This window comes from Nostoc sphaeroides, assembly GCF_003443655.1.
Classification (GTDB): Bacteria; Cyanobacteriota; Cyanobacteriia; order Cyanobacteriales; family Nostocaceae; genus Nostoc; species Nostoc sphaeroides.
Genome location: NZ_CP031941.1, coordinates 5295001 through 5352671, shown reverse-complemented (window position 1 = coordinate 5352671; position 57671 = coordinate 5295001). Strand labels below are relative to the sequence as shown.

Here is a 57671-nt window from a genome sequence, read left to right as displayed (position 1 = left end):
ATAGGCAGTTCTTACTCTTTGCAGTTCTTGCAGTCCGAGAAAGATTCTGAAATATTAAGGTGCTAAAAGGGTCTTAGAGCAAGTAAATTTATTTATGCTAAAGGTAAAAATATTTATTTAGAGATGTATTGCACGAGAAATAATGCCTCCACAGGCTAAGTCTCCTACTTTTAACTATGGGGTTTCCTCTCTGCTAAGAGCAAGAACTGCCCCCATGCCTCTTGTTGAGAGTAAGCGATTTACACGATAATGTATTACCCTGTGGATGAATCCGGGTGGCTCAAAATAAAAACGAGAGCGATCGCCTTTTCAGAAGAGGTGCGAGTAAAAAGCGATCGCTCAATTTCACTCATTAACTATAATGTAATAAAAATTTACAGCCAAAAACACAAAATTAATATTGACTAAATATTAAAAACACTGTCTGCAATAACCCGATGACAAAACCCAAAACACCACCTAAAGTTACAATCGCTTGCAATTCATTTTTTACAATTCCCTCAATTGCAGCTTCTAAATCAGCCGGGGAAGTTGATTTTACCCGGTCAACTATCACTTGATCTATCGACAAAATCGGAATTGCTTGCGCCACAATTACTTCTAAATCTTTTTCCAAATATTTATCTAATATTAAAGCCAATTCTTGACTCATAACTTCTAAAGAAGTATTGACAACAGGTGAAGTACTCAGACGATTTAGCAGCACTACAGCAATATTTTCCCAATCAACAGAATCAGTTAATCCTTGTAAAAAATCGCTGCCACTGTTTTGTAAATAATGGCGGACACTTTCGCGGGTAGTCTTTCTGAGTTGGCGCACCGTCCCAATTGGCAAGTTTTGTAATGATAAATTTTGCAGTAATTTCCGAATGCGATCGCGGATTTGCAAATCTTTAGTCAATTCCTGCAACCGAGCATTAGCAGCCTCTTTTTCATCCAAGCAAAAAGTCCGTAGTCGAGTGAGAGTATTACGTAAGCCAAACAAATTTGCTACTACCCAATAAGTCCCACTGGTTTTTTCGCGGAAGCCTTCATCGATAATTTGAATTGTGCGATCGGTCAAAAAATCAACTATCGTCTGCCGCAACACATCTGGCGGTAAAACTACTTGCAACAACCAATCAGCTAGCCGCGTGGCTTGTTCTTCACTCAATTGAAATTCCAGCAATATCTGGTCAAAAATTTGATTGATCTGCGCTTCCAAAAAGTCTTCACGCCGCGCTAAAACCTTGAGTAACCGTGGCAAGGATTCCCCTATTAAATCCCGCAAAATCCCTGCCACAATTTTGGCACTTTTCTCGTTTTTATCTGTTTTGATTTGTTCAATAGCCAGCCGCAACAACCAGAGAATTGCTCCTTGTACGCGTTCTGTTTGCAACAAACGCCGCGCCAGATTTTGCAATTCTTGTGGTGTCAAAAGTGACCCCATGATTGTCTTAGAAATGTTCAGAGCCAGACGTTCCTGGTTGCGGGGAATCAATCCAGGGGTAAAGGGTACTCTTCGTCCAGCAATGTAAATTGCTCGGTAAGGACGGAACAACATTTTGATGGCTATGTCATTTGTGAAATAGCCGATAATTCCACCCAGTACCGGGGGAGACACATAAAGCCAAAGATGAGACCAGTCCAAGGGAAGAATTAAAAAAATTAGGAGTTAGGAGAGACGCGATTAATCGCGTCTGTACAAGAGCTTAGAGTTAGGAGAGATGCGATTAATCGCGTCTGTACAAGAGTTAGGAGTTAGGAATGATAAATTATGTTGAGAATTTATCACTACTCGTAATTCATAACTTTTAACTAATAACTCATAATTTACTAAGCACCAGCACTCCCATCATACCGTTCACGATGGGGTAGTGTGTGGCAACAGCAAAACCAACTTGCCGCGCTAACTCTATTTGCTCTCTGCCGATGGGAAAGCGGTCTAAGCTAGGGCTGATGTAAGCATATTCTTCTTTTAACCCTAAATAACTGGCAACTGGCACCACAAAACTGTCCAGATACAACTGCTGAAGGGCACGTAGCTGAGGATTACTCGGTCGATGAAAGTCTAATATTGCGGCTTTAGCACCCGGCTTCAAAACCCGGTATAACTCTTGGAGACTGCGGGGAATATCTTTAACATTTCTTAAACCATAGCCCATTGTTGCGGCATCAAATTGGTTATCCTCAAAGGGTAAATTTAGCACGTCGGCTTCTACCCAGGCGATCGCAGGTTGGGGGTACTGCCAATGTGAGCGTTCTTTAGCTTTTGAAAGCAGGTTGGGTGAAAAATCCACTCCGTAAACCTTCCCTGTTGCCCCTACACGCCGTGACAGACGTAAGGCTAAATCACCACTACCGCAACACAAATCTAATGCCGTATCACCCGATTTAGCTCCACTCCATTTCACTGCCATTTCCTTCCATATTCGATGCTGTCCCAAACTCAACCAGTCGTTCAACTGGTCATAAACTGGAGCAATACGGTTAAAAATGGACTGAATTTCGTTAGTCATTGGGCGTTGGGTATTGGGCACTTGTACTGAGCGACTTGTACCGAGCGAAGTCGAGGTAAGCCGAAGTATGGGGCATTAGGCATTGGGCATTGGTTTTTGACAAATGACAAATGACTAATGACTAATGACTAATGACTAATGACAACTAATAAGAGCGATCGCTATCAGTTGGGCTGATAAATTAATTAGCATTAATTCATCTTCCCGTAAAGTGCAGGGTTGTTTCCACTGTAGTGATAATACGCCCAAAAGTTGATTGCGGTAGCTAATTGGGATAACTAAATGTGCTTGCACACCCGTATTTTTGTACTGAACAGCATCAACTAATTTAGTGTCTTTAAGTATATTTAAGGAAACTTGCATTTGCCCGGTGGCGATCGCTTCCTTTGTTAATGGGTCAACAGATAGCCAATTCTCTATTGTACCTGTATCGCTGTAACTTCCTTGAGTCGCAATTAGAGTATTTCCATCTGTAAGTTGTAAAATACACCCGTCTGTTCCAAAAGTATCACTCACAGCCCTAGCAATGGGAGCGAGAGTTTCTTCTAAGCTAGAAGCTGCTTGAGTTATCTGTACCAAAACACTCAGTAGCGCTATTTGAGCATGAGAACGGCGTAATTCTTCTGTACGTTGCTTGAGCAAGTCGTAGGTTTCTGCTGCTCTTTGCACCACTGCCTTCAGTTCGCCTGGATCCCAAGGCTTGGTAATATATTTGTAGACTTGCCCTGCATTAATCGCCTCTACCAAGTCTTCAATATCAGTAAATCCGGTGAGAATTATCCTAACCGTATCGGGAAACTGAGGTACAGTCTTGCTGAGAAACTCAGTTCCTTTCATTTCTGGCATCCGTTGATCGGAGATAATCACCGCTACCTCTCCTTCTGCTGCTAAAATTTCTAGGGCGTTCACCCCACTATCAGCTTTCAGAACATTAAAGTCGCGTCGAAAGGTACGATAAAGCAGATCGAGATTATCTGGCTCATCGTCAACTACCAGGATTTTCAGCTTTTTTGGTTGTTGGAGAGTCATCACTGGATATTGGAGTTTATCTATTTCGACACTGGGCTTATCCATAAAATATTTCCTTTAAATATTCACTATCTTGTTATATTCCATACCAAGCTTAGTTGAGAATAGCTCAATATTATCAAGGGTTTTTACGGAGTTAACTTGAATATTTAAATACGGTAACGATGAGTGTCACAGAGGATATTTGCTTGTACCAAATATCTGAAGCAAGAAAAATTCTACAAGAAGAATTAACTAGATCAGTTTCCACAGATCAACTCAAAGCAGTAGGTATGGGTTTCATAGATTAGAATAAGACTTGCTCATGAGGTATTAATCAACCTCTCAAGTTGAAGCTCGCACTCCAATTATGACTGATCTACCACCCAACGCTCAGAATCCCGAAGAAAATGCTACTAACGATGTAGCACAAGAATTACTACGAAGGCTGAGGCAAAAACAAGGCAACTGGGTGGAATGGGGAGCCGCGATCGCCTCGTTGCTAAAAACCGGTTACAACCCCCAAGAAATTTTTGAGGCGACTGGATTTGAGCCGATTCAACAAAATCAGGTGGTTGTTGGTTCTCAAGTTTACAATTCTTTGGAAAAGTTTGGAGTATCGGAAGCAACGCGATCGCACTATGGCACACGCGGCAGTGATGTTTTATACGAACTGCGTTTGCTCACCCAAGAAGAACGCGCCGCCGCCGCCGAACTAATCTTCGTCCACAATGTTGATGCTGATGAGGCACGAGAAATAGCAAAAGCACTTAAAGAGTTCTCTTATTACCGCACTTTACCAGAAGGGTTTTCTGCCCATCCGGGAGATGCTGTTGCTCATCAAGTTTGGAAACTGGCACGCCAAAATGCAGATTTACAACAGCGATTCGCGCCTAATTGCCAAAGGTTTACGCTTTGCTCACACGCCAGCAGCAAGGCAAAAAATCGAACAGCTACTAACAGACTTTACCACCGTTCCCCAGCGTCCAGCGCCAATTTTACCCTTTTACCGCCTGGAAGTTGAAGAACAATTACCCCGAATCTTGCCTGTAGTAGGCGAGTTGCCATTATCACGGCAAGACTTGCAAGCTGTGCCCATACTCACAGAAATTGAACCATTTCGGTTAGTCAAGTTTTCTGGAGAGCAAGCTTGGATACCGTTACCAGGTTGGCAAGTGTTGTTGGCAGCAGTTGATCCAGTAGTAATTTTAGCGAATAGCGATCGCTTCCCCATCCAAACCCAAAGCCAAATCGGGCCAGTGGTAGTAGTAGTAGATCGTGCCCAACGAGAATGGGATGCTTCCAGCTACTTTGTTGTCGAAAAGGGTGGTGAATTAGATTTTCAGTGGTTTGAAACTGAGCCAGAAATTCCTCTACTAGGACAAATTATTATCATCGTGCGTCCTAAGAAAATTCTGGATGAAGAATTAACTAAGGATTCCTGGCAGATTGACGAATAAATTCAATTTTAGACAGGGTTAAGGGACTTCCAAATAAAAAATACTTAACTACTTCTTGTGGGGTGGATGTCTCGCCATTGGTGTCAACTTAAGCTAAAACTCCTTTAAAGTCTCGTTTCCAGCCTCTGGCTGGAAATGCAAATTAAGAGAACAGTATTTTTTCAGCTTAAAGTTTATAAAACTATTAGAAAATTTATTTAAATTTTCAAACCATTTTTAATAGAACTCACTGGCGCAAGAATATCAACAAATGTATCATTCTGAGCAAGATGCTTAAGAAATTAAGTATTTTCTTGGTTATTTTATCTTTTACGGTATCTTCTTTTGTTACCACAATTATTGAGTAAAAAACAAATCCCTATTTTTTTGATTTAGTTTCTTGAAGAATTCAGAAGCGATGCCCTGAGCAGTTCGACAAGCTCACTGTAACACTTGCCGAAGGGTCAGAATTCATTAGTGAGGGATTCAGAACTGTCACTAATTGCAAATTTAATGGGAAGAAAACAAACCCAATGGATTTCTGTTGATATAAATGACTCAAGGATTGTCCAACATCGCTATCACTCGTTTGTAGCTGAACAAGGAGTTTTCCAAAAATGTCTCTAACTAAACGTTGCTTGGCCGAATTTATTGGTACATTGTGGCTTGTCTTAGGTGGCTGTGGTAGTGCTGTATAGCCGCAGCCTACACCGCAGATGCTGCAAAAATTAGCGAAAGTACTTCTTTTCCACTGGGTATTGGATTAGTCGGTGTATCTTTGGCATTCGGGCTTACTGTCCTCACAGGGGCTTATGCTTTTGGTCATATTTCTGGTGGCCATTTCAATCCAGCTGTTTCCTTTGGACTGTGGGCAGGTAAGCGTTTTCCGGGATCTGACTTACTACCTTACATCGCCTCTCAAGTAATCGGTGCAGTTGTTGGTGCGGGAATAATCTACCTGATTGCTAGCGGCAAAACTGGATTTTCTTTGAGTGGCTCTAACCCATTGGCCACTAATGGCTACGGGACTCACTCACCAGGTGGTTACACACTGTTTGCTTGTTTCCTTAGTGAAGTTGTGATGACTTTCATGTTTCTGCTGATTATTTTGGGTGTAACTGATAGGCGTGCTCCTAAAGGATTTGCACCACTGGCAATTGGTTTTGGACTCACCTTGATTCACCTGATTAGCATTCCTGTAACCAATACCTCGGTTAATCCTGCCCGTAGTACTGGAGTTGCTCTATTTGCAGGTGTAGAACTCTTTTCGCAAGTTTGGCTGTTCTGGATAGCTCCGATTTTGGGGGCTATTTTAGCAGGATGGTTGTATGTAGCCGTCTTTACTGAATCAACTGTGGAGGAACGGCAAAACGTCGAAGAGCTAGTCTAAAGGGAACTCCAAAAAATAAATTATTCCACATTAAAGTCGTTGACTGTTGACTGTTGACTGAAAACTCGTGAACCGTCAACGGTCAACAGTGAACAATAGCAATGGAATATTTTTTTACTTGGATAGACTAGAGATTTTTCGGATTATTTAGTCATCAATAGAAGACTTTAGCTATTAGCCAAGGAACTAAAGTTCCTTGGCTAATAGCTTTTACCTTAAGTTGACATGTATCAGCAATGCTGTGCCCCTACTGTGTTGCATCCACACGAGAACCGTTAGAACTCTTGCATAAATATTTTGTGGTATCATTAGGGGTTATTCTAATAGGTTCAAATCCAGCCCGGTAAAGAGCAAGCGCAGTTGCAGTGCCACCGATGCCACCGCCAACCAAAATAATTTTCTTTGTTGTTAGTATCTTCATATAGCTATTAGCTAATTGGTTTGGAATTAAATATTTGTCATCACAGATAAACAGCAATGATTTTTCATATCTGCGGTTTTGGAATTAAATCCCAAATTTAAAATATAAAATTTTATAATGTCAGACACTAATTTTACTGCTGCTTTGCCTTCGGAATCACTCCACTCAGAATTGTCTGAACGATCGCCTGTTTCTTCTCTGCGGGAGAAAATTCTCGCAATTCGCAACAGTCTCCGCCCAGGACAGCAACAAATGGCTGACTGGCAATCTGGCCCCCTAGCTATTTCTGCTGTTCCCGGTGCAGGCAAATCTACTGGGATGGCGGCGGCGGCAGCGATCGCGATCGCCCGTCAATATGAACGTTCATCCTCGCGTCGTCAATTAGTAGTTGTTACCTTTACTCGTTCAGCTGCTGCCAATATTAAAGCGAAGATCCGCAAAGACTTAAAGAAATTATCAATACCTCAGACGGGCTTTTTTGTCTATACGCTACATGGTCTAGCGTTGAACATTGCCAGCCGCCATTCTGATTTATCGGGTTTGCAGTTACAAAATGTCACCTTAATTACACCAACCCAAAGTCACCGTTTTATCCGAACAGCTGTAGAGCAATGGATTGCAAATAATCCAGCAATATATTTACGGTTATTAGAAGGTCATCAATTTGACGGAGAAGAGACAGAAAGGTTGCGTCGCCAATCGGTGCTACGAACAGAAGTATTGCCGGAATTAGCTAATACGGTAATTCATGAAGCAAAAAGTTCTGGGATATCGCCAGAAAAATTGCGGGAGTGGAGTAAACAAACCACAGACGAATATACAATTTTGAGCATAGCGGCGGGATTGTATGAGCAATATCAAAACTTAATGCGATCGCGTGATTTCATCGACTACGATGATATGATTTTAGCCGCACTGCGCGTTTTAGAAAACGACAGCGCCCGTCGCATTGAGCAAAACCAAGTTTTCGCCGTCTTTGAAGACGAAGCCCAAGATTCTAGCCCTCTTCAGACGCAATTGTTAGAAATTTTGGCAAGTGATGGGGGAGATAATTCTTTACTCCTAACAGACGCGATAAATCGCGTCTCTACTGCTGACCCTTGTACAGACGCGATTCATCGCGTCTCTCCTAACTCCCCACTCAACTTAGTCCGAGTTGGTGATCCCAACCAAGCGATTAACTCTACTTTTACCCCAGCCGATCCGATTTATTTTCGGCAATTTTGCGAAGAGTGCGATCGCATCAAACGATTGGCAACGATGGATCAAGCCGGTCGCAGTACTAGAATTATTATTGAAGCTGCTAACTTTGCTCTCAAATGGATCAATAATCAGTCGTTAGCAAAAACGAATAACGGACAACAGACTCCTGACAACCGACAAGTACCATTTCGCTTGCAGACAATTCGCCCTGTTGAAGTTGGTGATCCGCAAGATAACGCCAACCCAGAACCAATAGGACGGGGATTAGAACTTTATACCCCGCGTGACATCCATCATACGGTTGAATTGTTATCTCAAAGAGTAATTGACTTATTTGGTGAAGACCCAACAGAACAAAGTGCAGCGATTTTAGTGCGAGAAAATCGCCAAGGACGATGGTTAGCAGAAGCTCTAACACCTGTGTGCAAAGAGTATAATATTACACTTTATGATGTGGGAGAACGCGATCGCCGTTCCCATGTTCCCCAAGAGATTTTAGCATTACTGCAATTTTGCGATCGCCCCCACTCCCCCGATTACCTCAAAGCCGCGCTAGAAGCATTAGTACAGCGCCAGTTAATTCCTACTCAAGACCTTAACGCCCTTGCTAGTCTCCCAGAAGAATTTTTGTATCCTGGCCCCCTAGCAGCACCTCAGCCAGAAACAGTCCAAAAAGCTGCTCGTTTGTGTCGCAATTTACTTCGCGCCCGCTTGGAATTGCCCCTGTACCAGCTAATTTCCTTTCTCGCCTTGACCTTAAATTACGACCAGGCAGAATTAGCAACTGCTGACAAACTTGCAGAACGGGTAAACCAGCAGATAGCAGGCAATAGTTCAATGGGGGGAATGCTGTCAACTTTAAGTGAAATCGTCAGTTCCGAACGGTTTGAACCAGTGGAAACCGAAGATTCGGAAGAACGTTACACTCGTCGCGGTCAACTGACTATTATTACAATGCACAAAGCCAAAGGGCTAGATTGGGACTATGTGTTTCTTCCCTTTCTGCACGAAAACTTGATTCCTGGGAGATTTTGGGTTCCTCCCCAAAGCCAGTTCTTAGGGGATTTTACCTTATCAGAAGTAGCCCGCGCCCAAATTCGGGCTGCTCTCCACGGAGAATCTACTATACCAGATGTTACACAAGCATGGGAACAAGCAAAGCACTTGAAAATATCTGAGGAATATCGTTTACTCTACGTTGCCATGACACGAGCAAAGCGTCTGGTGTGGATGTCAGCCGCCCAGAAAGCCCCCTTTACTTGGAGTAAGCCGGACAATTTACAAGAACAAGCGCCTTGTCCGGTTTTTCCAGCATTAAAGCGGCAATTTCCTGAATGTGTGATGAATTTAGCAGTAATGGCTAAACAAGCGTGAGCAAAACTTTTAAGAAATTGAATGCAATCAGATTGTGAATATTTGTATGAAATAAGCTAACTATAGTGGAAGTTGCCGTTTAAGAATTGGTGTTATAAATTGGTGCTGAGATTTTAATCAGAAATTGATTTACCAATGAAAACCCAACAATTGACAACGACACAAGAAAATAGACCCAGCAAGACAAAAAAACAGTCTTTTCCTGGCATTAGTATTGGTACTCCTAAAGTACCATTCCGCCAATGCAAGGAAACTGTACAACAGCATGAGTTACTCAGTGACTGGGAACACGCGAGTTAATTTTGTAACATCGTCTCATACCAACTTACCAGTCGTGATGCATAAATTAGGAGTGCAATGGATTCTTTTGGTCTATTGCCATGAGCCAACAATCTGAGTATTTCCCTTCATGTAGCTCATGGGCAGGCAATAGCTTTACTTTGACAAAACCAGATTTTTCATAGCAACGGATAGCGCGAGGATTGTCAACATGAGGATCTATGACAATTTTATGAGCTTGTCGCTGTTCAAAAAGATAACTGATAATTGCTAACAAGATTTTTGTACCAATTCCCTTGTTCCAATAGTCGGTTTCGCCTATGAACAAGTCAATTCCGTAGACGCGATCAGTTTGATCGAGATGATACAATTGTCTATCGGTTTGGGATAAATCATTGAGCGCACAATACTGCAAATAACCAATGGGGATATTTTGATAATAGAACAGACACGGAACAACCGGGTCATCTCCCTTGATCATAGGTTTGTACGTTTCTATAATTCTTTCTAAATCAAAAGGATTATCTCTTCCCTCATAAAATTTCAAAACTTGTGCATCAGTTAACCATTTTGCCATCAACTGATAATCATATATTTCATCTTGCATTAGACGAATAGCAATTTCATCTTGTTCAATTAGCATTTCCTGTGTATATTTTTCTAGCTATACTTTTTAAATCAGCGATGCAATGATATTAATAGTCATAGCTAAAATAGTGGTATTGAAAAAGAAGGACAATATGCTATGTAACAGAGTCAAGCGCCTCATCTCTCGCGATCTCGTCTCCACATCTGAAACTTGACTAGTCATGCCAATTACAAATGAATAATATAAAAACTCCCAATAGTCTGGATAGTCGTTATTAGGAAAATCTAAACCTCCAATGATTTCTTCACTATTATTACGATTAATATATTTGTAATAACTGTGTGCATATTGCACTGCAAACATCGTATGCACTAGTAACCAGGAACCAACAATGGTCATAATTGAAAGTATGACATGTAGGTTAAGCAGAATTGTTGACAACCCTTTTTTATTAGTTAGCAAAAACCCGATCGCTAAAACACTAGCACAAGCCGCAGCTATCACCAGCATAAATATAGCTAAATGTCCTTCATATTCATTCTCAGCATAACGGCGAATTTTGTCTGGGGTAGCTTTGATCATCTTCCACCAGGTTACAGCTAAGAAAAAGTCAGCACCGGAGTTCCAAGCGCAGAGAATGCGAGTAGGTAAGTGCAGCCAAGACGGAAGAATTATTGAAACTAATCCAGCTAGCCCGATAGCAATTATCAGTCTGGGGCGGGGGTCAAAATTTTTAAATAAATTAAGTTTCACAAATATCTTGCACCAAGCCGTATAGATTAGAAATCGTACTCTAGTTGCTATCCTTTGGAGAACCCGCTTTGCTCCTTTACGTCCGCCTGGTAGCGGACGTTATGTCAGTGGTTGGTATCGAGATGGTGCCATCGCCCTGTACGTATCGCGTGGACTAGGAGTTTCGGTTTTACCAGTAACAATAGGTGTAGTCCCAGAAATTAGCTATTTTGAGTGGTTTCTGAACTCAGCTTGATTTTTTAGCGATATCGCCCAATCTGCACGGCGTCCCCATCATGTCAAGAAAAAGATTTTCTTCTCAATAACCTCGAACGTAGTCGCATTATAGTGGTTCCCATTCAGATGCGGTACAAGATTATATCACGAGGTGTAAGGGCACGGCAGTGCCGTGCCCCTACGGGTGTACCTCACGTAAACGAGAACCGCTATAGTTGTAATTCTCAACTGGGAGAGGGAACGGAATTTGCAACAGCGCTCCCAATTTAACCCTTTAACAAAATAATACTTATTTTAACTTCGCTCTAATCGTTTCTATTCGTTGACGATTAACACCCAAATCGCTTTGACCTAAGCGTGAAGCCGAACGTACTTGGATAACATTAGCATTCCGATCTAGATAGAATTCTACATCATCCACAAATCCCAGTAAAGCGCTTTTAAATTCTGCATATAAATAATCTTGGCTTTCGGTAATTATTTTAGTTCTTGGTAAGGATTCAATAATCTGTTTAAGATTACTAATCGCTTCTTCTGTGGTAGATGTAAAAGTAAGTGGTGCAATTTTGTGAACTGCATCTGTACTCTGACTAGAAACACAGTTAGGAGAATTAGGGCAGGGTGCTAATTTACCGTTGCTAATACCTAAATTATTTGGTCGTTTGCCAGCAAAAACCATAATTATGTATCCGGGTAAGTGAATAAGTATACTCTCGCACATTTTGCCGTAATGGCATCTTCTAGCAAATGACAGATTCGCTAAAACATGGGTGATGCGATCGCTCTATGATCCGGTAAGTATCATCTAGGCGAAAACAGTTTATGACGCAAACAATTTCAATCAACGACTCTGGGCGCTTGCAACTCACACCGTTAGAAATTCCATCCCGTCTGCTGTTGGGGCCTGGGCCTTCCAATGCCCATCCCGCAGTTCTCCAGGCGATGAATACCTCACCAGTTGGGCATCTTGATCCGGCTTTTCTCGCACTGATGGATGAAATTCAGTCGTTGCTACGCTACGTATGGCAAACAGAAAACCCACTCACCATTGCAGTCAGTGGTACGGGAACAGCCGCAATGGAAGCAACCATCGCCAATGCTGTAGAACCCGGTGATGTGGTTTTAATTGGTGTAGCTGGTTATTTCGGTAATCGCCTTGTGGATATGGCTGGACGTTATGGGGCGGATGTGCGAACCATTACCAAACCTTGGGGACAAGTTTTCAATCTAGATGAACTCCAAACTGCCTTAAAAACTCATCGTCCTACTATTTTAGCTCTAGTTCATGCCGAAACTTCCACCGGCGCACGTCAACCATTGGAAGGTGTCGCTGATTTGTGTGATGAATTTGGCACTTTGTTGTTAGTTGATTCAGTCACAAGTTTGGGTGGTGTCCCCTTGTTTTTGGATGCTTGGGGAGTTGACTTAGCCTATAGTTGTAGCCAAAAAGGGTTGGGTTGCCCGCCTGGTGCTTCGCCTTTTACAATGAGTCCGCGTGCCGTTGAGAAATTGCAACAGCGTCAAACAAAGGTTGCAAACTGGTATTTGGATATGTTGTTACTGGGTAAGTATTGGGGCGCTGAACGCACCTATCACCACACAGCACCGATTAATTTATATTATGCATTGCGGGAAGCATTACGTTTGCTTGCAGAAGAGGGATTAGCAAACTCCTGGCAGCGTCATCAGAAAAACGTAGAATATCTCTGGGAAGGGTTGGAAAGCTTAGGGCTGAGTATGCACGTTGAGCAAGAATATAGACTACCAACGCTGACTACTGTCTGCATTCCAACAGGGGTAGATGGGAAAGCGATCGCTCGGCAGTTACTCAATGAATATAATATTGAAATTGGCGGTGGTCTTGGCGAACTAGCAGGTCTTGTTTGGCGCGTCGGGTTGATGGGCTTTAATAGTCGTAAGGAAAGTGTTGACCAACTTTTAGCAGCACTACGGCAAATTTTGCCTAAGTAGTTTTCGGGTTAGGGTGGTGCGTTAACAGTAGCTTAACGCACCTGATAGAAAAGGCGTAGGCGTAGTCCGCGCTTCTCTACGAGACGCTGCGCGTAGCTTGCTTCCCCGTAGGGGTACGGCTGCGCTTAGTGACCACCGTAGGCATCGCGCTAACATTCGTTTGAGAATTAAAGCAAAGCTGATGCTCCACACTTACTTGCTCTTTGGACTTATCCCAAAGATTAAACAAAGAGCAGGTTAATTTTTGTCGGTCGATACAATGCCATTGTCAGTCGATACAATGGCATTGTTAGTCGATACAATGGCATTGTTAGTCGATACAATTGCATTGTTAGTCAATGCAATTGCATTGTTAGTCAATACAATTGCATTGTAGGTCGATGCGTTAACAATTCACGAGATTGGGTTAAGATGCGACGGTAATGCAAAGTACGACTCGTTCCAATACTGCTCGGTTAAGAGTCGATCCCCCTAACCCCTCTTAAAAAGGGGGGCTTATTTTTCCCCCTTTTTAAGGGGGACTAAGGGCAATACTGCGTAGGTTTTGAATATTCGTAGGTTTGGTTGAGGCAATGCGTTACCCAACAAACCCAGGAAAATTTTGGGTTTCGTTCCTCAACCCAACCTACACATTTCTATTTTTTATGCAAAACCTACGCAGTATTGGGACTAAGAGGATGTTTGAAAAGTCCTTCAGCGTGTGTTTCACTACCCTGGCTACCGAGAAACTGCTACGAGAGAATAGGAGTTTTGGGATTTGAGATCCCACCCCTGAGTCGCACTTGAGGCTCAAGCCGACCCTTTTCAAACATCCTCTAAGGGGGATCTTCAATGACTATGCACCAAAACCTACGCAGTATTGCGACTTGTTCACATTTTATGAAAAACGTCGGGAGAATATATCTGTAGAGTATTCCTGACTAGCTTACTGCGATAAAAAACCAACAAACACTAGAGGCAAGAGTATTAGTAGGGACACAATTAATACGAGGGTTGCTGGCTCGATTTTAATCTGGTTCTTTTGTGGATCGCGCATTTGGCATTCCCTCGAACAATAAGTATATTAACTCAGCCTAAAGGATGTTTATTCCTTTTTCCAAGCCCAATAAGGTTGAAAAATGTAAATTATTTAAGTACGCTAGTGCATTAAATTTACATTTTTTTGATTTTAATAACTGTCAATCCCTTGATTCATCCCCCCATCTGCTTATTTCTTCCAGGGGAGTTTAGTTCCCATTTCAGTCAATGCAGAAAAGATGAGATAGAGGACGAGTAACCCAGCCGCCGCCAAAAAAGCCAGTAAATCGTTATCCATAAATGTTATTTGCTAAAACTTCGCTAATCTAATATTTAGCATTTTTCTACAAACCTACAATCTTTCGTCTTCTGGGTGCAAACTGTACCAGCCATACCAGTGACGAACTGCTAGCCAGACGGCACAAAGCAAACCCGCGAGGCTGAGGGTTAGTCCACTAAACGGTATTAATAATCCAAAGATGGGTAATACTGCTCCAGCAATAGTGCAGATAATAGCAGCCAGGGAAGCACTGCGGCTAGCTCCTAATCCCCATGTCAAAATTAGTAAGATGATGGAAATTAAAGTCCAAGCCAACTGAGCATTGATGACGCGAGATAGATAGGTCAACATTAATAGACAAGCAAAGAAAATACTAGCAGCGATCGCAATATTTTTGAAACTCATTGGCAGTGACAAATATAACAACAATATCCACCACACAAATATTGCTGGTGCTAGCAATAAAAGACGAGGAATTACGCCCGTATTGCGAATAGGCTCGGTGTTCGTAAATACTCCAAATGGATTTTTGACTGAAACATTATCGGCAAACTCCCAAGTAAATTGCGTACTGCGTCCGTCAGATTTAATATCATCAGGTTCAATACCACTGGCAAAATTAGCCGGAGCAAAGTTAGCAATTGCTGTGAGGCGGAAGTTAGATAACAACTGTCCCCCTGCACTATAAACCCAGCGAGGCCCGCCTCTAGCCTCATAGGCAACTCGAAAGGTGGTTTCTTCCCCTGGTTGCAGCCGGAAGGGAAAACCATAGTCTCCCGGATTAGTTTGTTGTAATCTAGTCCCGTCACGCTCGATTTTGTAGCTCTTAAGCAGTATGGAGCCGTTAGGTGGCGGTGCTTCAAAGAAAAAATTATTAATATCCTTAAGCTGGTTAACTACTTTATAATCGGCAGTATAATTTGCCCGATAAATTGAACTACGACCTGGAACATCTACGCTTTGGTCAAGCTTGACTTGAATTTGCGAACCAGCCAACGTCAAAAAGCGGTTAATTTCTCGTGTCTCATTTACCTTAACAATCTTGCCATTGACTTGAGTGTTATAAGAGTATGGCTCTCGAATAGAGTAGCGCACTTGCGGCGCAAATTGTTCGAGCTTCTCACCTGCAACGCTTTCAGCAACTTGAGCTACCCTTGCTTGTTCCCAGTAGTGGTAGCGATTGCTTAAAGTTGAACAGAGAAAAAATCCCGGTACTAACAGAACTAATACCAGGGTTAAATGTTGTAATCCCCGCAATAGTTGAGAATAACCAACAGCCCATTCAGCGATGAATATAACTTGTTCCGGCTGACTTCGACGGAGAGAAAAACTGATTAGTGCGATCGCAATTCCTAAAGCTACAACCAAAAATACTAATAACAGTGAAGCTTTGAGCGCCTGGGTTCCAAATTGGACAAGCTCAATCGGATGCGTCAAATCGGGTAATCCGGGAATACCTTGAGCAGAAGATGACATTGGTTGATTTTTGCAGAATTTGGAAAACCAGACCGATAAAATCTTTTAAAAGTTTCTGAAAAAATGTTTTATTTGATACGCGGACATTTTAAACAAGTGCTGCGTAGCATCGCTCTCACCCTGACTTACACAAAAACCCTCTCAAACTCTTATTTCTCTGTGTTCTCTGTGCCTCTGTGGTTAGTTTTTCCCGTACTCATACCATAATGATACAAATACGCTCTTTTGGGGCAAGTCTTTGCCCATTGGTGTGAACTTAAGCTAAGACCCTTTTCAAATCTCGTTTCCAGTCTCCGACTGGAAATGCAGATCAATTGCGGCTCTGCCGCAAGTCTTGAGGCGGAGCCTCAACGACCGGGCATTCCCAGTCGGAGACTGGGAACGAGACATACAAATACGCTGGGCAAGTCTTTGCCATGCCCCTACGATAAATCTATATGTATGAGGATTTTTGTGAATTGGTATTATCTGTAACTAGTATTGGTATAAACATCAAAAGCCCGGTCTTCATGACCAGGCTTTTGAAACAATGGGGCTATATTCCCGGAAGGTTAGTTATAGAGCAATACGGTTCAGTTAAGAAAAATTGTAGGTTGGGTTAAGCAAAGCGCAACCCAACAAAGCACCAAAAATGTTGGGTTTCGTTCCTCAACCCAACCTACGCAGTTTAAGGATTTTGGCATTAACTGAACCGTATTGAGTTATAGAGGTTCAGTATAATATCGATGCTTTGATAAGTGATACCACTTTGCTGTTATCGATTCCGGAAAATTCCCTAAAAATTTTTGAGTTTCGTCAGCGTGTAGGATTTAAAAATATTGATTTTCCGGCTTTTGCTGATGAATAATGAATTTGGTAGCTGGCAAGAATGGCTGACAGTATTCACCTATCTAGGTTTTACGGTCTTTATTATTTGGCGCGTATTTTCCACCGAGAAGAATTAAAAAGCTGCATATAATTTCACAGACGCGATTAATTGCGTCTCTACTCCAAACTCTTGTACAGACGCGATTAATCGCGTCTCTACTTTTTAAATCCCTTTAAATCCCATACCTTGTTCTAATTGAGCTGCAACTTTACGAGAAATCTGAAAGCGAACACCAACTTGGCTAAGGAATATGCCAACTAAAATCAAGCTACCACCGATATATTGAGCGAAGGTAGGGACTTCACCTAATACCAAATAAGCTGCCAAAATTCCCACAATTGGAGTAAAAGAGCCAGCTAAGGAAGCCGTTGACACAGTAGAAGCTCTCAAACCCTTGAGCCAAAATGATTGACCTAAAACCACAATTACAGCAGCATAAACAAGCATCCACTGCCACAAAAAAGGTGAAAATACATCCATAAAGTGGTCGCTGCCATAGAGAATTAAAGCAGTAAAGAAAAATATTACAGTTCCTACAGCAGTACGAAAGATACTAAAAATTCCCACTGGGATATCGGAAAGCCATTCTTTCACAATAATCGTTGAAACTACTGAAGCTACAGATGCGATCGCCGCCAATAATTCCCCAATACCTAATCTGAAAACACCCATGTTGATCGTAGTCGTCTGTGAGGGTTGCAGGAAAATAGTTAGAGCAACCCCGACAAATGCAGCGATCGCTCCTACAACTTCCCAACGATTTACCCGTTCCCTCAGTAACCAGACTGATAAAGCTATAGCCAGAGGTGGCTCCAAACGTCCAATCAAAATAATATTGTTCACCCCTGTTAATGCTAATGCCTGGAAAATTAAGCCAGGGACAAGCGCTCCTGATAAAATAGCGATCGCTATCAGGGCCAACCAATCTTTCTTTGACAGTTCCTGCAAAGCCTTTTTGTTCCACTGTCGCCGATAAATAGGTAACATAACTATCAAGGCACATAGATTACCTACAAATAAAACATTACATAGAGAAATCGGATTTCGACCATCCATGAAATGTTGAGCGCCAATTTGTGTCAGCTTGCGGGTAACTGCACTCGAAGCTCCAAAAATCAAAATTGCTAGCCAGAGATAGGTTTGACCGGGAATTTTATAAATAAAAGAATGCCATCTTCTCGGTCTACTCATAATAATACTGCTGCAAAGAAATACTCATTACTATAGTCAGCCAACTAGGGTAATTTCAGGTGAGATGAATCTGAGAAAACACTTAAAGCAGGCTGAGATTGAAAATATCAGAGTTTCCTGAGAATATGCTGAGTCTAAACTAAATTTTTCTCAGGAATAAATTCAGACAATTACTAGATTGGCTTCATTTGAGCTTTAGTAGCAGATGAGATGCTTTAGTTCATCGGGAAACTTCAGCACAAGGAAAAACAAATGAAAATTGCTTCTTCTCTGCTTACAGGTATTGCTCTTGTTGGTATGCTAACAGTTTGGGATGTTCCACTTAAAATTGTGAGTCCTTCACTGGTGCAAGTATCAGCCGCAGAAAAGAAAGATGCTACAGGTTTGACTACTCAACAAAAGATTGATTTGGTCATCAAGCATAAGGGTCAGTTTGGTGGTGGTGATGAACTACGTCGTTTCTTTTTTGGCGATCTTGAACCGCTAGGTATTCAACCCGGTGGTGCAGGTATGGTGGTTAATCTTTACAATAAAGCCAATAATGTGACCTTTGCTTACTGTTCTACCTTTGATGTAGTAGTTGCGGTTAAAAAAGGTAAAGTAACAAAGTTTGAGGCTGATGAGGTCAAGTAATCCTTATTTGTAAATAGGTAGGGCTATTTCATTCTCATCTAGCCCGCCTCAGAATAAATTCTGAGGCTAATAGCCCAAGTCGTCTAAAGACGACTAAAAGCCTTTATTAGTCGTCTTTAGACGACTTGAGCTATTAGCCCGGAACTTTAGTTCTGGGCGGTTTATGTCTAGAACGAAATAGCCCTGATAAATAGGTAGACATCAATAATTGAAGAAGAATTTAGGAACGTCTCCAGCTTTGCTCCTGACTCCTGAATTCTGTTCGATAAAAGCTAATTTGTAACTTTTGATCAAAGGTCAGATATGGAATTTAGAGATGCTATTTTGTTGTTACATCCAGCGATCGCTGTACTCGTAGTATTTCCTTTAATTGGCGTCATTGTCAACCGCGCTTTACAAGTCCGTCAACGCCGACTGCAAACTTTAGCCATAGGTAAGAGTAAAATTCCTGCTACTGTAGGAAAAGAGCATACCCAATTGGGTCGCTGGCTAACGGGAGCAGTTGTAGGTATTGTATTAATAGCCTTTGCCAACGATATTTTTGGTAATATTTTAGATAAGCAACTTTGGATGAAAGCACCATTTCAGGTAGTATTTATCGGATTATTGTTTGTGGCTGCGATCGCTTCTCTATATTTACTCTATCAGGCAAAGCAGAAAAACTGGCGTGCCATATTTGCAACCCTCACAGGAATGGCATTAGTAGTGCTTGGATGTCAAGATGGTATCTACCGCAAAACTGACCAATGGTATATCTCCCACTATTATTATGGGCTAGTCTCTGCTTTGCTGATGATTATTTCACTCTCCATTTTGCCAGAAATTTATAAAGATAAGACCAATCGCTGGCGCAAGGTTCACATTACTATTAGTTCCCTTGCTCTATTACTATTTATCGGTCAGGGAATAACAGGAACGCGCTCATTGTTAGAAGTTCCACTTACTTGGCAAGAACGCTATATCAATATGCTTTATGAGCAAAAATGTGATACTAAACCTTGTATAATCCAGCCACTATCTCTACCGAAAAATTAATAATGAATAGAACTAACAATATTTTTCAATTCCCTGGATAAAACTAAACAGTGAAGCAACCCACAAAGATTTGGCTAAATCTTGATCCTTTTTCATTGCAATTACGCCTAACCATTGGTATTGCTACATTTTCAACTTTAATATTAGGTAGTTTTGCTGCATGGACTAGTTGGAAAATGCAGCAAATTTTGATTGATAGTCGTAAGCATGATATAGAACAAATCGCTAAACGTTTGCCGCATGATGTGCAACTTTATAGTGAAATGATGCAACCTGAAACTGGATTGCAAAAGGCTATTAATAACTTGGCAAGTACCAATATACTTTTATGGGTAAAAAATCCTGATAATAAAATTTTGATAAAATCTGCTACTTTGGATTTGTTATCTGACTCTACTGTGAGTGAGTTAATGTCCCTTAGTAATATGCAGATTAAAGCACAAATTTACAAAGTTAATCAAAGCTACTTTGTTATGAGTAGTAGTTCTTTGCAAGTGCAGGGTCAGTCTCTGGGTAAGCTATTTGTAGTACATAATATTACTCGTGAACAGACAATGTTTATGGTAATGCTGCAAAGTTTGAATATTAGCTGTATTTTGGCAATTATTGTCATAATAACGATAAGTGCATTTTATATTAAGCGTTCTCTACAACCACTGCGCCAGCTAAGTCAGATGACTTCAGTCATTTCTATAGCAGATTTAGGAAAAGCACAACTATATGTTGATAATGCACCCAGCGAAGTCAAAGAATTAGCTCAAACTTTAACCATGTTGTTATCGCGCCTCTCGCAATCTTGGGAGCAAGAACGAGAATTTGTGAGTAATGTTTCTCACGAGTTACGTACACCATTAACGATTGTACATGGTTACTTACAAAGTGTCTTGCGACGGCAGAATAACTTAACCGAAATTCAACAAGAAGCTTTAGAAACTGCTGCCTCAGAAGCCGAACGTACCATCCGCTTGCTACAAGATTTACTTGATTTAGCACGAGCAGATAGTGGTTATTTGAATTTTCAGATGAAATCTTATGTGTTGAATGACTTAGTTGAAGAAGTCGTAGTGATGGCGCAAAAATATAGCGATCGCTTAATTACAATCGAGTCAACAGCTTACCCCATCGAAGTTAAAATAGACTACAGCCGTTTTAAACAAATATTACTCAATTTGATTGATAATGCTATTAAGTATTCTGAAGCTAGTACGCCGATAATTTTAAAATTAAATCAGTTTCATGACAAAGCGATTATTCAAATTTGTGACAAAGGTTATGGTATTCCTTTACAACACCAAACACGGATTTTCGAGCGATTTTACCGCGTAGATGAATCCCGTTCTCATGCTACTGGCGGTTGTGGTTTGGGTTTATCCATTGTTAAAACACTTGTAGAGGGTATGGGTGGTAGTGTATCTGTGCAATCAAAATTAGGAGAAGGGAGTGTGTTTACTATCACTCTACTTACATAGCTAGTCAGCCCCTTTGGGGAAGTCACGCATTCACGCATTCAAAAATTTACCAAGCCCATAAATAAATTTAGTTGCTTTGTACCTTTTTATTTCTGGTCAAAGTCAGGTTAAAGTAAGCACTTTCATTGTCACGTTGTACGCTTTAAAATAACAAATATGGCAGCAAATATCCTCTTGGTTGAAGATGAAGTTAAACTGGCGCGATTTGTCGAACTAGAACTAAGTAGCGAAGGTTACAATATAAGCGTCGCACATGATGGCATCGCTGGTTTAACGTTAGCACGGGAATTATCGCCAGATTTAGTCATTCTTGATTGGATGCTTCCAGGGCTATCAGGCTTGGAAATCTGTCGTCGGTTGCGGGCGACTGGTATCTCCATACCAGTAATTTTACTGACAGCAAAAGATGAAGTTAACGATCGCGTCGCAGGTTTGGATGCAGGAGCCGATGATTATGTAGTCAAACCATTTAGTATAGAGGAACTGCTAGCTAGAATCCGCGCTCATCTACGCCGCACTCAAGAAACAGATCAGGACATTTTTCAGTTTGAAGACTTGAGTTTAAATCACCGAACTCGCCAAGTTTACCGGGGTAAACGCGCAATTGAGTTAACGGCTAAAGAGTTTGACTTGTTGGAATATATACTCTCGCATCCCCGTCAGGTATTTACTAAAGACCAAATTCTACAAAAAGTTTGGGGTTACGATTTTATGGGTAATTCCAATATCATCGAAGTATACATCCGCTACTTGCGCCTAAAACTAGAGGAAAATAATGAAAAACGCTTGATTCATACGGTGCGTGGTGTGGGCTATGTACTTCGGGAATAGTCAAAATCAAAACATTTTATTTTCATTCATATCTTTGGGTTAATATCATTTCTTCTTGCAGAAACGATATTAACCAAAAGATTTATTTTATGAAATCAATTTCTACACCAAAATACCAATTCGTAATACTCCAGGTAATTAAGAAATTCAGATTATATCTGGCTGGTTTTCCACCATTTGTATCTGTAGTCTTATTAGTTTTATTTTAGAAAATTGATATAAGATATGTGCAATAAAAGTCAGTCTTAAGGACGATAAAATTGCGAATAAAAACAAATTTCGAGCAATCTTGGATTGTACGCTGTTTTGCAGCAGTACTGCTTTTAGGTCAAGTGTGGCTACATTTTCTCCAAGGAAAAACCTACTATCGCAAGATTCTGCAACATCTGGTGACTGCTGGGCCAGGTTCTATCTCTCCAGTTCTCCTTGTCAGTGGTTTTGCAGGAATGATTTTTACTATTCAAACGGCGAGGGAATTAATCAGATTTGGGGCTGTCAATGCTGTGGGAGGTGCTTTTGCCTTAGCTTTTTGTAAAGAATTGGCTCCAATTTTGACTGCTAGTATTATGGCGGGACAAGTAGGTTCTGCTTTTGCAGCAGAAATCGGTGCAATGCAAGTCACAGAGCAAATTGATGCACTTTATATGCTTAAAACTGATCCAATTGATTATCTAGTAGTTCCTAGAGTAATTGCTTGTAGTTTAATGGTGCCTTTGATGACCATTTTGGCTTTAGTTACGGGCATCTTCGGCGGAGTTTTTGCCGCATCATATTTTTACAAAATTCTTCCCGAAACATTTTTAGAATCAGTCAGAAATTTTTTAGAACCGTCAGATTTGTTTATTGTTTTGCTAAAAGGGTTTATTTTTGGGGTGCTGGTTGCTGTTATTGGCTGTAGTTGGGGATTAACTACTAAGGGAGGAGCAAAGGAAGTCGGAGAATCGGCAACAAAAGCAGTAGTTACTAGTTGGATATCAATTTTTGTCATGGATTTTTTCCTCTCTGTACTGCTGTTTGAACAGCCTGCATTTTGAAAGATTAAATCAGTAAATAGTCAACAGTTTACCCTGAGCGTAGTCGAAGGGTTATCAGTTATCACGGTCACAAGGCGGGGATTTAATCGTAACTTATGGAGAATTTAGAAAAAATAAGTTTAGAATCTAAAAGACTGATTTTGCAACCGATTTCGTTGGAACATACAGAAGATGTATTTCGAGAATTTACAAGCGAAATTACCACCTTTATGTATCCGAAACCAGTCCACAGTCTTAGTGAAACCGAAAAGATAATCAGAGATATGATTCTACAACGAGAAAATCACACTGATTTAGTGTTGGTAATTCTCAAAAAGGATCATTTAGAGTTTTTAGGAATTTGCGAGGTTGGCGCTATTGATACTCATACACCGGAGTTAGGAATTTGGCTCAAGAAATCCGCTCATGGTTATGGTTTTGGTAGAGAGGCAATTCATGCACTAAAAGACTGGGTGGATAAAAATTTGGAATACAATTATCTTTCCTACCCTGTTGATAAAAGAAATATCCCCAGTCGGAAAATTGCAGAAAGTCTTGGAGGTAAAATATTTCGGGAGTTTCAACAGATTAACAAGAGTGGTTATCTTCTTGATGAGGTTGAATACAGGATTTATAAATAAACATACCGTTTTTGGAGAAATGCAAAAAAGCCGATGACTTAAGGAAATTAACGAAATTCACGAATATATTAACTTGTAGATTAGCGCACCCAAGGCCAAACCGATCAATGAAAAGGTAGATGTAGTCCAAAAGGCTAGCCCTTCCCTAAGACCTGCTGTTTGAAAGTCTATCTTGACTAATATAGTTGCCGAAACGATCAGCAAAGTATCAAGAAATACCCGAAACCAAGCAATCATAATAAAGAACAAGAAAGCTGCTAAAACAGCAACGGCGAAAGACCTCGTATTTGATTTAAGCAAAATACTGAAATAATATCTCATTTTTATCCAAGGAATGGTCAACGTTACTATTAAAAGCAAGATAGCAACGACAGTCGCCAGCCACACAGACACAGAAGCGCGTGTTTCAGATATTACCCAGCCCAAAGTACTGTAACTAAGCAGTACTAACGCCAGGGACACCCAAGGAACTCTTTGCAAAATTGACATGGGTTAATATTCCTAGTACAGGGTCAGCACAATTCGCAATTCGTAATTCGCAATTCGCAATTAATGCCCCAGGATAAATCCTGGGGCTTGAACCAAGCAAATTTTAAAATTTATCTATCCATAAATGATTTTAGTTGCTCTGTACCATCAAGGAATAATTGGTCAAGGTATTATTCTATTATTGAATCTTATAAATAACTATTGGCTAATAGCTAAACAATCATTTTCTGCCCACCAAGCGTAGATGGGCGTGTCGCGGTCTGCTAAAGGGCCAAAAGTATTAGGTTGCAACACATTTATGCTAATGCCATTTGTTAATTCCACAACATAATTAACATGTGTGCCCAAATACATAACATTGACAAGCCGTCCTTCAAAGCAGTTGGTTGGCAAATTGGGTGGATAAAGCGAAAGCTGGATTTTTTCTGGGCGTACACTCACTACCACCGCTTGTGATAATTCAGATGGTGTATCTTCAGAGCGGCTAATGATAATTGAGAGTCCCGTTTTTGTGGAAATTTTAACATTAGAAGAGTCTACCTCTACAATTTCACCACTGAATAAATTAGTATCACCAATAAAATCAGCAACAAAAGATGTCTGAGGACGTTCGTAAATTTGGCTGGGAGTGCCAACTTGTTCAATTTTGCCTTGGTTCATCACGGCAATGCGATCGCTCAAAGACAATGCTTCTTCTTGGTCGTGTGTCACCATCACAAAGGTCAATCCCAAGTCTTTGTGTAAATTTGATAACTCTACCTGCATTTCTTTACGTAGTTTTAAATCTAACGCCCCTAAAGGTTCATCCAGTAATACCACGGTGGGACGGTTGACTAGGGCCCTTGCTAAGGCGACTCGCTGCTGTTGACCACCAGAAAGTTGATTGGGAAAGCGCGATCGCAAACTTTCCATTTTCACTCTTCTTAAAGCTTCTTCGACTCTAGCTTCAATTTCTGATTTGGGGATTTTTTTTAACCGCAGTCCAAAGGCGATGTTATTCCAGACATTCAGGTGGTTAAATAGAGCATAGCTTTGGAATACAGTATTGACGGGTCGGCGGTAAGGCGGCACATTAGTCATAGATTTACCCTGAATCAACACTTTGCCAGCGTCAGCGATTTCAAACCCAGCAATTAAGCGCAGTGTTGTTGTTTTACCACAACCGGAGGGGCCTAAAATACTAAAAAATTCTCCCTGTCTGACATCCAAATCTATTCCATGTACTGCTGGTTCTTGGTTAAAAAACTTGAATACATTACGCAGTTCAACATCAAGTGGCTGAAAAGTTGTTATCCCCCTTTGATTCTGCATGAAAATTTGAGCCATAATCCTCAGTAGAATGCCATGATATTACGTGATTTTGTCAGTAGTCTATTGGGCAGACTAGATTTGACACTTTGGTTTATTGTATCCGCCAAAAACAATTGTTCAAGAATATACTTGCCCGATTCTTTTATACCCAGTACTGGGCATGAGTTTAGGGTAATTGTATACAGATAAGGAACTTCCAAGTAAAAAAATATTCCATTGCTATTGTTCACTGTTGACCGTTGACGGTTCACGAGTTTTCAGTCAACAGTCAACAGTCAACAGTCAACAGTCAACAGTCAACAGTCAACAGTCAACAGTCAACAGTCAACAGTTAACAGTCAACAGTCAACAGTCAACAGTCAACAGTCAACAGTCAACAGTCAACGGACTTGAATGTGGAATAATTTATTTTTTGGAGTTCCCTAATACCTCTCTTAGAATCATTATTTGTCTTATGTCTTTATTTCCATCAATTGGCAGCAAAAAAGATACACGTACAGTTGGACATGGTTTCCAATCAATATTTTTAATCATATTTACTCTATCAATGCTGACGGGAATCAGCGTTCGTTTGGCATATTTGCAAATTGTTGAAGGGCCAAAACTTCGAGAACGAGCCGAAGCAAACCGAATTCGGATGATTCTTAAACAACCAGAACGGGGAAATATTTTTGACCGTAACGGTAAACTTTTAGGCACTACTCGCTATCCTAGCTCTGTATATTTGTGGCCGATGGCACATACTAAGCCTTCTTGGTCTGTAGTCGGCCCGCGTCTAGAGCAAATTCTCAACATCCCGCAAGATGAAATGGAAAAGAAATTAGAACAAGCAGGTGCTAATTCTTCTTCACTCATTCGAGTTGCTCGCGATCTAAATGAAGCAGAAATCACGGCTTTAAAGGAGTATAAAAATGAACTCCCGGAAGTGGAAATTAATACAGATTCTGTGCGTTATTATCCCCACGGAAAAGAATTGGCCCATGTACTAGGTTATACGCGAGAGTTGACCCCCGACCAGTTAAAGGACAAGAAGCAGAATGGCTATCGGCTCGGAGATGTCATCGGTCAGATGGGGGTGGAAAAGGCTTATGAGAAAATGCTGCGCGGTGAATGGGGCGGTCAGCAAGTGGAAGTAGATGGTGCGGGTAGACCAATCCGGGTTTTGGGGGAGAAACAGGCAAAAGCTGGTAACGATTTGCACCTGACTATAGATTTGGATGTGCAAAAGGCAGCAGAAAAAGCTTTGGGAAATCACCGAGGTGCGATCGCAGCACTCGATCCAAATAATGGTGCTGTTTTAGCACTGGTATCTTACCCCACCTTTGACCCGAATATCTTCTCCAAACAAAAACTCTCCCAGAAAGATTGGGAAAGCGTGCAAGGTAAAGATCATCCCTTGGTCAATCGTGCCCTGAGTGCCTTTCCCCCCGCCAGTACTTTCAAAATTGTCACCACGACAGCCGGGTTGGAATCAGGGCAATTTTCTCCTGATACAATATTACAGACCTTTGGTTCTCTGACCGTTGGTGGGGTGACATTTGGTGAGTGGAACCACGCCGGATTTGGGCCATTAGGATTTCCCGGAGCGATGGCTATGAGTAGTGATACTTTCTTCTATCAAGTTGGTAAAAAAGTCGGTGGGCCAACTTTAATCGAATGGAGTCGCAAATACGGGTTTGGTCAAAGAACTGGCATTGAATTTCAGGGCGAAGAATCAAAAGGCTTGGTTCCAGATGATACATGGAAGCAGAGAGTTTTGAAAACACCTTGGACTGTAGGCGACACCATTAATATCTCAATTGGTCAAGGTGCTTTGCAAGTGACACCCCTGCAAGCGGCGATTATGTTTTCTGTCCCTGCTAATGGCGGGTATCGAATTCAGCCGCATTTGCTCAAAGACAACGAAGAAGCAAAAAGTTGGCGAGAATCCTTAAATATGAAGCCGACAACTATCAAAGTTCTTCGCGATGGACTGCGGAAGGTAGTGAGTGAGGGTACTGGTAAGAGCTTGGACGTGCCGACAATTCCCCCAGCCTCTGGAAAGAGTGGCACTGCTGAAGCTGGTGTTGGTCGCCCCAATCATACTTGGTTTGGTGCTTATGCCCCCACTAATAAGCCGGAAATTGTGGTTGTAGCCTTTGGTGAAAATACTGGCGAACATGGCGGTACTATTTGCGGGCCAATGGTTTTACAAGTACTGGAAGCTTATTTTCAGCACAAGTATCCAGGTAAGTATCAAAAATCTCAGCTTGATCCATCAGAAGCTAAAACTCAGAGTTCAGGACATGGCACTGGAGACTAGTAGTCTGTCAATTCAACTTTGACGAGTAAATAAACAAAGGCGTTGCATAGTTCGATATTTTGAATACTTTTAACCGAGTACCGTGGGTTTAAATCCCCCGGTTCAAAAAATAAGCAAGTTTTGGGTCGGGGTCTAAATCCCCGTCACAAAACTTAATTACGAATTACGAATTACGAATTACGAATTACGAATTATTTTAAGGCTTACTGTCGTGGTTTTCGATATGTTCGTGAAATGTTAAAAATGCTTCCTGATAAGCCTGAGCCTATTTTATTAGCCCAGATTTTTGCCAAGCTTACCTCTCTAGGTCGTATTCACAATGTTTCTACAGTCGTTGAACCCTCGTAAATTGGCTAAGGTATTGATTACAAAACCATCTATTGTTTTAAAAAGACTCCGAGAATACTCTGGTATATTTCTGAAATGAGGAACCACTGACTACGAAATGTGTAGAGTGCGATCGCGATAAAGCAGATGACGGAAACGCTGTTGCTGGTGTATTGCCTAGCTTACGTCCAAGAGTAGGAGCATCATACCCTGTGGCGAAATTATCAACGACCGAACACCAGAGTTATCAAGGAGTCAAAACCAAGTGAATCCTAATGAAAGCACCATTATTAACAAACCATCTCTCGAAATCAATGCTTCTCGTCAGTTTACTTCTTGGCTGTATGAGCAAAACCTCAGTTTGTCCTTCACTACCTATCAAGCGGGGAAGTTATTCTTCATCGGCTTGCAACCAAACGGCAAATTATCTGTATTTGAACGTAGCTTTGAACGATGCATGGGGTTGTATGCCAGTGGCAGCAGCCTCTACATGAGTTCCCTGTACCAACTGTGGCGATTTGAAAACATCATCCAACCCGGACAAAACCACCAAGGCTATGATGCTCTTTATTTGCCCCAGATGAGTTATGTAACGGGAGATTTGGATATTCACGACATCACTTTGAATAGAGCAGAAGAAAAAGATTTAAACTCACAAAAATTAGTATTTGTCAATACCTTATTTAGTTGTTTGGCAACAGTCAGCGAAACCCACAGTTTTGTTCCTTTATGGCAACCAACCTTTATCAGCAAGCTAGCGGCGGAAGATCGATGTCACCTGAATGGGTTGGCAATGCAGCAAGGAAAACCTAAATACGTCACCGCCGTTAGCCAGTCAGATGTAGCAGAAGGCTGGCGGGAGCATCGGGCAAACGGTGGCTGTGTCATTGACGTAGAAAGCAATGAAATTGTATTGCGCGGACTGTCCATGCCCCACTCCCCACGCTGGCATCAAGAAAAACTCTGGCTGCTCAACTCAGGCGCGGGAGAGTTTGGCTTTGTCGATTTAAACCGGGGAGTGTTTGAGCCAGTCGCCTTCTGTCCGGGATATCTGCGCGGTTGTACATTTCATGGCGACTTTGCGGTAGTGGGAATTTCTCAACCCAGGCATAACAAGACCTTTAGCGGTTTGCCCCTAGACGATAAATTGCAACAGAAAAACGTTGAGCCTCGCTGTGGGTTACTAGTGATTGACCTGAGAAACGGCGATATTGTCCATTCCCTGCGAATAGAGGGGGTGGTACTGGAATTGTACGACGTGGTAGCACTTTTGGGGGTACGTCGTCCAATGGCGCTCGGATTTCGCAGCGACGAAATTCGGCGGGTGGTAACGGTGGGATCGGATCAAAATTTATAATTTAGAGGAATCAACAATAATGGCACCTAATCCAGCAGTTTTCAACCTTTCTGACCTCGATGGCAACAATGGTTTTGCGATCGATGGCTCTAAACTAGGCTTCTCCAAAAGCAGTGCCGGAGATATCAACGGCGACGGCTTCGACGACCTAATTATCCAGGCACCTTATGCCTCCTCCAAAGATCAGCAATCTGCTGGGGAGAGCTACGTAGTGTTTGGCAAGAGCAGTGGCTTTGGTTCAGTCCTCAATCTCTCATCCCTAGACGGCAGCAACGGTTTCGTGATCAACGGCATTGTTCGGGGGGATGGCTCAAGCGGTTCCGTTAGCAGTGGCGGAGATATCAACGGCGACGGCATCGACGACCTGATTATTGGAGCGCCTTTTGCCAACCCCAACGGTCAGCAATCTGCTGGGGAAAGTTACGTGGTGTTTGGCAAGAGCAGTGGCTTTGGTTCAGTCCTCAATCTCTCGTCCCTAGACGGCAGCAACGGCTTTGTGATCAACGGCATTGATCAGGAGGACGCCTCAGGTTCTGGAGTTAGCAGTGGCGGAGATATCAACGGCGACGGCATCGACGACCTGATTATTGGAGCATCTAGTGCTTCTCCCAACGGTCAGCAATCTGCTGGGGAAAGTTACGTGGTGTTTGGCAAGAGCAGTGGCTTTGGTTCAGTCCTCAATCTCTCGTCCCTAGACGGCAGCAACGGCTTTGTGATCAACGGCATTGATCAGGGGGACGCCTCCGGTTACTCCGTTAGCAGTGGCGGAGATATCAACGGCGACGGTATCGACGACCTGATTATTGGAGCATCTAGTGCCTCTCCCAACGGCAAGTTACGTGCTGGGGAGAGCTACGTGGTGTTTGGCAGCAGCAGTGGCTTTGGAGCTAGTCTCAATCTCTCATCCCTAGACGGCAGCAACGGCTTCGTAATCAACGGCATTGATCAGGGCGACATCTCAGGCAGATCACTCAGCAATGCCGGAGACTTCAATGGTGACGGCTTTGATGACCTGATTATTGGGGCATTTAATGCCAACCCCAACGGCAAGTTATATGCTGGGGAGAGCTACGTAGTATTTGGCAGCAGTGGTGGCTTTGGAGCTAGCCTCAATCTCTCATCCCTGGACGGTAGCAACGGCTTCGTGATTAACGGTATTAATCGAAGTGACCGCTCAGGTTCCTCCGTTAGCAATGCCGGAGACTTCAACGGTGACGGCTTTGATGACCTGATTATTGGGGCACCTGTTGCCAACAGCAACGGCAAGTATAATGCTGGGGAAAGCTACGTAGTGTTTGGCAACAGTAGCGGTTTTGGAAGGGTTCTCGAACTCTCCGATCTCAATGGCAGCAACGGCTTCATAATTAAGGGTATTGATGTAGTTGGTTACTCAGGTGCCTCCGTCAGCAGTGCTGGAGATATCAATGGCGATGGCTTTGATGACCTGAGTATCGGGGCAACTGTTTACTCAAGAGGCCCAGTTTCGTCGAATGGAGAGAGATACGTCATTTTTGGCTTTGCGACTACTACAACTCCTAATCAGCCTCCAGTCGCAGTTATCGATACGGCTACCACCGACGAAGCCACGGCCGTTAACATTTCGGTCTTAGCCAACGACAGCGACCCAGATAGCAACCCCTTAGCGGTGACAAATGTCGATGGTAATGCGGTGACAAATGTCGATGGTAATGCGGTGAATGTTGGCGTTCCTATTACCCTGAGTTCTGGTGCTTTACTGACTCTCAATACTGATAATACTTTTACTTACGATCCCAACGCTCAATTTGAAACTTTAGCTGTGGGCCAAACTGGCAGCGATCGCTTCACCTATACTATCAGCGATCGCAGTTTTACCAGTACAGCTAGCGTCAACCTGACCATCAACGGGGTGAATGACCCACCCACCTTGATTTCTACTATCAATTTATCTGACCTCAACGGCAGCAACGGCTTCGTCCTCAACGGCTTCGCAAATGGCAATTCAGGTTCCTCCGTCAGCAATGCCGGGGACTTCAACAGTGACGGCTTTGATGACCTAATTATCGCGACAAGAGGTGCCGGGGAGAAGTACGTAGTATTTGGCAGCAGCAGTGGCTTTGGAACTAGCCTCAACCTCTCGTCCCTAGACGGCAGTAACGGCTTCGTAATCAACGGCTTTGATGAGCCTGGCTACTCAGGCAACTCAGTCAGCACTGCCGGAGACTTCAACAGTGACGGCTTTGATGACCTGATTATTGGGGTAAGTGGTGCCGACCCCAACGGTAAGTTATCTGCTGGCGAGAGCTACGTGGTGTATGGGAGTAGCAGTGGCTTTGGAGCTAGCCTCAATCTCTCGTCCCTAGACGGCAGCAACGGCTTCGTAATCAACGGCATTGATCAGCAGGACTACTCAGGCGACTCCGTTAGCAGTGCCGGAGACTTCAATGGTGACGGCTTTGATGACCTGATTATTGGCGGCTCCAACGGCGAGTTAGCTGCTGGGGAGAGCTACGTGGTGTTTGGCAAAAAGAGCGGTTTTACTGCCCAACTCAACCTCTCTACCCTCAACGGCACTAATGGCTTTGCCATCAACGGCATTGATGCGTATGACTTTTCAGGTAAGTCAGTCAGCAGTGCTGGAGACATCAACGGTGATGGCTTTGATGACCTGATTATTGGGGCAAAGAATGCCGACCCCAACGGCAAGTCTAATGCTGGAGAGAGCTACGTGGTGTTTGGCAGCAGCAGCGGCTTTGGAGCTAGCCTCAACCTCTCGTCCTTAGATGGCAGCAACGGCTTCGTAATCAACGGCATTGATGAGGGGGGCTACTCAGGCTCCTCCGTCAGCAATGCCGGAGACTTCAATGGTGACGGCTTTGATGACCTGATTATCGGGGCATACCGTGCCTCCCCCAATGACAAATTCCGTGCTGGGGAGAGCTACGTGGTGTTTGGCAGCAGCAGTGGCTTTGGAGCTAGCCTCAACCTCTCGTCCCTAGACGGCAGTAACGGCTTCGTAATCAACGGCATTGATGCAGAAGAGAATTCAGGCTTTTCCGTTAGCAGTGCTGGAGACTTCAACGGTGACGGCTTCGACGACTTAATTATCGGGGCATACCGTGCCGGTCAGTTCCCTACGTTCTCTGCTGGGGAGAGTTACGTGGTGTTTGGCAGCAGCAGTGGCTTTGGAGCTAGCCTCAACCTCTCGTCCCTAGACGGCAGCAACGGCTTCGTGATCAACGGCATCGATGAACGTGACAATTCAGGCAACTCAGTCAGCAGTGCTGGAGACATCAATGGCGACGGCTTTGATGACCTGATTATCGGGGCATACCGTGCTGGGGAGAGCTACGTCATTTTTGGCTTTGGGGCTAAGGCTATCACCAAAGAAGATACTGCCGTTAACATCCTTGCTAGCACCATTCTAAGTAGATATACAAAAGATATCGATGGCGATGCTTTAAGCATCAGTGGCTTCACCAGTCCTGCCAACGGCGCACTGATATTCAATGACAACGGCACTCTAAGCGATACCAGCGACGACTACTTTATTTACACCTCAAACACAAACTACAACGGTACTGACAGTTTTACTTACACTGTCAGTGACGGCAATGGCGGCACCCTTACTAGTAATTTTAACGTGGAGGTTAAGCCAGTCAACGATGCACCCCTTGCTGTCAATGATACTGTTACCTCTGCCAAAAATACTGCTGTGAACATTCAAGCTAATACTCTGCTGGCTAATGATACTGATATCGATAGCATCAGCCTTAGTATTACTGATATCAGTGGTGCAACCAATGGTACTGCCGTGCTGCAAAATAACGGCACTCCTAGCAACTCGGCAGATGATTTTATTGTGTTTACCCCAAATTGCGGGTTTAGTGGTGCGGCTAGCTTTAACTACACCATCAGCGATCGCCAACTCACCAGCACTGCTAAAGTTACTATCCAAGTAGGCGATCGCCTACTTGGTGGCAACGGCAATGATGTCCTTCACGGCACTCCTGGTAATGACTACCTCAATGGCGGCAATGGCAAGGACAACCTTTACGGTGGTGATGGCAAAGACACCCTCAATGGGGGCAATGGTAACGACCTCTTGTGCGGTGGTCTTGGTAGCGATATCCTCACAGGTGGTAATGGCAAGGATAAATTTATCTTCGCTGATGGAGAAGGTACTGATATTATTACCGACTTCTGCAAGGACAACGATTTGATTGGCTTGTCTGGTGGTCTGACTTTCAATCAACTAAGTTTCACTGGTAACAACATCATAGTGGCTGCTACTGATGAAATCTTGGCAACGCTGACTGGTATTAGTACTACAACACTCACTGTCGCTAATTTTACTATTGTCTAAATATTAAAGGGAGCAAGTTCTTGCTCCCCTTAAAAACCAATAGTTACTATAGCAGGACTTACGCAAAATAATGAAAAAACGAACCGCAAAGGACGTAAAGGACACAAAGGAATAAGAGTTTCAGAGAGTTATTGCGTAAGTCCTATATAGAATCAGCCTTACGATCAAATTGACTATAAATTCACAGTTAGTAACAGAAATTACAAGTTTTTTATAAGCAAGAATTCAACACCTCAACGCCACACTACCCGATTTTTTAACAAGCTACCGAGTTAAAATTCTAGATAGCAATGCGATCGCAAAAATTTTTGCAACAGATGAATTGACTGTAGCGGCGTAGATTTGTACGCTTTTACCAACGCTGTACCACGAATATTGTGAAATGGTATGACTTTTGACATCCTCACCGCCCTGCAAGGGACAGTGATTCTCTAGCAATCAAACAACCGTAATTGTTCGTATTCTAGTCGGGTTGACAGTTCAACAGGAACAGCCGAAACCTCGGTCTTACACTCCCTCCGTGTCCGTTTAGAGTCGTGGATATGCCCTACCCCGACTTTCTGTATATTTTTGGCGGCGTTACCATCTCGACAGTGATGAGAATTGCAGTTTATGCAAACTATCTCCCTCACCGACAAATCAAGTTTGCCCCATTGATAGCCACAATTAGAGCAAATTTGGCTAGTCGGCTCCCATCGGCTAATGACAACGAACTCACGCCCAAATTTAGTTGATTTAGCGTCACACATTGTTCTGAATTCTCGCCATCCTGCAATGCTTATAGCCCTTGATAGACAACGGTTTTTGAGCATTCCTGACACGTTCAAATCTTCCAAAGCAATGACTTGGTTTTCGCACACTACTTTGGTCGATAGTTTATGCAGAAAATCTTTGCGTGTATCTCGTTGTTTACAATTAATCCTTGCAACTCTAATCCGCACTTTCTCACGCCTTTTAGAACTTTTGACGCACCGCGACAACTTACGCTGATTACGTCTGATTTTACGGTCTAGCAAGGAGTAATCAGGACTTGACACCTTTTCACCCGTACTTAACACCGCAAAGGTTTTGAGTCCTAAATCAACCCCAATTGATGGATTCAATGCAATTTTAATTTCGTCTTTCACCTCCACTACAAAACTGAGAAAGTAACGTCCTGCGCGGTCTTTAATCACAGTGACAGAACTGGGATCACTCGGCAATGGGCGTGACCACTGCGTTTTCAGATTGCCAATTTTGGCAAGATAAACTTTCCCTCTCTTAATAGAGAAACCACCTTTTCTAAACCGTGCAGTTTGGTGGTTGTCTTTCTTTTTGAATTTAGGAAGTCTAACTTTGGCACCTTTCCGTTTTCCCTTTAATGAATCAAAGAAATTCTTGTAGGCAACCCCCAAATCAGCAATGGATTGTTGCAATGGAATATTTGAAACCTCACTCAGCCATTGACGTTGTTCGGTAAGTTTTGCTTGAGTAATACAGACTTTTTGCAAGTCTCCCAATTTAGGTAGCTTCTCAGATCGCTTGCACAACGACAGTGCATCATTCCACACAACACGAACACAACCAAAAACTTTTGCTAAGTTTTTACTTTGTTGGTCGGTTGGATAAATTCTGTACTGATATCGAGCTTTCATCCCTAGATATCTAATTGGTCTGTCTCTGTTATTATAGATTGGTCTGCATCAAAAATCAATCATGTATAGAAGAGAGAGACATAGTGTTACAGACCTAAAAATACACTTGGTTTGTGTGACTAAATACCGCAAATCTGTTTTTGACAGCAACGGACTAAAGGTTGTTGAGCAATCTTTCAGGGAAGTCGCATTATCAATGAATTTTACTATCCTAGAGTTCAATGGAGAAGCAGATCATGTTCACGCATTAATTGAGTATCCACCGAAACTTTCTATTTCTCAGATAACCAATTCTTTGAAGGGGGTTTCAAGCCGCAGATATGGACAGGCTGGATATAAAAAACCCCACAAAGAAGCTTTATGGAGTCCTAGTTATTTTGCTATTTCGGTTGGCGGCGCACCCCTTGAAGTGTTGAAAGAATATATTAAAAATCAAAGCCGTCCTGGAAGGACGGGGCTTGCATCCCATTAATTCCGGCCACAGGATGGGGAATCAGAAAAATGGTGTGTGCAATTTCAGTATTAAAGCGGAAACAACATAAACTTACTTACTGAAATTCCGCAATTGCCACCAGGACAACTGCAAAAACGCAGTGTAGCCTTTAACTAGAAAAACAGCATCAGGCAATTGTTAAACAAAATGCCAACTCTCACCACTAAACTTTTATAATATTTGTTGTTCTTATGACTCCAAATCCAAAACACACCAAAATTCAATTTCCCCTTTGGCAATATCTAAATCAGCCTTTATTTAGTCAGGATACAAAGTTAGTATTAAATCCCCAACGCTTTGCATTGATCTGGCGTCTTCGACTTCTAGAACGCTGCTGGGCTAAAGAATGTGATGCCAAAGGGCCTCAACAGCATTAGATATCTCAAAAGCCGTAAAACTAAGCCTCGTCAACAGAACGAGGCTTTTTGCCATCAAGTAAAGCACTGACAGTCATATCTCCCATAACATTAATCGCGGTGCGGCAGCGATCCAGAAACCAGTCTACAGTAACTAGCAAAGCAATGTACTGAGTAGGTAAGCCTACAGAAGTAAACACTAATGTCATCGTTACCAGTCCAGCATTAGGAATATTGGCTGCACCTACAGATGCAAAAATTGAGGTAAGGATGACAATTAACTGCTGTCCCAGACTCAGATGTTGCCCAATTAGTTGGGAAATATACAACGCAGACATTGCTTCATAGAGGGCAGTACCATCATTATTGAAATTTGCCCCTACTAATGACCCCAAGGCAGCAGAAGATTCCCTTAAACCGACTTTTGTTTGCAAAACTTCAAAGGTTACTGGCATTGCCGCCGCAGAGGAAGAAGTTGAGAAAGCTGTCAAAAAGGCATCAGAACCGCCAGCTAGGAATTTTAGCGGGTGTACCCAAGAACCAAATTTTACTCTGGTGAGGTAGTAGCACGCCTGCAATACCAACGCTAACAGCACCGCCACAATAAATGCACCCAAAGATTTAAACGGTGCAAATCCTTGCATAGCAACTGTTTTAGCAACAATCCCAAAGACTGCGAAAGGCACTAAGGCAATTACCCAGTTGAGGACACGGGCTACCGCTTCAAATAAAATCCCGATGACATCCTCTATCGGCTGATATCCTTTTTTCCCTTGAGCAATTTGTTCAGATTTTAATGCCCGCAAAACGATGCCAAAACTTAGGGCAATCACAATTAGTTGGATGACATTATTATCAACTAATGGCTTTAGGACAGCTTCTGGTACAGCATCTTTGAGTATTGCCCAAGGATCAAGACTTTGAGTAGTTATTTCTGTAGTTGTTGAGGTGGCTACATTGCCCCAAGTCCCAGGACGTAGGACATTTGCTACGAGAAGCCCGATTAAAATAGCTACAGTAGTGTTAGTTAAAAGTAGTACTGCTAACCGCCGTCCGGCTGTACCAGGGATATTCGTAGTCATTAAGGTGTGCAGCACCGCTACCAAAATCAGGGGCGTAGCTAAGGCGCGGAGAGCCTTTAGCACCAACTGTGCCGGAATTGCTAAATTGTTGATTAAGGTGGCATTACTGGGATTGGGATTCCCCGCACCAAGGACAATTCCAACGCTGACTGCGGCTACTAGGGCGATGAGAATTTGTAATGTGAGAGGGATACGCCTCCACCAAGGGCTAGCTTTGGTTTTAGCCGAAGTAGTACTCTCTGTTTGACTCATTAGTTAGATGCTGATGAACTGCTGTAACTATTAAAACAACACTTATGACAGTAACAATTTCGGAAAAATACAGCTTTAATTTTAGGTAAAAACTGTTAATCTAAGATTCCGTTGCTTTGCAAAATCTAGCTCGAAAGGGTACACCACAAGGTAGGCCCCTAGAGATATCTTGGCTTGTGGTTGGAGATGCTTATGTCCTTTGTGCCTTTACATATTCATAGTGACTACAGTTTACTTGATGGGGCAAGTCAGCTACCAGAGTTGGTGGATCAAGCGATCGCACTGGGAATGAAAGCGATCGCCCTTACGGATCATGGTGTCATGTATGGAGCCGTTGAACTGATCAAAATCTGCCGTAGTCATAATATTAAGGCAATTATCGGCAATGAAATGTATATCATTAACGGCGATATTGAAAAACAAGAACGCCGCCCGAAATATCATCAAGTCGTTTTAGCTAAAAATACCAAAGGTTACAAAAATTTAGTCAAATTAACCACTATTTCTCATCTCAAAGGTGTTCAAGGTAAAGGAATTTTTTCTCGTCCTTGTATTAATAAAGATTTATTAAAACAATATCATGAAGGCTTGATTGTCACCAGCGCTTGCTTAGGTGGAGAAATTCCCCAAGCAATTCTCAGTAATAGACCAGATGCAGCCCGAAAAATTGCTCAGTGGTATAAAGATGTATTTGGTGATGATTATTATCTAGAAATTCAAGACCACGGTTCCCAAGAAGACCGGATTGTGAATGTTGAAATCGTCAAAATTGCGCGGGAACTAGGGATTAAAATTGTTGCTACCAATGATTCGCATTTTATTTCTTGTTTTGACGTTGAAGCCCACGACGCTTTGCTATGTATTCAAACTGGCAAGTTAATTATTGAAGATAAGCGGATGCGTTATAGCGGCACAGAGTATCTCAAATCTGGCGAGGAGATGCGGCAGCTATTTCGTGACCATTTACCGGATGATGTAATTGCTGAAGCTGTAGCTACCACTGAAGAAGTCGCTGATAAAGTCGAGTTTTACAATATTATGGGTGAGCCTCAGATTCCTACACCCCCCATTCCCTCTGGTCATACTGCTGACACTTACGCCGAAGATGTTGCATGGAGTGGACTTTTAGAACGGTTAAATCGCAAATCTCGCAATGAAGTCGATTCTGTCTATAAAGAAAGATTGGAATACGAACTGAAAATGATTCAGCAGATGGGTTTTTCCAAATACTTTTTAGTTGTATGGGACTACATAAAATTTGCTAGAGATAATAACATTCCTGTTGGCCCCGGTCGGGGTTCTGCGGCTGGTTCATTAGTTGCTTATGCGATGCGAATTACTAATATTGACCCTGTGCATCATGGGCTACTATTTGAACGTTTTCTGAACCCAGAACGTAAATCCATGCCTGATATTGATACGGATTTCTGTATTGACCAAAGAGATAAAGTTATTGAGTATGTAACTGAGAAATATGGTGCAGATAGAGTTGCCCAAATTATTACTTTTAACCGCCTAACTTCTAAAGCCGTTTTGAAAGATGTCGCCAGAGTATTAAATATTCCTTATGGAGAAGCTGACAAAATGGCGAAATTAATTCCTGTAGTGCGGGGAAAACCAACGAAACTCAAGGTGATGATTTCTGATCAAACTCCAGAACCACAGTTCAAAGAGAAATATGATAAAGAACCCCATGTTCGCCATTGGCTTGATATGGCGATGCGAATTGAAGGAACTAACAAAACTTTTGGTGTTCATGCAGCAGGTGTGGTAATCTCTGCCGATCCACTTGATGAAATTGTGCCACTACAGAGGAATAATGACGGTTCTGTGATTACCCAATATTTCATGGAAGATTTGGAATCACTGGGTTTATTGAAAATGGATTTTCTGGGTTTGCGGAACCTGACGCTAATTCAAAAAACTGTTGATTTAATTCAAGAAACCAAAGGATATCGGGTTGATCCTGATGAAATTCCCCGCGATGAAAGAAAATCCCAAAGAATATTAGCTAAAGGGGAACATAGTACTTTGCCAAAAGATGTCCAAAAAACTTATGAATTATTAGAAGCAGGTGAGTTAGAAGGGATATTTCAATTAGAATCTTCTGGAATGCGTCAGATAGTGCGAGATTTGAAACCTTCTAATATAGAAGACATTTCTTCGATTTTGGCACTTTATCGACCTGGGCCATTAGATGCAGGACTAATCCCTAAGTTTATTAATCGTAAACATGGTCGAGAAAATATTGATTATCAACACACTATTTTAGAACCTATATTAGACGAAACTTATGGAATTATGGTCTATCAAGAGCAAATCATGAAAATTGCTCAAGATATGGCCGGATATTCTTTAGGACAAGCTGACTTGCTGCGTCGGGCGATGGGTAAAAAGAAAGTTTCTGAGATGCAAAAGCAGCGAGAAAAGTTCGTGGATGGCGCAGCGAAAAACGGTGTACAGAAAAAAGTTGCGGATGAATTATTTGAGCAAATGTTAAAGTTTGCTGAATATTGTTTAAGCTATGACACGGAAATATTGACAGTAGAATATGGTTTGTTGCCCATTGGAGAGATTGTAGAAAAACGCATTGAATGTACAGTGTATAGCGTTGATAATAATGGGAATATTTACACCCAACCTGTAGCACAGTGGCACGATCGCGGACAACAAGAGGTGTTTGAGTATTGTTTGGAAGATGGTTCATTGATTCGGGCAACAAAAGACCATAAATTTATGACTGTTGATGGTCAAATGTTGCCAATTGATGAAATATTTGAACGGGAATTGGATTTGATGCGGGTCGATAATTTGCCGAATTAGCATAGGGGAACTCCAAAAAATAAATTATTCCACATTCAAGTTGTTGACTGTTGACTGTTGACTGTTGACTGTTGACTGAAAACAACGGTCAACAGTCAACAATAGCAATGGAATATTTTTTTACTTGGAAGTCCCTAGATTAAACAAATTTTAGCGCTGGAAACACACCTTTGCTGCATGTTATGCCTATAGGGTAGAAGCAGAAGGTTACACTTGGTGACATGATCAAAAGAAGTCATATTTTTGTGTTGTTATATGAAGATATTGGTGCTGAATGCCGGATCGAGTACCCAAAAAAGTTGTCTGTATGAGATTGCAGATGAGGCTTTCTCCACCCAAGCAGCCCAACCCCTTTGGGAAGGAAAAATCAACTGGACTCAAGATCGCGGTGTGGCAGAAATTGAGGTGAAAACTACTACGGGTGCAACACTGCAAGAAACCATCTCTGATGATTCCCCACAGGCACACCTCACTTATATACTCAATACACTTAGTGATGGTGCTACCAAAGTAATTGATCAGTTGTCAGATATCGATGTGGTGGGACATCGGATAGTACATGGTGGACAGGATTATCAAGATAGTGTGGTAATTACGGAGGATGTTAAAAAGGCGATCGCTCGTCTATCTAACCTTGCTCCAGCCCATAATCCAGTTGCTTTGGAAGGCATAGAAGCAATTGAACAAATCTCAAAAGATGTCACCCAAGTAGCAGTTTTTGATACTGGATTTCATGCCACTCTCCCCGATGCAGCAGCAATCTATCCCGGCCCTTATGAGTGGGTAGAGCAAGGAATCCGTCGCTATGGGTTTCATGGTATCAGTCACCAATACTGTTCTCAACGTGCTGCCCAAATTCTCGGTCAAGATGTTCCCCCTGAGCGCTTAATCACCTGTCATCTGGGCAATGGCTGCTCTTTGGCGGCGATTAAAAACGGTCGCAGCATTGATACTACAATGGGATTCACGCCCCTAGAAGGATTGATGATGGGTAGTCGTTCTGGTTCAATTGATCCGGGGATTCTGATTTATCTGTTGCGTTACTGCAATTACTCTGTTGAAAAGTTGGATGATGTATTAAATAAAGCTTCTGGATTAAAGGGAATTTCGGGTGTATCTAGCGATATGCGTGAGGTAAGAGAAGCGATCGCTCAAGGTAATTCCCGCGCTCAACTGGCGTGGGATATCTACGTACATCGCCTACGTTCTAGTATCGGTGCGATGCTTACCAGTTTGGGCGGATTAGATGCTTTGGTATTCACAGCAGGCGTGGGTGAACATTCCCCAGAAATTCGCCAAGCCGCTTGTGAAGCCTTTGGTTTTTTGGGACTGAAAATAGACCTTGAAAAAAATCAGCAGCAGCCGGTTGATGAGGATATTGCCACACCCGATTCAGCAGTACGGATATTAGTTATTCATACTCAAGAAGATTGGGCGATCGCCGGGCAATGTTGGCAGTTATTAAAAAAAGTTATTAAGCTACAAATAGTTTGACTACGGCAACTTTCAAGCTAGTAACCAACGCATAAAACATTTACCAATTTGCCCCAGTATCAAACTAAAAAGCTTTTGTAATAGCAGCCCAAGTAGTGAGAAACACAGCAAAAATAAGAAATTAGTGGGAGTAAAAATAAAAATACTGGAAGTGACACAAGTTAGTCCCCACGCCAGCCAATTTCGATATTGAGAACTAATAGAAGTCCATTTCGGAAGTTGATTAACAAGCCAATAGCGAATAGTAGCAAATACAAAAAATGTTACTAACCCAGCAAGTATTGATAATGAAATTGCTAAATGTAAATTCCCAACAAAAAAAGCAGCAGGAAACAGTGAAGCTAGCTCCCAAGCAAATAGATTTAATTTAGTCCGAAAACTGTTTAGTATTTGCTCAATAAGCCAATAATGCACATAAACAATATTTAAACACTCAGGAGTTGGGATAAAGTCACTCCTGATTTTGTGAAATATATCGCCATAAAATAAGACATTGCTTTGTAAGACAATATCTTGTTCTTGCCAAAAATATAAAGCTGATGTTTCTTTTTGATAATAAGAATTAAAAGTGAGTCCATACTGTAATATAGATTTATTTTTTAATGCTTTACTCCACAATAATCTAATAAAATTTACTATAAAAGTATTATCAAAAATTGGAAAGTTTTTTTTAGGAATTACTAAATTATTCCTAAAAGCAATATTATCACTAAAGCAGCTGTAGTACCAAAGATAAGCTAGTAATTTTGGCGGAATGTACAGAGAGCAGCCTATTTCTCGTGCTTGCTCAATTTGTTTTAGAACTGCCTTATTTAAATAAAAACTATACTGTCCTGGTTCAACCTTAATTTTCAGTTCAATAGAGATGCCTTGAGGGATTTGCACAAAGAAAGATAGTTGAACATCAGCTTGATTATCTGTGTGTGTTTTATAAGCGTTCATTTCGGGATAATTTTGCAATATTTTGGACAATATTAATCAGAAAATCTAGTGTTCCACGCCACTGTTTTTCTCCAGCAACTATCCCTTCATTATGTATTTTTAGGATTAAATCTCTATCAACTTCAGTTAATTCAAATACTTTTTTATGGTAACGACTGATAATATCTCCGTCTAATTGCATAACAGTTTGAGCATAAATAATATCAACATCTACACTGGTAATATCACCACCATTAAGTGCAGCTTTAAGCTCAGACATTTTTCGCAGGGTACGAAGAAATTTACCATTATTCAAAAGTTCTTCAATCTCTTGCAACCTTTGCCGCAAAGTTTTTTGATTATTATCTTCTTGAACTGCAACAGGAGTTGGAGCAGGTAATATTGGTCGAGCTAACTTTATGTATTCCTCATCAGTTGGAACAATATTTGCTTTATGTTCCACCTGATATTTAAGACGTTGCTGATATTGTATGATCCTGGGGTCTGGCTCATTATCATTACTTTGTTCAAGGAGAATGTAAAAATATTCTCTTTCAAGTTGCGAAAATAGACTTGTATAACGGTTGCGTAGCTCTTGAGCTTGAGTTTTTTCTGGTTCTGGGAAATCGTCTGGATTTGGAATTCCTTTGGTACTAAAGTAGTCTTTGTCATTTATTGAATAAATATCTTCATACGCTTGCCAAGCATTAAACTTTGCACCAGTAATTTGATCCACAACCATCGTATTTACTTCTAAAGCTGTAATATCATCGACTAATCCATGTACAGATGAGACTAGTTTCTCTAGCAAATCTTTGGCTTGTTCTTGAATTTTGTTAGGCATAGTAATAACCTCCTTAATTTTTCTAAAGCAAATTTACCTACAGGTTTGGACAAGTTCATATCCTGTAGGTATTTTAGTGTGACTATTAATAAATAAAAACTACTATGGACGGGATGGTGATTGTTGTGAAGTTTTGCGAGATTTGATGATTTCTATAAAAAATCCATATAACTTCTGCAAACTTTCTATATTTTTTTGCATAATCTCCCGACTTTCTTTGATTTGACTTAGATGAAATTCACGAAGTTCTATATATGGGCCACTACCAACAAATTGACTACCCACTTCATTATTTATATCACCATCAATTAGATTAATTACGGTGTACATTCTATTACCTGGTTGAGCAACTTGTTGTTGTGGTTGTTCTAAATGAGTAGGGAAGTCTGGAACCCAAGTGGTGATTTCTAATTCAACAACTTCAACGATTGCTATTTTAATAGCATCAATAACATCATCAATATTAAATCCTTCTCCTTTAGTGTTCAGCTTCTTAACTTTTCTTTTAAATTCACTACTTGGTTTGCTAAGTTGACTATTATTTTCTCCATTTTCGATAGATTGTCCATTACTTTCCGTGTTTTCGTTAAGAATATTATTCACCATGATATTTTAGAGGTTACAAATTTAACTATAAACAAAATACAATTTTAGGTTATGTCAACAATTACAAGGCTTTTACTTAATAAAAGTAACTAAACTCAAAACAACTTAATGATTGAAGAAGTTTTTTCTAAAGAAAAGTAAAGTTGTAATTTCTCCCTACTTGTACACAAATAAACCTAAAGTATATCTCCGAGAACAGGCAGAAAAAGTATAAATTAATACTTTGTGTATTTTTGCACCGCTAAAAGGGTTGGGGCTGTTCTTGTTAGGTCTGTATTGCACTCAACCGAAAAGCGCTATAGCAAAACGTAGACGCGCAAGTGCAGGCTGACTTTTCCTATATCGCTATGTATACAATGATATGACTGTGATGATAAAGACAAGGAAAATATGTTGTTATTTCGTCAAACTTTTGCTACACCTTTTGTAATTTGTCTGTGTATTTTAGGAGTTGGCTTGATTCAATCCCCCCAATTGCAAAAACTAATAACTAGCAAGCAATCTGCGTCTATAGAAACTTTAGAGAAAGAAATAAAAGCTGAGAATATCCGTCTTAATTTTCTCAAAAAAATGCCTAGTTTTGGTTATGATAATTTCATTGCAGATTTGGTATATCTTAACTTTTTACAATATTTCGGAGATGATCAAGTTCGGGATAAAACAGGTTACAGTTTAAGCCCAGAATATTTTGAAGTAATTCTAGAACGTGACCCGCGATTTTTAGCAGCGTATCGCAGTCTTTCTATCAGTACTTCATTGTATGCTGCCATGCCAGAACGTGCGATCGCACTATCAGAGAAAGGCTTAAAATCACTATCTCCCTCAGTTCCCGAAAAGTCTTATTATATATGGCGTTATAAAGGAGTTGATGAGTTATTATTTTTAGGCAACGCTAAAGCAGCCGAACAGTCTTTTGCAACGGCGGCAAACTGGGCTAGTAACTTTTCAGATCCAGAAAGTCAGATGATCGCTCATACTTCTCAAAAAACTGCTGAATTTCTGAGTCGAAATCCCAACAGCAAATATGCTCAAATTTCTACCTGGGCAATAGTTTTAAATAATCAAGTTGATCAGAAAACTCAAAAACGCGCAATTAGAGAGATTGAAGCTTTGGGAGGAAAAGTTATTACAACTCCTGAAGGTACTAAAAAAATTATATTTCCCCCCAAAGATTAAATTATTATTTATAACGGGTTGCTGTAAGTGTAGTAGAGAATTATATTCGCCCAATTGTTTTAAAACTCTCTCCCATGATTAGACCTCTTGTACAAATGCCAAATTTGCCCTCATCCCCCAACCCCTTCTCCCAATTTTGGGAGAAGGGGAGCCAATTTAAAAGTCCCTCTTCCAAGCTTGGGAGAGGGATTTAGGGTGAGGGTTTTTGATTCATGCAAGAAGTCTATTGAGTGAGGTAATAGCGATGTCAATACAATTAGCAGAATCTGAATTTAAAATATTAGGGTGTTTTCCTGTTATTTGCCAATTGCGCCCTTATCTTGAGTCGGCTAAGTTTGTAGAACAAGTTCGATATCAAATGAAAGAAGGATATAAACTTGCATTCTTAGAAGTAGAGCAGCAAGCTGTAGCAGTCGCTGTATTTCGCATTTCTACTTCTTTAGCATCGGGAAAATTCTTATACATTGATGATTTAGTTGTTGATGAGTTCAAACGGTCAAATAGCTATGGAAAACAGTTATTTCAATGGCTAATTGAATATGCCAAAAATCATGACTGTAAACATCTGAGTCTTGATTCTGGTGTTCAGCAATTTGCAGCCCACAGATTTTATCTCATGCAGCGTATGAGCATTACAAGTCATCACTTTTCAATGGAATTGTAATGACAAATAATATTTATTGGTATAACGGCAAATTAATTCGCTCCCAAACCCTAGAATTAAACATTAACGATCCGGGTTTACTTTATGGGGCGACTGTTTTTACAACATTGCGGATTTATCAGAACTCGCTAGATAGTAATTTAACTAATTGGCAAGCACACTGCGATCGCTTACTTTTCTCAGTACAATCTTTTGGTTGGCAGCAACCAGATTGGAACCGTCTACGTCAAGGCGCTCAACTTCTCTTAGCCCACTTCCCCGTTCTCAGAATTACCCTCTTTCCCGATGGACGGGAGTGGATAACTGGCAGATTATTACCACAAGATTTGACAGAAAAACAAAATAATGGTATTTTATGCGCTGTTGCCAGTTCGGAATTTTATCGTTCTCTCCCCTCTCATAAAACTGGAAACTATTTGAGTGCTTGGTTAGCAAAAACTAGTGTAGATGCTCAAGAAGCAATATTAGTTGATACTCAAGGAAATTGGCTAGAAACCAGCACAGGCAACCTTTGGGGATGGTGCGATCGCAGTTGGTACACGCCACCAATAAAGGCCGGAATTTTGCCGGGAATTGGGCGATCGCAACTTGTAAACTGGTTGCAAAACCACCAGATGCCAGTGCGGGAAGAACCTTGGAGCGTGGAGTTAGTGCAGGGGTTTGAAGCGATCGCCTACACTAATAGTGTGGTAGAAATTATTCCCATTCATACCGTTCATCAGCCTTCAGGGTCGCTACAATATAATCCCTACCATCAAAGTTTTCAGCTAATAAAGGAGCTTTTTTTAGCATGACAGCCACGCCAAATTTGTTATATCTTAAGATAAGTTAACATAATTCTTAATAATCACCTTTGTGATCAGAGACGCTAGGCGACCGCGCAAAAAATACCGGAGGATAGACCTTAGTGAATAAAAGATGGAGAAATGCAGGGCTGTACGCGCTGCTGTTTATTGTCGTCATTGCGCTGGGAACAGCATTTTTTGACAAACAACCCCAAAGCAGAGAGACATGGCGATATAGCCAGTTTATTCAAGAAGTTCAACAAGGCGGAGTAGAAAAAGTCAGTTTGAGTGCAGATCGTTCTACAGCACTGGTTACGCCTAAAGACGGTGCTAAACGGATTGTTACCTTAGTCAACGATCCAGACCTGATCAATACTTTGACTTCTAAAGGCGTTGATATTTCTGTATTGCCCCAAACCGATGAAGGATTTTGGTTTAAGGCACTGAGCAGCTTATTTTTTCCTGTATTGCTTTTGGTTGGCTTATTCTTCTTACTACGTCGCGCTCAAAGTGGCCCAGGTAGCCAAGCGATGAACTTTGGCAAATCCAAAGCCAGAGTGCAAATGGAACCCCAAACTCAGGTGACATTTGGCGATGTTGCTGGTATTGACCAAGCCAAGTTGGAATTAAACGAAGTTGTAGACTTTCTGAAAAACGCCGATCGCTTTACTGCCGTTGGTGCAAAAATTCCTAAAGGTGTACTGTTAGTTGGCCCTCCTGGTACTGGTAAAACCCTCCTAGCTCGTGCCGTAGCAGGTGAAGCAGGTGTACCCTTCTTCTCAATCTCCGGTTCAGAATTTGTCGAAATGTTCGTAGGTGTGGGTGCGTCCCGCGTCCGCGATTTATTTGAACAAGCTAAAACTAATGCTCCTTGTATCGTCTTCATCGATGAAATTGACGCCGTAGGTCGTCAACGGGGTGCCGGTTTAGGTGGTGGTAACGATGAGCGGGAACAAACCCTCAACCAGTTGCTCACCGAAATGGACGGCTTTGAAGGCAATACAGGCATCATCATTATTGCCGCTACCAACCGTCCTGATGTCCTAGATGCAGCCTTATTGCGTCCTGGTCGCTTTGACCGTCAAGTTGTGGTAGACCGTCCCGACTATGCCGGACGCAGCGAAATTCTCAAGGTTCACGCCCGTGGCAAAACCTTGGCGAAAGATGTGGATTTGGATAAAATCGCCCGTCGTACCCCTGGATTTACTGGCGCAGATTTATCCAACCTATTGAATGAAGCCGCAATTCTAGCAGCCCGCCGGAATTTGACTGAAATTTCAATGGACGAAATCAACGACGCGATCGATCGCGTGTTAGCTGGGCCAGAGAAGAAAGACCGGGTAATGAGCGAAAAGCGCAAAACCTTGGTGGCATATCACGAAGCTGGTCACGCCTTAGTTGGTGCTTTGATGCCTGACTATGACCCAGTACAGAAGATTAGCATCATTCCTCGCGGTCGTGCAGGTGGTTTAACGTGGTTTACCCCCAGCGAAGACCGGATGGATACTGGTTTATACAGCCGCGCTTATCTGGAAAATCAGATGGCTGTAGCTTTGGGTGGTCGAATTGCTGAAGAATTAATCTTTGGTGAAGAAGAAGTTACCACTGGTGCTTCTAATGACCTCCAACAAGTAGCACGGGTTGCCCGTCAGATGATCACCAGATTTGGCATGAGCGATCGCTTAGGCCCTGTTGCTCTTGGTCGTCAACAAGGTAACATGTTCCTGGGACGAGATATCATGTCAGAGCGTGATTTCTCTGAAGAAACCGCCGCCGCCATCGATGAAGAAGTCCGCAAACTTGTGGATGTAGCCTATACACGCGCTAAAGAAGTGTTGGTGCGTAACCGCCACATTTTAGATCAGATAGCGCAAATGCTGGTTGATAAAGAAACAGTAGACGCTGAAGAGTTGCAAGAAATTCTGTCGAATAACGATGTGACAACCGCAGCCTTTGCTTAATTTAATCAGTAGTTAGGAGTTAAGAATAATTCCTAACTCGTAATTTTCAAAAAAGCCCGGTCATAAAGACCGGGCTTTTAATATGGGGTTATATACCCCGAAGGTTTCGTTATAGAGTTTCAGTATAAATCGCTTGTCTGATAGAGACTACCACTTGAGCATAATCAATTCCGGAAAATTAGAACAACTTTTTTAGATACACCAAAGTAAAAAAGCTAGAACTCTGACTTCAAAAGGAAAAAGATACAATCTAGCTACAATTTAATAAGTCTGGATGGTAAAAAAATCACCCTAGTTTGCTTAAAGCCTTACTAGCTATGTCATAGGCACATCGAATGTACTGGTTTTCGGGGCTGATATGGCAATTTAACCCGAATCTACCAGCGATGTCTACGACGGGCTACGCCTACGTGCCAGATGGATTTTTAAGCCTGGGAGTCGAGCAATTTTTTGGTGAAAATCTCCGCCTCTGTTATGAAATTTGGGAACAAGAAAAATTTCCCATAAGTAGCTAAACAAAATTAATTACACAAAATTAAGCTATGAAACCCTTATCTGCACTAGAATCTCATGTGTAAATAATTCTGTGCGATTACTTATTGTTACTGGAGATAAGTTTCCTAATCTTGACATGACTAGCGTTAAAAGTGACCCGATACTCAACCAGTCGCCGATCTTAAACTCTAGATGTCGGTTTCAAAAATAGCCACGCCACAAAGAACGTAGCGGCTGTGAATATTTGCGTCAAATCCAAAGCAGATAGATAGCCATCCGCAAATGAAGCAATACTGCGATCGGTAATGCCGAATACCCAGGATGACAATCCAAACAGCCAGATTCCATTCTTGAGATTTCCGACGAATTCCTTAGAGTCTGATGGTTCTTTGTCTTTCATGATCTTCTGTTGTATTAGTGAAAAATTTGATGATTGATGCGAAGTACTTGCCATTAAGAATTTTTTCTGACTCCTGACGCTGAATTTACACTTCCTATTAATAATATTAATAAATATTTCACCTACTTGACTTCATTGCCCAAAGGTACATCATCTAATGATGACATTCCTCCTTTGGTTCTGCCACCTCCGATAGACGGCAATGTGTTGAGTTCTCAGCTTTACAAGGTCAGGTTTCAATACTGAGATTACATAATCTTTAAATAACTATATGAATATTTATTTATGTTTTATTTAAAATATTTCGTAGGATAGATGCTTTACAGATAAATCCTCAGATTTAAATTGCGTGGATACATAGTAGTAGCACATCTCTGTGCGCTACTACTACGCTAGAAGCTAGATTTCTGGGTCAACCAAGCGGGTAGTGGGACGACTCTGATATAAATCTTGAACGACTTGGATAGCAGAAACTACAGCTACAAGGGCAATGACTGCAACAGGTAACAAACCTTTGCCAAAGATAGCGATCGCTACCAGCATGACTGCACCTCCAAGTCGATACTGGGAACGGATTTTGCAATAACGAATCACCCCAAATCTGTGGAGAATACTGACAGCTAGAGAGCATAATGCTACTGAACCACAGATGAGCGATCGCTGGGAATCGGGTAGTGCTAAAGTTGGCTCACTCAACAAAATTTGTTCTACACCAACTCCAGCAGCAGCAATCCCAATCACTAGCGGTAAATGGGTGTAGAGCCAGAGATTGACAACACCAACTTTTCCATGAGTCCGCGCCATCTCAATAGGTTTACCACCCAAATTATCAAAATAGACCCACCACCAGCTAAAGGCGATAATTAGACCAAACACGCCAGAAATTACAGTTAAAGTATCCCATTTCTGCTCAGAAACACCATTGACTACTGCAATGATTGCTTCACCCAAGACAATAATGGTAAATAGCCCGAAACGTTCCGGTAAGTGGGAGGCGTGGGGAAGTAACCCGATCTGAAACTTACGTCCTGTTAGAGGTGTAGCAAAGTCAATAATGATTCCCAACGTCCAAAATCCGAACCGCCAAGGGATGGGTATAGATGCTGATATTAACCAAAGCAAGGCTGCGATCGCAAAACCAATAGCGTAGCGAGTAGTCAAAGGACGCGCTGAAGGGATATGTCTTCCAGCACGGACATACTCTATTACCAGCACAATTCGACCGAGAGCATAGGAAATCGCAAAACCAGGGGAACTCTCACCCAAACCGTGGTGGATGTTAATAGCCATCGCTGCTGCTGTCAGCATCTGTATACCAATCAGCAGCCTATGTCCCACATCATCGCTGTCAAAGCGGTTAGCATAGAATGTGGTACCAATCCATGACCACCAAACTGGTATAAATAAAACTACAAACCCAAATAATCCTAATAAAGAGATATCCTCGTTGAGATTGTGGGCGAGTTGAGAAACTGCAACCACAAAAACCAAATCATAAAACAGTTCCAGCCAAGTGGCGCGTCGTTCTTCTTCAGTGTCTTCACCAATGCGTAACCTTGGTGGTTGGAGAAAATTTGCCATAGTGCTAATTGCGAATCGCTAATTGTTTTTTACCATTAGCTGTCATCCATTAGCGAGTGCGTAAACATTTCTGCGTAAATTCCTAAAAACCTGCTGAAAAATTCCAATAGAAATATTCAGTCTATTAAACGTCAGTCCTTTATCAGCAACCTGTAGTATGTGCAGTCTAACGCTCTTTTATGACTCTGATGAAAGAAAAAAAATGTAGGTCGGGTTGAACTTTAGTAAAACCCAACAAAACCAAGGATTTTTCGTGTTGGGTTTCGTTCCTCAACCCAACCTACTCGTAAATTTATCAAAGCCTTAACAATCAAGGGTTATGAATTTTTATTTAACGAGAGTAATAGAAGAGCGCTAATAACCATGCCCGCAGGGTCTTAAAGTCTGGCTCAACAAATATCATAGGCAAGTATACCAACAGAAGCAATCACATAGTTAGCTTAGGTTCTGATTTTAAAGCGGGCGATGGGACTCGAACCCACGACGTTCACCATGGGAAGGTGACATTCTACCACTGAATTACACCCGCGAATTGCTGCCATAAACTTAGGACTAAAATCAATAATACCACTATTTCCAGCTGTTTTAAATTGGCTAGAACATAGTTTTCGCAATTATTGATGCATCAGTCCTGTGGCTTTTCAAATTGGAAAATCTGTTTAGCTAATGACGGCACTTACTACCATATTTAACTAAAGAACAATGTCTTCACCTCGCTCGGTAAAGCGAACCTCTTTAATATTCCATTGGGCATTACTTGTTAGGGTTTTGCGGAGACTGCCAAACAAAGCAAACTGTTCACAACTAGAAAGAGAAGCTATTTGTCGCTTTGAATCAGGGGATATTCGCAAATCAACTGTAGCAATGCCATCTTTGATATTGACACGATACCCAGACAAGCTCAAGTCGCTTGTATCTCGTTTTTCTAAAATTTTACTCACTACATTTGTCACTGGTTCCTCAGCTGGTACTGAAACCTTTTCTGGAATGAGTTCTTGACATTGGGTATCACTTGTATACATCGTGACGTTGGTATTTTTGCTAGTGACAGCTTTAGGAGTTGATGAAGAAGGCGTATTTTCCTTAGGAGATTCTTGATTAGGAGATTTTTCTCTTAATTGAGCTACGCTAGGAATTTGGCTGGGAGCCTGAGACGATGAGCTATTCGTCGGTGTTGTGCTAGGGGATGGCGTTCCACTGTCAATATTAGGAGCAGTGGGGTTAGAACTACAACTGCTGAGGCTGACAACAATTGTCACAAAAATAAGGGGTAAAAAATATCTCTTGGTTGTGTTCATAATTTTGCTCATAAGTGATGTTGCTGCTATTAACTTCAGTGTAACTGGTATCAATTCCACATAGATTTGTGAATATTGAGCCAGTTTATAAAGTGTCAACCCGATAAAGTCGAGGGCTATACTATACACCGAAATTACAACATCTGCTGTTCAAGGAGCGATGTCTGACAACAAGCCGCTTTGCATTTACGCCAATTCCAAAAAGCTTAACCAGAATAAGCAGAGGTGTAGGAAACAAAAATATACTGACCCTTGGTTAAATCAATGTGGTCTATTATCAAAAAATAGCTGTAAGTTTAAGCAGATGATTATCTTACCTAAACCGTCTACTATAGAGCAATACGCTTGGCTTTGTGGAAAATTGTAGGTTGGGTTAAGCTTTAGCGCAACCCAACAAAGTCCCGAAATGTTGGGTTTCGTTCCTCAACCCAACCTACACATTTCAAGGTTTTTGGCGCTAACCCAAGCGTATTGTACTATAGAGGATTTGCTCAGAGCGATCGCACTCCGATAAAAAAAGCAAGCTTTCTTAAGGTATTGGTACGCTACTAACTCTTATCAAGCCGCCCAATCACTACCTTCATCGTTCAACTCTGAGTCCATTTTTCCATCTGTTCCGCAACTACAAGCGGTTTTCAAATTCAGCCTTCCAGAAGCGCGAAGCCACAAGTGATCAAAAATCGTGGTTCGTTAGGAAAACTTGTGTTTTTACGTTGCTGATTAAAAGGAAATTACTAATTTTCACTACTTTTTTGCTTGGTCAACTCCTGCACTAATAATTGCACTCCCAAAGCCAACAAACCAATTGCTACAATACCAAATATCCCGCTTCCTAAAGCAACTACACCGACAACCAGAGTTCTAACAGCAGAAGAAATCCTAATTACCAATGGATTAATTGAATGGAGAGGTTTAGTAGCAAAATTTGTAGCGATCGCAATCATCAGCGAATACATTGCATATCCCATTCCTCCAGAAATAACCGCCCCAGTTAAACAGCGTAAAGGACTCGCTGTTGCCTGTATTTTAGTATCTGTTTGTGGCGTTAAATTTTGGTCACTCATACGATTTTGGATTTTAGATTTTGGATTGGGTCATTAGGAATAATTCTTGTCTATTATGCTTTATTAACGAAAAAATTATTTAAACAGACGATACCACTTTAATTCCATGTGTGATTGTCCGAGTTACAAACAATTCTAAGTCCTTATCAATAATTGCTTCTCTCACTTGTAGCAAAACTAGTTCTGCCTGCTGTTGAGACTCAAAAAGAGCAAATACTGTTGGCCCAGAGCCAGACATCATTGTTCCTAAAACGCCTTCTTGATTTGCAAAAACTTCTCGCAGTTGCAAGACTTGGGGATAGGCTGGCAATACCACGCGCTCCAAATCATTGTGCAGTTTTTGGGCAATTTCTCCCGCATCTTTATCCAGGACAGCTTTTACTATTGCTCCTGAATGAACTGCATTAGCACGCGCTGCCAAGTTGTCGCTATCTCTATAAGAATCACCAAACTGCTCTCGATAGGTTTTGTATGCCCAAGGCGTGGAAACTTCCAGACTGCGGTATTTCCCCAATACTATATATATATTATCTAAACTTGGCAGGGGAGAAAGTTGATCACCCCTACCTGTTGCGATCGCAGTTCCACCCGCTACACAAAATGGTACATCTGAACCAAGTGTGCCCCCCAACTCCTCTAATTCTGGCTGAGTTAATCCCAATTTCCATAATAAATCTATCCCTACTAACACAGCTGCTGCATTTGTCGAACCTCCAGCCAATCCAGCCGCTACAGGAATTTGCTTGTTTATGCTAATCTCCACACCCCCATATTGAGCGAAGGCTTCGGGAAATTGCATTGCCATTAATTCTGCTGCGCGGTAAGCCAGATTACTTTTATCTGTCGGTACTTGTGGGTGGTTGCAGTGAACACGGATGCTGTCAGTGCTGATAGAATGCACATCAATTTGGTCTGCTAGTCCAATACTTTGAAGTATCATGGCTAATTCATGATACCCATCGGGGCGATTACCAATGATTTCCAGATACAAGTTGATTTTGGCAGGGGCAATTAGACTGTAAGAACGCATTTTAAAAGTTGGGGGGAAGAGTTGGTAGTTGGGAATGGGTGAATTTTGAGTTTTGAATCAAAGCAATCATCTAGATATTCACTCTTAACTCCTCACTCCTCACTTTTAACTCCTAACTCATTCGCTAGGATTACCCATTGCTGAACGCTGAGGTCTTCGGCTCTGGCTTGGGGGTTTATTTTTAATTGTTCCAGTAAATGGGTCAGGCGATCGCGTTCTATAACAGATTGCAAATTATTTCGTAACATTTTGCGCTTGGCACCAAACCCCAACTTTAAGAAATTCTCTAACTGTCGAGGATTAAGCGCTGGTATTTCTATTTTTCGGGGACGTAATCGCACCACTGCTGAATCAACTTTTGGCGGTGGTTGGAATGCGGCGGCTGGAACTGTGCAGATTAACTCACACTCAGCCAAATACTGTACCCGCACACTCAACGCCCCAAAAGCTTTTGATCCTGGTTTAGCATACAACCTTTCTGCGACTTCTTTTTGTACCAGCAACACTATAGAGTCAAATGGTTCAGGGTTGGGGTTAGCGATCGTACCCAGTAGTTTCTCAATGATTGGCCCTGTAATGTTGTAGGGAATATTGGCTACTACCTTATTTGGCTTGTGGAAATTGGGAAAGGCTGCCAGATAAGATGGTAAATCTAGAGTGAGAAAATCGCCTTGCAGCAGTAAAAAATTTTCAGTCTTACCAAGCTGCTTTGACAACAGTTGGCATAAGTCGCGGTCTATTTCAACTGCAACCAGAGATTGCACTAAGGGTAATAAACGACGAGTCAGAATGCCGGTTCCGGGGCCAATTTCCAAGATGCGATCGCCTTTGGGGGAGCGATCGCTTTCTGTACACTCTGCTGCTTTAATAATTGCGTCGAGTGCCTTTTCACTTTTGAGCCAATGTTGAGCAAAGACCTTACGCGGTCGGATCATCTGTATTTATTGCCTAGTCTAGTTTTTAGCTTTTTATCAAAAATTCATTATAAATTTTGAAGCCCCTCTACAGCGCTAGACTCACTGTAACGCCTATCTTCTCTTCCAAACGCTCTCTGAACGTAACGGTGGCGATCGCGTAAATGCCCATACAAGCGTCACCTGTAGGATGGGAGTCTTAAACCGCAAGCTCCGCAATAATTATGCTCTTAATATATATAGTTCGGGCATTTGGATTCAGGATAAATGCTCCAGCAAGACTAGCCCCTGCCTTTTTCGATAATCATTACTATAGTTACTCAACTTGCATCAGATCCCATTTAGAGACAAGCAACGTGCATTATTCACATACTCAGGTTTAGCCACTTCGTTCTCGCCTGCCTCATGTTGCTTAACCCATTAACCTGAAAGCAAGTCCAGGCAAGCGATTTGCCCTTCTAGAAAAAAAAATAAATTTACCCCTTGACAAACTAGGGGATGACTAGTTACTCTAGTTAAGTCGGGAAGCGAAAGAACGCAAACGACCGCTGAACCTAAAAAACATAATACTTTGAAAGCTTAAGAAAAAAACCAATCCTCGTCAAAAGATTTTAGTTTTGGGATTTCCCAAAAAGATAATCGAAATTGTAAATAGGATTCTGGAAAATATTTTTTTCAGAGCCACAAACTCGAAACACAACAAAACGGAGAGTTTGATCCTGGCTCAGGATGAACGCTGGCGGTATGCTTAACACATGCAAGTCGAACGAAATCTTCGGATTTAGTGGCGGACGGGTGAGTAACGCGTGAGAATCTGGCTCTAGGTCTGGGACAACCACTGGAAACGGTGGCTAATACTGGATGTGCCTTTCGAGGTGAAAGATTAATTGCCTGGAGATGAGCTCGCGTCTGATTAGCTAGTAGGTGTGGTAAAGGCGCACCTAGGCGACGATCAGTAGCTGGTCTGAGAGGACGATCAGCCACACTGGGACTGAGACACGGCCCAGACTCCTACGGGAGGCAGCAGTGGGGAATTTTCCGCAATGGGCGAAAGCCTGACGGAGCAATACCGCGTGAGGGAGGAAGGCTCTTGGGTCGTAAACCTCTTTTCTCAGGGAAGAAGACAATGACGGTACCTGAGGAATAAGCATCGGCTAACTCCGTGCCAGCAGCCGCGGTAATACGGAGGATGCAAGCGTTATCCGGAATGATTGGGCGTAAAGCGTCCGCAGGTGGCGATGTAAGTCTGCTGTTAAAGAGTCTAGCTCAACTAGATAAGAGCAGTGGAAACTACATAGCTAGAGTACGTTCGGGGCAGAGGGAATTCCTGGTGTAGCGGTGAAATGCGTAGAGATCAGGAAGAACACCAGTGGCGAAGGCGCTCTGCTAGGCCGTAACTGACACTGAGGGACGAAAGCTAGGGGAGCGAATGGGATTAGATACCCCAGTAGTCCTAGCCGTAAACGATGGATACTAGGCGTGGCTTGTATCGACCCGAGCCGTGCCGTAGCTAACGCGTTAAGTATCCCGCCTGGGGAGTACGCCGGCAACGGTGAAACTCAAAGGAATTGACGGGGGCCCGCACAAGCGGTGGAGTATGTGGTTTAATTCGATGCAACGCGAAGAACCTTACCAAGGCTTGACATGTCGCGAATCTTCTTGAAAGGGAAGAGTGCCTTCGGGAGCGCGAACACAGGTGGTGCATGGCTGTCGTCAGCTCGTGTCGTGAGATGTTGGGTTAAGTCCCGCAACGAGCGCAACCCTCGTTTTTAGTTGCCAGCATTAAGTTGGGCACTCTAGAGAGACTGCCGGTGACAAACCGGAGGAAGGTGGGGATGACGTCAAGTCAGCATGCCCCTTACGCCTTGGGCTACACACGTACTACAATGCTCCGGACAGAGGGCAGCAAGATAGCGATGTCAAGCAAATCCCGTAAACCGGAGCTCAGTTCAGATCGCAGGCTGCAACTCGCCTGCGTGAAGGAGGAATCGCTAGTAATTGCAGGTCAGCATACTGCAGTGAATTCGTTCCCGGGCCTTGTACACACCGCCCGTCACACCATGGAAGCTGGT

46 protein-coding genes, 1 tRNA gene, 1 rRNA gene and 3 pseudogenes (1 of these 51 running past the window's edge) are annotated in these 57671 nt (G+C 42.0%); 27 read left to right on the top strand and 24 right to left on the bottom strand.

Annotated elements, in window-relative coordinates; all coding sequences use genetic code 11:
* Positions 1-394: 394 nt before the first annotated feature.
* The 3 genes from D1367_RS23820 to D1367_RS23810 form a co-directional block, all read right to left on the bottom strand.
* Positions 395-1630 (bottom strand): DUF445 domain-containing protein, encoded by a 1236-nt coding sequence (locus D1367_RS23820; RefSeq protein WP_118168715.1) that lies wholly within the window; start codon positions 1628-1630, stop codon positions 395-397.
* Between the two features lie 175 nt (positions 1631-1805).
* Positions 1806-2498, bottom strand: a complete 693-nt coding sequence (gene ubiE, locus D1367_RS23815) for a bifunctional demethylmenaquinone methyltransferase/2-methoxy-6-polyprenyl-1,4-benzoquinol methylase UbiE (RefSeq protein ID WP_118168713.1) — start codon at positions 2496-2498, stop codon at positions 1806-1808.
* 135 nt (positions 2499-2633) lie between these two features.
* Positions 2634-3572 carry a response regulator gene (locus D1367_RS23810; protein WP_118168711.1) on the bottom strand — a complete coding sequence of 313 codons (939 nt, stop codon included), beginning with the start codon at positions 3570-3572 and terminating at the stop codon, positions 2634-2636.
* 119 nt (positions 3573-3691) lie between these two features.
* Between D1367_RS23810 and D1367_RS32915 the strand changes: the two genes are divergently transcribed.
* The 3 genes and pseudogenes from D1367_RS32915 to aqpZ all read left to right on the top strand — a co-directional run bounded on the left by D1367_RS32915 (position 3692) and on the right by aqpZ (position 6335).
* The gene (locus D1367_RS32915; protein ID WP_267255616.1) at positions 3692-3817 is read left to right on the top strand and encodes a hypothetical protein; all 126 of its coding nucleotides are present in this window, start codon (positions 3692-3694) and stop codon (positions 3815-3817) included.
* Between the two features lie 59 nt (positions 3818-3876).
* Positions 3877-4966, top strand: a pseudogene (locus tag D1367_RS23805) (RuBisCO accumulation factor 1).
* A gap of 596 nt (positions 4967-5562) precedes the next feature.
* Positions 5563-6335, top strand: a pseudogene (aqpZ, locus tag D1367_RS23800) (aquaporin Z).
* A 247-nt stretch (positions 6336-6582) separates the two neighbouring features.
* Here aqpZ and D1367_RS31230 read toward each other — a convergent pair.
* Positions 6583-6756 (bottom strand): hypothetical protein, encoded by a 174-nt coding sequence (locus tag D1367_RS31230; RefSeq protein WP_181985226.1) that lies wholly within the window; start codon positions 6754-6756, stop codon positions 6583-6585.
* 117 nt (positions 6757-6873) lie between these two features.
* On the opposite strand from D1367_RS31230, the gene D1367_RS23795 reads away from it, so the two are divergent.
* Positions 6874-9333: an ATP-dependent helicase gene (locus D1367_RS23795; RefSeq protein WP_118168709.1), complete on the top strand. Its 2460-nt coding sequence runs from the start codon at positions 6874-6876 to the stop codon at positions 9331-9333.
* A 135-nt stretch (positions 9334-9468) separates the two neighbouring features.
* Positions 9469-9633, top strand: a complete 165-nt coding sequence (locus D1367_RS31225; RefSeq protein WP_181984944.1) for a hypothetical protein — start codon at positions 9469-9471, stop codon at positions 9631-9633.
* Positions 9634-9679: 46 nt separating this feature from the next.
* On the opposite strand, the gene D1367_RS23790 is transcribed toward D1367_RS31225, so the two are convergent.
* From D1367_RS23790 to D1367_RS23780, 3 genes are all read right to left on the bottom strand, one after another.
* Positions 9680-10255, bottom strand: coding sequence for a GNAT family N-acetyltransferase (locus D1367_RS23790; RefSeq protein ID WP_118168707.1), 576 nt, complete (start codon positions 10253-10255; stop codon positions 9680-9682).
* A 30-nt stretch (positions 10256-10285) separates the two neighbouring features.
* Positions 10286-10954 carry a DUF1345 domain-containing protein gene (locus D1367_RS23785; protein WP_181984943.1) on the bottom strand — a complete coding sequence of 223 codons (669 nt, stop codon included), beginning with the start codon at positions 10952-10954 and terminating at the stop codon, positions 10286-10288.
* Positions 10955-11459: 505 nt separating this feature from the next.
* Positions 11460-11849, bottom strand: a complete 390-nt coding sequence (locus tag D1367_RS23780) for a DUF1499 domain-containing protein (RefSeq protein WP_118168705.1) — start codon at positions 11847-11849, stop codon at positions 11460-11462.
* A 143-nt stretch (positions 11850-11992) separates the two neighbouring features.
* Between D1367_RS23780 and D1367_RS23775 the strand changes: the two genes are divergently transcribed.
* Both D1367_RS23775 and D1367_RS32910 read left to right on the top strand, forming a co-directional pair.
* Complete coding sequence (locus D1367_RS23775; protein ID WP_118168703.1) at positions 11993-13141, top strand: alanine--glyoxylate aminotransferase family protein; 1149 nt, start codon at positions 11993-11995, stop codon at positions 13139-13141.
* Between the two features lie 244 nt (positions 13142-13385).
* Positions 13386-13517 carry a hypothetical protein gene (locus tag D1367_RS32910; protein ID WP_267255617.1) on the top strand — a complete coding sequence of 44 codons (132 nt, stop codon included), beginning with the start codon at positions 13386-13388 and terminating at the stop codon, positions 13515-13517.
* 993 nt (positions 13518-14510) lie between these two features.
* Here D1367_RS32910 and D1367_RS23770 read toward each other — a convergent pair.
* A complete protein-coding gene (locus tag D1367_RS23770) occupies positions 14511-15914 on the bottom strand; it encodes a hypothetical protein (RefSeq protein WP_118168701.1) in 1404 nt (467 codons plus the stop codon).
* Positions 15915-16944: 1030 nt separating this feature from the next.
* Entirely contained in the window at positions 16945-17973 is a 1029-nt protein-coding gene (locus D1367_RS23765; protein WP_118168699.1) for a DMT family transporter, read from the bottom strand.
* 252 nt (positions 17974-18225) lie between these two features.
* Here D1367_RS23765 and D1367_RS23760 point away from each other — a divergent pair, with 252 nt between their 5' ends.
* The 6 genes from D1367_RS23760 (at position 18226) to D1367_RS23735 (ending at position 23595) form a co-directional block, all read left to right on the top strand.
* Complete coding sequence (locus D1367_RS23760) at positions 18226-18606, top strand: hypothetical protein (RefSeq protein WP_118168697.1); 381 nt, start codon at positions 18226-18228, stop codon at positions 18604-18606.
* Positions 18607-18909: 303 nt separating this feature from the next.
* Positions 18910-19641 (top strand): DUF4079 domain-containing protein, encoded by a 732-nt coding sequence (locus D1367_RS23755; protein ID WP_118168695.1) that lies wholly within the window; start codon positions 18910-18912, stop codon positions 19639-19641.
* 50 nt (positions 19642-19691) lie between these two features.
* Complete coding sequence (locus tag D1367_RS23750; protein WP_118168693.1) at positions 19692-21110, top strand: sensor histidine kinase; 1419 nt, start codon at positions 19692-19694, stop codon at positions 21108-21110.
* A gap of 156 nt (positions 21111-21266) precedes the next feature.
* Positions 21267-21941: a response regulator transcription factor gene (locus D1367_RS23745; RefSeq protein WP_118168691.1), complete on the top strand. Its 675-nt coding sequence runs from the start codon at positions 21267-21269 to the stop codon at positions 21939-21941.
* 260 nt (positions 21942-22201) lie between these two features.
* Positions 22202-22975: an MlaE family lipid ABC transporter permease subunit gene (locus tag D1367_RS23740; protein ID WP_118168689.1), complete on the top strand. Its 774-nt coding sequence runs from the start codon at positions 22202-22204 to the stop codon at positions 22973-22975.
* Between the two features lie 95 nt (positions 22976-23070).
* The gene (locus D1367_RS23735; protein ID WP_118168687.1) at positions 23071-23595 is read left to right on the top strand and encodes a GNAT family N-acetyltransferase; all 525 of its coding nucleotides are present in this window, start codon (positions 23071-23073) and stop codon (positions 23593-23595) included.
* 57 nt (positions 23596-23652) lie between these two features.
* On the opposite strand, the gene D1367_RS23730 is transcribed toward D1367_RS23735, so the two are convergent.
* The gene (locus tag D1367_RS23730; protein WP_118168685.1) at positions 23653-24084 is read right to left on the bottom strand and encodes a hypothetical protein; all 432 of its coding nucleotides are present in this window, start codon (positions 24082-24084) and stop codon (positions 23653-23655) included.
* A gap of 198 nt (positions 24085-24282) precedes the next feature.
* A complete protein-coding gene (locus tag D1367_RS23725) occupies positions 24283-25410 on the bottom strand; it encodes an ABC transporter ATP-binding protein (RefSeq protein WP_118168683.1) in 1128 nt (375 codons plus the stop codon).
* Positions 25411-25849: 439 nt separating this feature from the next.
* Here D1367_RS23725 and mrdA point away from each other — a divergent pair, with 439 nt between their 5' ends.
* The 4 genes and pseudogenes from mrdA (at position 25850) to D1367_RS23705 (ending at position 33726) form a co-directional block, all read left to right on the top strand.
* Positions 25850-27697, top strand: coding sequence for a penicillin-binding protein 2 (gene mrdA, locus D1367_RS23720; RefSeq protein WP_118171633.1), 1848 nt, complete (start codon positions 25850-25852; stop codon positions 27695-27697).
* Positions 27698-27895: 198 nt separating this feature from the next.
* Positions 27896-28045: pseudogene (locus D1367_RS23715) on the top strand (IS4 family transposase); the annotation flags it as partial.
* Positions 28046-28289: 244 nt separating this feature from the next.
* The gene (locus D1367_RS23710) at positions 28290-29381 is read left to right on the top strand and encodes a TIGR03032 family protein (protein WP_220450975.1); all 1092 of its coding nucleotides are present in this window, start codon (positions 28290-28292) and stop codon (positions 29379-29381) included.
* A 19-nt stretch (positions 29382-29400) separates the two neighbouring features.
* A complete protein-coding gene (locus tag D1367_RS23705; protein ID WP_118168681.1) occupies positions 29401-33726 on the top strand; it encodes a beta strand repeat-containing protein in 4326 nt (1441 codons plus the stop codon).
* A gap of 272 nt (positions 33727-33998) precedes the next feature.
* On the opposite strand, the gene D1367_RS32905 is transcribed toward D1367_RS23705, so the two are convergent.
* Positions 33999-34127: a hypothetical protein gene (locus D1367_RS32905; RefSeq protein ID WP_267255618.1), complete on the bottom strand. Its 129-nt coding sequence runs from the start codon at positions 34125-34127 to the stop codon at positions 33999-34001.
* Between the two features lie 30 nt (positions 34128-34157).
* Positions 34158-35360 carry an RNA-guided endonuclease InsQ/TnpB family protein gene (locus D1367_RS23695; RefSeq protein WP_118168680.1) on the bottom strand — a complete coding sequence of 401 codons (1203 nt, stop codon included), beginning with the start codon at positions 35358-35360 and terminating at the stop codon, positions 34158-34160.
* Between the two features lie 61 nt (positions 35361-35421).
* Here D1367_RS23695 and tnpA point away from each other — a divergent pair, with 61 nt between their 5' ends.
* A complete protein-coding gene (gene tnpA / locus D1367_RS23690; protein ID WP_118168678.1) occupies positions 35422-35832 on the top strand; it encodes an IS200/IS605 family transposase in 411 nt (136 codons plus the stop codon).
* A 212-nt stretch (positions 35833-36044) separates the two neighbouring features.
* Complete coding sequence (locus tag D1367_RS23685; RefSeq protein WP_118168672.1) at positions 36045-36230, top strand: hypothetical protein; 186 nt, start codon at positions 36045-36047, stop codon at positions 36228-36230.
* A 20-nt stretch (positions 36231-36250) separates the two neighbouring features.
* Here the strand turns inward: D1367_RS23685 and D1367_RS23680 are convergent, their stop codons facing one another.
* On the bottom strand, positions 36251-37543 hold the full coding sequence (locus tag D1367_RS23680; RefSeq protein ID WP_118168670.1) for a dicarboxylate/amino acid:cation symporter: 1293 nt from the start codon (positions 37541-37543) through the stop codon (positions 36251-36253).
* A gap of 192 nt (positions 37544-37735) precedes the next feature.
* Between D1367_RS23680 and D1367_RS23675 the strand changes: the two genes are divergently transcribed.
* Both D1367_RS23675 and D1367_RS23670 read left to right on the top strand, forming a co-directional pair.
* A complete protein-coding gene (locus D1367_RS23675; protein ID WP_118168667.1) occupies positions 37736-40366 on the top strand; it encodes a DNA polymerase III subunit alpha in 2631 nt (876 codons plus the stop codon).
* A gap of 255 nt (positions 40367-40621) precedes the next feature.
* On the top strand, positions 40622-41860 hold the full coding sequence (locus D1367_RS23670) for an acetate kinase (protein WP_118168665.1): 1239 nt from the start codon (positions 40622-40624) through the stop codon (positions 41858-41860).
* Between the two features lie 12 nt (positions 41861-41872).
* Here the strand turns inward: D1367_RS23670 and D1367_RS23665 are convergent, their stop codons facing one another.
* From D1367_RS23665 to D1367_RS23655, 3 genes are all read right to left on the bottom strand, one after another.
* Positions 41873-42802: a hypothetical protein gene (locus D1367_RS23665; protein ID WP_118168663.1), complete on the bottom strand. Its 930-nt coding sequence runs from the start codon at positions 42800-42802 to the stop codon at positions 41873-41875.
* Complete coding sequence (locus D1367_RS23660) at positions 42789-43625, bottom strand: hypothetical protein (protein WP_118168662.1); 837 nt, start codon at positions 43623-43625, stop codon at positions 42789-42791. The genes D1367_RS23665 and D1367_RS23660 overlap by 14 nt, the downstream gene beginning before the upstream one ends.
* A 102-nt stretch (positions 43626-43727) precedes the next feature.
* The gene (locus D1367_RS23655) at positions 43728-44231 is read right to left on the bottom strand and encodes a hypothetical protein (protein ID WP_118168660.1); all 504 of its coding nucleotides are present in this window, start codon (positions 44229-44231) and stop codon (positions 43728-43730) included.
* Between the two features lie 390 nt (positions 44232-44621).
* Here D1367_RS23655 and D1367_RS23650 point away from each other — a divergent pair, with 390 nt between their 5' ends.
* The 5 genes from D1367_RS23650 (at position 44622) to D1367_RS30195 (ending at position 49332) form a co-directional block, all read left to right on the top strand.
* Entirely contained in the window at positions 44622-45407 is a 786-nt protein-coding gene (locus D1367_RS23650) for a hypothetical protein (protein WP_118168658.1), read from the top strand.
* A 244-nt stretch (positions 45408-45651) separates the two neighbouring features.
* Entirely contained in the window at positions 45652-46071 is a 420-nt protein-coding gene (locus tag D1367_RS23645) for a GNAT family N-acetyltransferase (protein WP_118168657.1), read from the top strand.
* Positions 46071-46865 (top strand): aminotransferase class IV, encoded by a 795-nt coding sequence (locus tag D1367_RS23640; protein ID WP_181984942.1) that lies wholly within the window; start codon positions 46071-46073, stop codon positions 46863-46865. The genes D1367_RS23645 and D1367_RS23640 overlap by 1 nt, the downstream gene beginning before the upstream one ends.
* A 113-nt stretch (positions 46866-46978) precedes the next feature.
* Positions 46979-48817 carry an ATP-dependent zinc metalloprotease FtsH3 gene (ftsH3, locus tag D1367_RS23635; protein ID WP_118168655.1) on the top strand — a complete coding sequence of 613 codons (1839 nt, stop codon included), beginning with the start codon at positions 46979-46981 and terminating at the stop codon, positions 48815-48817.
* Between the two features lie 335 nt (positions 48818-49152).
* Positions 49153-49332 carry a hypothetical protein gene (locus D1367_RS30195; protein WP_147337392.1) on the top strand — a complete coding sequence of 60 codons (180 nt, stop codon included), beginning with the start codon at positions 49153-49155 and terminating at the stop codon, positions 49330-49332.
* A gap of 161 nt (positions 49333-49493) precedes the next feature.
* On the opposite strand, the gene D1367_RS23630 is transcribed toward D1367_RS30195, so the two are convergent.
* From D1367_RS23630 to rsmA, 7 genes are all read right to left on the bottom strand, one after another.
* Complete coding sequence (locus tag D1367_RS23630) at positions 49494-49712, bottom strand: hypothetical protein (protein WP_100902982.1); 219 nt, start codon at positions 49710-49712, stop codon at positions 49494-49496.
* Positions 49713-50111: 399 nt separating this feature from the next.
* Positions 50112-51293 (bottom strand): low temperature requirement protein A, encoded by a 1182-nt coding sequence (locus D1367_RS23625; protein WP_118168653.1) that lies wholly within the window; start codon positions 51291-51293, stop codon positions 50112-50114.
* A gap of 457 nt (positions 51294-51750) precedes the next feature.
* A tRNA-Gly gene (locus D1367_RS23620) sits at positions 51751-51822 on the bottom strand.
* A 163-nt stretch (positions 51823-51985) separates the two neighbouring features.
* Positions 51986-52603 carry a sporulation/spore germination protein gene (locus tag D1367_RS23615; protein WP_118171630.1) on the bottom strand — a complete coding sequence of 206 codons (618 nt, stop codon included), beginning with the start codon at positions 52601-52603 and terminating at the stop codon, positions 51986-51988.
* 722 nt (positions 52604-53325) lie between these two features.
* On the bottom strand, positions 53326-53655 hold the full coding sequence (locus D1367_RS23605; RefSeq protein ID WP_118168651.1) for a DUF3082 domain-containing protein: 330 nt from the start codon (positions 53653-53655) through the stop codon (positions 53326-53328).
* A gap of 79 nt (positions 53656-53734) precedes the next feature.
* The gene (gene ispE / locus D1367_RS23600) at positions 53735-54685 is read right to left on the bottom strand and encodes a 4-(cytidine 5'-diphospho)-2-C-methyl-D-erythritol kinase (protein WP_118168649.1); all 951 of its coding nucleotides are present in this window, start codon (positions 54683-54685) and stop codon (positions 53735-53737) included.
* A gap of 92 nt (positions 54686-54777) precedes the next feature.
* Positions 54778-55620, bottom strand: a complete 843-nt coding sequence (gene rsmA, locus D1367_RS23595) for a 16S rRNA (adenine(1518)-N(6)/adenine(1519)-N(6))-dimethyltransferase RsmA (protein ID WP_118168647.1) — start codon at positions 55618-55620, stop codon at positions 54778-54780.
* Positions 55621-56300: 680 nt separating this feature from the next.
* Here rsmA and D1367_RS23590 point away from each other — a divergent pair.
* Positions 56301-57671 (top strand): 16S ribosomal RNA (locus tag D1367_RS23590) (it continues 120 nt past the right edge of the window).

What these genes read in the sequence shown, in the direction of transcription:
- ubiE (WP_118168713.1), bottom strand. Translation starts at nt 2,498, where the DNA reads ATGACTAACGAAATTCAGTCCATTTTTAACCGTATTGCTCCAGTTTAT.
- D1367_RS23810 (WP_118168711.1), bottom strand. Translation starts at nt 3,572, where the DNA reads ATGGATAAGCCCAGTGTCGAAATAGATAAACTCCAATATCCAGTGATG.
- D1367_RS32915 (WP_267255616.1), top strand. Translation starts at nt 3,692, where the DNA reads ATGAGTGTCACAGAGGATATTTGCTTGTACCAAATATCTGAAGCAAGA.
- D1367_RS31230 (WP_181985226.1), bottom strand. Translation starts at nt 6,756, where the DNA reads ATGAAGATACTAACAACAAAGAAAATTATTTTGGTTGGCGGTGGCATC.
- D1367_RS23795 (WP_118168709.1), top strand. Translation starts at nt 6,874, where the DNA reads ATGTCAGACACTAATTTTACTGCTGCTTTGCCTTCGGAATCACTCCAC.
- D1367_RS31225 (WP_181984944.1), top strand. Translation starts at nt 9,469, where the DNA reads ATGAAAACCCAACAATTGACAACGACACAAGAAAATAGACCCAGCAAG.
- D1367_RS23790 (WP_118168707.1), bottom strand. Translation starts at nt 10,255, where the DNA reads ATGCTAATTGAACAAGATGAAATTGCTATTCGTCTAATGCAAGATGAA.
- D1367_RS23780 (WP_118168705.1), bottom strand. Translation starts at nt 11,849, where the DNA reads ATGGTTTTTGCTGGCAAACGACCAAATAATTTAGGTATTAGCAACGGT.
- D1367_RS23775 (WP_118168703.1), top strand. Translation starts at nt 11,993, where the DNA reads ATGACGCAAACAATTTCAATCAACGACTCTGGGCGCTTGCAACTCACA.
- D1367_RS23770 (WP_118168701.1), bottom strand. Translation starts at nt 15,914, where the DNA reads ATGTCATCTTCTGCTCAAGGTATTCCCGGATTACCCGATTTGACGCAT.
- D1367_RS23765 (WP_118168699.1), bottom strand. Translation starts at nt 17,973, where the DNA reads ATGAGTAGACCGAGAAGATGGCATTCTTTTATTTATAAAATTCCCGGT.
- D1367_RS23760 (WP_118168697.1), top strand. Translation starts at nt 18,226, where the DNA reads ATGAAAATTGCTTCTTCTCTGCTTACAGGTATTGCTCTTGTTGGTATG.
- D1367_RS23755 (WP_118168695.1), top strand. Translation starts at nt 18,910, where the DNA reads ATGGAATTTAGAGATGCTATTTTGTTGTTACATCCAGCGATCGCTGTA.
- D1367_RS23745 (WP_118168691.1), top strand. Translation starts at nt 21,267, where the DNA reads ATGGCAGCAAATATCCTCTTGGTTGAAGATGAAGTTAAACTGGCGCGA.
- D1367_RS23735 (WP_118168687.1), top strand. Translation starts at nt 23,071, where the DNA reads ATGGAGAATTTAGAAAAAATAAGTTTAGAATCTAAAAGACTGATTTTG.
- D1367_RS23730 (WP_118168685.1), bottom strand. Translation starts at nt 24,084, where the DNA reads ATGTCAATTTTGCAAAGAGTTCCTTGGGTGTCCCTGGCGTTAGTACTG.
- D1367_RS23725 (WP_118168683.1), bottom strand. Translation starts at nt 25,410, where the DNA reads ATGGCTCAAATTTTCATGCAGAATCAAAGGGGGATAACAACTTTTCAG.
- mrdA (WP_118171633.1), top strand. Translation starts at nt 25,850, where the DNA reads ATGTCTTTATTTCCATCAATTGGCAGCAAAAAAGATACACGTACAGTT.
- D1367_RS23705 (WP_118168681.1), top strand. Translation starts at nt 29,401, where the DNA reads ATGGCACCTAATCCAGCAGTTTTCAACCTTTCTGACCTCGATGGCAAC.
- D1367_RS32905 (WP_267255618.1), bottom strand. Translation starts at nt 34,127, where the DNA reads ATGTCAAAAGTCATACCATTTCACAATATTCGTGGTACAGCGTTGGTA.
- D1367_RS23695 (WP_118168680.1), bottom strand. Translation starts at nt 35,360, where the DNA reads ATGAAAGCTCGATATCAGTACAGAATTTATCCAACCGACCAACAAAGT.
- tnpA (WP_118168678.1), top strand. Translation starts at nt 35,422, where the DNA reads ATGTATAGAAGAGAGAGACATAGTGTTACAGACCTAAAAATACACTTG.
- D1367_RS23685 (WP_118168672.1), top strand. Translation starts at nt 36,045, where the DNA reads ATGACTCCAAATCCAAAACACACCAAAATTCAATTTCCCCTTTGGCAA.
- D1367_RS23680 (WP_118168670.1), bottom strand. Translation starts at nt 37,543, where the DNA reads ATGAGTCAAACAGAGAGTACTACTTCGGCTAAAACCAAAGCTAGCCCT.
- D1367_RS23675 (WP_118168667.1), top strand. Translation starts at nt 37,736, where the DNA reads ATGTCCTTTGTGCCTTTACATATTCATAGTGACTACAGTTTACTTGAT.
- D1367_RS23670 (WP_118168665.1), top strand. Translation starts at nt 40,622, where the DNA reads ATGAAGATATTGGTGCTGAATGCCGGATCGAGTACCCAAAAAAGTTGT.
- D1367_RS23665 (WP_118168663.1), bottom strand. Translation starts at nt 42,802, where the DNA reads ATGAACGCTTATAAAACACACACAGATAATCAAGCTGATGTTCAACTA.
- D1367_RS23660 (WP_118168662.1), bottom strand. Translation starts at nt 43,625, where the DNA reads ATGCCTAACAAAATTCAAGAACAAGCCAAAGATTTGCTAGAGAAACTA.
- D1367_RS23655 (WP_118168660.1), bottom strand. Translation starts at nt 44,231, where the DNA reads ATGGTGAATAATATTCTTAACGAAAACACGGAAAGTAATGGACAATCT.
- D1367_RS23650 (WP_118168658.1), top strand. Translation starts at nt 44,622, where the DNA reads ATGTTGTTATTTCGTCAAACTTTTGCTACACCTTTTGTAATTTGTCTG.
- D1367_RS23645 (WP_118168657.1), top strand. Translation starts at nt 45,652, where the DNA reads ATGTCAATACAATTAGCAGAATCTGAATTTAAAATATTAGGGTGTTTT.
- D1367_RS23640 (WP_181984942.1), top strand. Translation starts at nt 46,071, where the DNA reads ATGACAAATAATATTTATTGGTATAACGGCAAATTAATTCGCTCCCAA.
- D1367_RS30195 (WP_147337392.1), top strand. Translation starts at nt 49,153, where the DNA reads ATGTACTGGTTTTCGGGGCTGATATGGCAATTTAACCCGAATCTACCA.
- D1367_RS23630 (WP_100902982.1), bottom strand. Translation starts at nt 49,712, where the DNA reads ATGAAAGACAAAGAACCATCAGACTCTAAGGAATTCGTCGGAAATCTC.
- D1367_RS23625 (WP_118168653.1), bottom strand. Translation starts at nt 51,293, where the DNA reads ATGGCAAATTTTCTCCAACCACCAAGGTTACGCATTGGTGAAGACACT.
- D1367_RS23615 (WP_118171630.1), bottom strand. Translation starts at nt 52,603, where the DNA reads ATGAGCAAAATTATGAACACAACCAAGAGATATTTTTTACCCCTTATT.
- D1367_RS23605 (WP_118168651.1), bottom strand. Translation starts at nt 53,655, where the DNA reads ATGAGTGACCAAAATTTAACGCCACAAACAGATACTAAAATACAGGCA.
- ispE (WP_118168649.1), bottom strand. Translation starts at nt 54,685, where the DNA reads ATGCGTTCTTACAGTCTAATTGCCCCTGCCAAAATCAACTTGTATCTG.
- rsmA (WP_118168647.1), bottom strand. Translation starts at nt 55,620, where the DNA reads ATGATCCGACCGCGTAAGGTCTTTGCTCAACATTGGCTCAAAAGTGAA.